Source organism: Aquabacter albus, assembly GCF_040049275.1.
Classification (GTDB): Bacteria; Pseudomonadota; Alphaproteobacteria; order Rhizobiales; family Xanthobacteraceae; genus Aquabacter.
This window is the reverse complement of record NZ_JBDZDT010000005.1, coordinates 333,289-389,502: the sequence shown is the minus strand read 5'-3', so window position 1 is coordinate 389,502 and position 56,214 is coordinate 333,289. Positions and strand designations below refer to the sequence as shown.

Here is a 56,214-nt window from a genome sequence, read left to right as displayed (position 1 = left end):
GACGCGCGTTTGGAAGAGCTTTTCGCGGCGTTCTTCGCGGGCCGGCGGTCGTTCGATCAGCTTGCTGTGGATCTGCGGGCCTATTCCCAGAATGGGGACCAGGGGCTGTCCGTTCTCTCCGCCGCTCTTCAGGAGCAGATCAATCTCGGCCGCATGCCCTACGATCTGGCCATGATCCTGTTCCAGGAGGTGGGGCGGCCGCCTGAGCCCGTGCCGGCTCCCAGCCTTCCGGAGGCGCCCCCTCTGCCAGCGACCAAAGCAAGTGATGAAGAGACATTGCGCGAGCGGGTGGACGCGGTGGTGCTCTCGGCGCTGATCGGCCAGTTCAAGGATCTGCGCAAAGGCGGGGAGGCGCGGGCCCGCCAGAACCAGCGCCAGCTCGACGATGCCCTGACCGCGTTCCGCTCGGCGCGCCTGCGCCAGGACGCCCGCAACAGCGCCGCCGGCAACGGCCGGCCGCTGGTGCTCGGCCGCGACGGGCGGGAGGAAAACCGGGTCGGCCAGATCCTGCGCGACCGCTTCATCCTGGACGCGGAACTGGGGCGCGGCGGCATGGGTGTGGTCTATCGCGCCGCCGACCGCCGGCGGGTGGAGGCGGCTGACAGCCGGCCCTACGTCGCCATCAAGCTGCTCAACGGCGATTTCGGCGCCCACCCGGATGCGTTGCGCGCCATGGAGGCGGAGGCGCGGCGCACGCAGGACCTGTCCCACCCCAACATCGTCGCCGTCCACGACTTCGACCGGGACGGCACCCATCCCTTCATCGTCATGGAACTTCTGGAGGGCCGTTCGCTGGATGCGTGCCTGCGGGAGGATTCTGCTTTCGCGGGCAGCGCCGCGGCCTGGCATGCGATCCGCGATATTTTCGCTGGCCTCAGCCACGCCCATGCCCAGGGCGTCACCCATGCGGACCTGAAGCTGGCCAACCTGTTCCTGAACTCGGAAGGGCGGCTGAAGATCCTCGATTTCGGCATTGCCAGCGCCGCCCGCAGCGGGGATTTCGACACGCTCGCGCTCGATGCGGTGACGCCGGCCTATGCCAGTCCCGAGCAACTGCGCGGCGCCCCGCGTGATCCCCGCGACGACGTCTACGCCTTCGGCTGCCTCATCCATCTGCTGCTGACGCGCAAGCATCCGTTCGACCGGATTCCGGCGACCGATGCCATGGAGCGCGGCATGGTCCCACCGCCCATCGATGGCCTCACAGATGCCATGCAGGCCGCGCTCGCCTCCGCGCTTGCCTTCGACCAGACGGTCCGGCCGGCCGATGCCGGCGCCTTCCTCGCGGCCTTCCAGGGGCGTTGATCCCGAAAACCCGGTTTCCCCTCTCCCGCTTGCGGGGGAGGGCGCCCCTCAGGCCTGCACCAGGTCCACCACCGGGCGCAGGGCCTGGGAATAGACGCTCTGCGGCGACAAAGCGGAAAGGATGCCGGAGCTGCCGAGACGCACGAGGTCCTCAGTGAGCGGGAGCACCGCCGCCACCGGCGTGCGGAACGCGGTCGAGACGCGGTCAGACAATTGCTTGGCGTCGAACGAAGGCAGCGCCTTGTTCACCACCAGCAGCAATTGCGGCACGTCGAGCCGCCGCGCCAGTTCCAGCGTCACCGCCGTGCCCTGATAATCCTGATGGTCCGGCCGCAGCACCAGAAGCAGCGTGTCGGAGATGGCGATGGAGAGCAGAGTCTCCTCGTTCACGCCAGGGTGGGTGTCGATCAAAAGGTAATCCAGCGCCAGCTTCTCGCTCAGGGTCTGGAAGCCGTCATTGAGGAGGTCCACCTCGAACCCCTCCTTCAGCACGCGCGCGATCTCGCCCGCCTGCATGCTGGAAGGGAGCAGGTTGATGCTCCCCTTGCCATTTCCCCCGTCTGGAAAGGCCTGGGCCGTCACGTCGATGGCGGCCTCGGTGATGCTGCAGCGGCCCCAGAGATAATCGTTGAGGGTGAAACGCGCGGCATCCGCATCGAGGCCGAACAGCACATGGATGCCCGGCGAGAGGATGTCGGTATCCACCACGCCCACCCGATGGCCCTGCTTCGCCAGCAGGTAGGCCACATTGGCGGTGATGGTCGATTTGCCGGTGCCGCCGCGATAGGAGTGAGTGGAGATGATGCGCGTCATTCCCGGCCCCCCGGCCCTGTGGGCTTGTGCTTCTCGCGCAGCGACCGAGCACGGCGCTGAATATCCTGGAAATAGTCGGATTCGGTGATGGCGCCCACCTCGCGCTTGAAGCGCTGGCGATCGATCTCGACGGTCAATTGCGCAACGGTGCTGGAGAGGTTCTCATTCTCGCGGGCGAGGCGGCCGTTCGCCTCTTCGAGCTGCGCCTGGACCCCCTTGAGTTCTTCGACGAGCTGCGTCAGGCGCATCTCGCGCGCCTCCACGCTCACCAGCATGAAGCCGAAGGATTCCGCGAGGTCCCGCACCATTTCCGGCGCGTCCTCGGCGCCGGTGAGGGCGAACAGTTCGTCGGATTGGTGATAGTTGCCGCGGGCGATCTGGCGGCACAGCTCATCGAGCTTCCGCAGCGCTGTCGATGTCGTTCCTGGGGTGTCGGGCATGCAGGGCTACCGGCGCGCAACGAGAAGCGCTGCGCCGGCACGCCAGCGCGAGCCGAGGTCGGGCAAGGTCCAGGGGGCGGCGAGGAAGCGCTGGGTGAAGTCCTCCACCCGGGCCGGCCGCTGCTCCGGGTCGAAGGAGAGCAGGGCCTGCAAAGCGCGCCAGCGATGGCTTGCGAGGCCTTCGGGCCGCAAAGGGGTGGTGCCGGCTTCGCGGGCGTCCAGGGCCGTGCGCCGCTGGAAAGGATGGGTGCCGGTGAGCACCAGATGCACCAGCAGGCCGAAGGCGAAGAGATCGCAAGCGGGGGTCGGTGCCGCGCCCTCCAGCCGCTCGGGCGAGGCGAAAGCGGGGGTGAGTGCGCCCACCTTGTCCAGGAGGCGGACGGTGGAATCCTCGTCGTCCACCCGGGCATCATGGGGGCGCTGCGAGAGGCCGAAATCCAGCACCTTCACCGTGCCGTCGAGGCAGATGAACACGTTGCCGGGCTTCAGGTCGCTATGGATCATGCCCTTGGCATGAGCAAAGCCCAGCGCCGCGCTCACGCCCTGCACGAAACCGCGCGCCTGCCGCCATTCCAGGCCGTTGCCGTTCTTCTCCCTGAGCACCGCGCCCAGGGTGCGGCCCTGAAGCAGCTCCATCACCAGGAAATGGGTATCTCCATCCTGGTCGCTGTCATAGACGCGCACGATGTTGGGATGCACCAGGTCCAGCGTGCGCTGCGCCTCGCGGTGGATCAGCTCCCGCGCCGGCGCGTCATAGGGCGGAGCGAGGGTGGCGATCTTGATGGCGACATGGGGCTGGGGCGCGCGGGCGCGCAGGCGCACATGGTCCACCGCATGATAGACCGTGCTCATGCCGCCGCGACCGATCATCTGGATCAGCTCGTAGCGGCCCTTCAGCCGCGTGCCGAGGTGGGGCGGCAGGACGGTCGGCCGCGTGGCCGCACCTTTCTTCACATGCCTCGGGTCAACCGCGCGCGACATGCATCTCCTCCTCGGGGCAGATGCGGACCACTACCGCCGTAGCATCATCACGCGTACCACATGCGACAGCCTCCGCCACCACTTGTTCCGCCGAAGCTGGAGACGTGGTTGCTATAAGCTCTCCAAGCCGGGTCTCCGTGACGGCGTTGAACACGCCGTCTGAGCACAGGAGCAAGGTGTCCCCCGGCAGCAGGTCGACGATGGCGCAGTCCACGTCCACCGTTTCCTCGGGGCCGATGGCGCGGGTGACCATGCTGCGCGCCGGGGTTCCCTGCGAAACGCGGGCGAAGATGGCGTGGTCCCGCGTCACCTGGTGCAGGGTGTTCTCGCGCGCGAGATAGGCACGTGAATCCCCGGCCCACAGGCACACCGCGCAACCTTCCCCGAGAACGGCGAGCACCACTGTCGCGCCCATGGGACGCGCGGTCTCCGTGCCGGCCTGAAACAGCGCGGCATTGGCGCGGAACAAGGCATCGCGCGCCTGCTCGACCCGGGCATCGAGCACGGCGCCGGGCTTGACGGTGCGGACCAGCAGCTCCACCACGGCCCGGCTGGCCACTGCGCCCTCGGCGAGGCCGCCAATGCCGTCTGAGAGAACGAAGAGGCCGGCGGATTCGAGAATGGCGTGAGCGTCTTCGTTCTGCGGGTGCAGGGGGCCGATATGGGTGGCCGCAGAGGCGGAGACCCGAAAGTCAGCATGGAAATCCGTCACGGTAGCCCTCGCTGGGAGGAGCCGGGCCCGGCCCATTTCCCGTCCATCATCCGCTCGAACACGTCCGCCCCCGGCAGTCCGCGCGCCATGAGCCAGACCGGCGGCAGATCGCCCCAGCCCTCGTGCCACCAGCAGGACAGGCCCACCGGCTGCGTCGCGTCCGCCCGCAGGGTCCAGGTAAGCAGGTCGCTGGCGGCGCTCGCCACCGAATTGTGCTTCCGCCCGGTGAGCACCCATACGCGGTCGGAGCGGTTCGCGCCTTCCTGGACCATGCGCATGACCGGCTCGGGCGCGGGTGGCGGAAGAAAGCGGTCGACAAAAGAACCGATGGTGTCGGTCGCGGCGTCCACGTCCAGGCTGCCCTCGATGACTTGGAGCGTCAGGGCTTCCAGCCGGCTGGTGAAGGGGCGGGTCTCCTCATTGAGATCCAGGAGGCCGAAGTCGCGCACGAAGGGCACCGCGACGGTGAACGGGAAGGCGCGGCCGAACCGGTCCACGGAGGAGGCCAGCACCCCGATCCAGCCCTCAGGTCCGACGATGCCGGGATCCAGCGCGAAGCGCCAGGGCGGGCTGGTGAGGTAGATCGCGTTCCACGCACCCATGGTGCGTTCCGCGCCCGCCATCATCATGCGCGACAGCCACGCATCCCACGGTGTCACGAAGGACATGGGAAGGTTGCGCCGCACGAAATCGTCCTTCGAGGGGATCTTGCCGTATAGCCCCCCGCGGGAGCCGGCGGGGGCTGTCATAGCTCGTCCGGGCACCTGAAGCTGCTGAGGGCGCCGAGCCCGAACGGGCTGTTGACGCTTGCGGCACGCAGCTCGTAGGTCATGCTCTGGCCGTCCGGCCCGTTCACGGTGAAGGTCTGCCGGTCGGTGCGCCCGCGGGGTGCGGAGGCGGTGACGAAGCGGAACAGCGCCCAGGGGCCGGACCGCTGGACCCGGGTCTCGGCGCCCTCCACCGGTGTGAGGGTCACCGACATCGTGCTCGCCTCGGCCTTCGTGGGCCATTCCATGTCGTAGGTCCGCGGCGCCTCGTGGCGATAGACGATGTCCGTGCCGTCGATGGAGAGGGTCGCGCGCAGCACGTTCGGCGTCAGGAAGGTGGGCCTGAGGCCGAACTTCACCAGGAGCGTCGGTCCTTTATTGGGGAAGAAGGCCTCGCGGATCTGCCGGGCGCGGCTGAACTGCGCCAGGGTCGCCTGGCTGACCGGCACAGGCCCGCCATCCTGGGCGATGGGCACGTAGGTGCCGCGCCGGTCGGTGACGAGGGTGCCCAGATACTGCTGGAAGAAGGTGTCCAGGGTGCCCCCGGGCCGGAAGAAATCGGTGAAGTCGCCGAGCGTGATCTCGTCCTTGGCATCCGCATAGACCGGATACTTCCGGGCGATCGCATTTTCGCAGACCGGCAGCACATCCTGCTTCCAGGCCTGGTTGATGTTCGCGTAGCCCATCCCCACGAGCGTTGCCCACGAGCTTTCCACGACGCTCCGCAGCACCGTGCGCACCGGCTCCGGACGCAGGGCGGAATCGATGCGCAGGGCGGTGAAGGCGTCACCCCCCTGACCCGCTTGACCACCCTGGTTCTTGCCCTGGGCCGAGATCACCTGGAACGCAGCGACGGGCGGCTGCGGCGCGTTCGCGACGCCGGACAGGACGCCGTACACGTTGCTGACGAGGTCGCGGATCTTCGCGGTGTCCGGCGGCTGGCCGGAGGCACCGGCGACGCCCAGCTGGATCAGGGGGATGAAGGGCTGTGTGATGGTCTTGCCCGGCCACGGCCCGTCCCCAAGCGCGGCGCTGGTGGCGGCGTCCCCGGCCGAGGCGATCGCTTTCTGGGCGAGTGCGGAGCCGGGCGCGGCGGGCTGGATGCCTGGCCCGGTCGGCATCGGCACGTTGCTCTGCTGGCCGGGCGCGGGCAGGTCCGTATTCTCGCGAACCGCCGTGATGAGGGCGTCCAGCGGGGATTGCGGGCCGGCGAGATTCTGGAGCACCCCTAGCGCCTGCGGCATCGTGTTGAAGCGCAAAGCGGTGACGCGGGACAGCGCGGTCTGCCAGGCGGCGATGTAGTCCCTCACATAGAGGTCGGCGATCTGCCGGGCGAGGGCCTGGGATTGCGGCTGGCTGCCCGTGCCCACGACCCAGTCGCCGCCGAGGGCTTCGGAGACCAGAACGGGAAGCTGGGGCAGGAAGAAATTGTAGAAGCCGGTGCGGGTAAACAGGCCCGGGATCGTAAGGGCGCCGCTCGCCTGCGCCTGCGCCCCGCCTGCAAGGCTTCGCATGCCCATGACCTGGGCAAGGTCGACATTCTGGAGCTGCTGGTTCTGGTACCCCTCGCGCAGCAGCCGGGCATAGACTTGGTCCACCTGCGGCACCCGGGAGAGGCGGTTGCGGGCCTCCGCGATCAACTGATCGTTGAGCGCGTAGCGGCGGGGCATCAGGCCGACCAGTCCTTCGAGATGGCCGTCAAGAGCCTTCTGCCGCACCGGGTCCAGCGGGTAGGTGAGGACGGCCTCGCTCTTCGCCATCTGTAGCATGGTGGCCCGATCGAAGCGGGCCGGATCCCCGAGCATCAGATAGCCGCGCAGCGCGACGCGCATATCTTCCAGCGACGCCGGGGTGTTGGTCTGGAGGTCCTGGGTGATGCGGGCTTCCAGCCGCGCCGCGAAGGCGGGCATGAGGCGGCTGATGAGGAGCTGGTCATAGGCGGTCTGCGCCGCCTTGCCGAGGCGGGGGGCCGCGGAAAGGCCGAGAAGCTCGCCGTTGATCCAGGAGCGGGATCCGCCGGCCACGTCTTCCAGCGTGCGCGCCGCGTCAAGGATGGGAAGGGCTTCCGAATAGGAGGGCTGCGGCCGCAGGCGCTTCAGCGCGCCGTCCAGCTCATCCAGCGCCACGCGGGTCTCGCCGATGCGGATCTCGGCGCGCGAGCTGGCGAAGATCCAGCCCGAGGCGAGGCCCAGCGTGCCCGCGGCCACCAGCACGAAGCAGGCGGCCCGCACGGCCGAGAGGCGCCGCTCGAGCTTGCGGTTCACCCCCACGAGGCCCTGCTCGTCGAAGATCACGTCGCTGAGCAGGCGCTTGATGAAGAAGGCCTTGCCGGCACCGGTCTGGCTGCGCCGCGCGCCGCCGGACAGGCCGAAATTGCGGCTCATGGCGCCCAGCAGCCGTTCCACCGGGGCACCCGCCTGGGTGCCAGAGGTGAAATAGAGGCCGCGCAGGATGGGGCGCATCTCGAAGCGGGTGGTCTTGAAGACCTCGGACGTGAAATGGCCAAGCGGCCCGCGCAGGCTCGCGAACTCCTTGGGGAAGGTGAACATGCGGCAGCGCCGGGCGAGCGCGCGCTCCTGATGCATCAGCCGCATCAGGCGGCCTTCGAGGCGTTCCACGAGGTCGAGGAAGTTGCGATCGAACTCCGCTTCCGCCTGGCCGGAGGGGGTCTCCAGCGGGAAGGTCATGCCCCAGACCTGGGAGCGGCCCATATCGTCCAGCTCGTCGAAATATTCGCCGAAGCCGCTGAGGAGGTCGCATTTCGTGATCAGCACATAAACCGGCACCGCCATGCCGAAAAAGCGCATCAGCTCCTGGAGGCGCTTCTTGATGTTCTCGGCATGAGTGCGGCGCTGCGCATCGCTGGTGGCGATGATGTCAGCGAGGCTGATGGCGATGATGATGCCGTTGATGGGGCGGCGCGGCCGGTGGGTGCGCAGAAGCTCCAGGAAGCCGCGCCAGGTGGCCTTGTCCACCTCGCTGTTCACGTCCTGGGTGGTGTAGCGCCCCGCAGTGTCGATCAGCACTGCCTCGTCGGTGAACCACCAGTCGCAGTAGCGGGTGCCGCCCACGCCGGCCACCGGATCGTCGCCCACGCGGTCGGCAAGCGGGAAGTTCAGGCCGGAATTCTTCAGGATGGTGGTCTTGCCGGCGCCTGGCGGCCCTAGGATCACGTACCAGGGCAACTGGATCATGTAGTTCCGGCCGGCCTCCTGGCCGATGGCGTTCTCCTTGAGCACCCGCATGGTGCTCTCGAAGCGCTCCCGGATGATCTCGATCTCGTCGGAGGACTGCTCGCTCGCCAGAAGCGCGAGGCCGTCGGAATCCAGCAGCGTCTTGATGGCGCGGGCATTGGCCCGGCGCGAAAGGTAAATGCGCAGAACGAGGGTCAGGATGGCGGCGAGGAACAGCCCCGCAATCACCGCGATCCGCGTGCTGACGCTGACCAAAGGCGCGAAGCCGGCAACCTCTATATAGGGGCCGATGAACCAGATCAGGATGGAAATACAGCACAACCCCACCAGCATCAGCAGGGTGCGGATGCGCAGGAAGTCAGCGACGAGGGCGGCGAGCATGAATGGCCCTCAGGATTGCGTGACGCCGAGGCGGTTGAGGCGTTCCTCCACCGGCGCGACGCCCTGTTCCAGGCGAAATGCGAACATGGTGTAGATGGAAAGCAGCAGCACACCGGCCACCGCGAACACCACCCAGAGCGGCAGCACGTTCGTAAGCTTGCGGCGGACCGAGACGCCTTCCCACCGCGGGGAGAGTTCGTCCGGCATCGCCTTCACGTGGGTACGCCAGAGCCGGCCGAGCTCGTCCCTGAGCTCCTCAAGCTGATACTGCCCGCCTTCCATGACCCGGTACTTGCCCTCGAAGCCGAAGGCGAGACAGAGGTCGATCACCTTCAGAAGGGCGAGATGCTGCGCGGGGTTGGCGCGCACGCGATCGAGGATGGCGAACACCTTCTCGCCGCCCCAGGTCTCGCCGTGGAACTGGTTGAGCAGGCTGTGGCCGGACCAGTTGCTGGCCGCGCCCCAGGTCGTGGTCATCACCGTCTCGTCGATCACCGAGCACAGCACGTAGCGGGCGGCGCTGACATCCACCACACGGGCGCCGAGCTTGATGGCGCGCTCATCGAACCTCTTGATCTGCGTCACCGTCTCGGCCCGGAGCGCGGTGACGTCCGCATGCTCCACCGCCTGGCGCAACTGCGCCACAAGGGCGAGGAGCGGGGTCGCCGCGGCGGCGATCACCTCCTCCGGACGGCCGGGATCGGGCGCGATCGCCAGATCGGGCAACGTGGTCGCCGACGGCTCCGCACCGGTTTCAGAGGAGGGCGCGGGCTGGAGCGGGGAGGGGCCGTCGATGCGGGGCTGGCGTGCCGCCGAACTATCCCTGTTGGCCGGCTGCCGGGGGACGGAGACTGGCCGGTGGCCGATCACCGTCGGCTCGTCATCCCCCATATTCGGTTCGTAGCTCACGACTGCCCCACCCGGATGGCCCAGAATTCCAGATGCAGGTCTGGGTATTCGCCGCTGACATGGAAGGCAAAGGCGGCGGAACGGGCCAGACTGCGCCAGAGATCATGGCTCTGATCCAGCTCGAAATAGACCGCGCCCTGGAGGTAGGGCAGTTCCCGCGGCGCCACCGGCAGGGAGCGCAGGGGGATGCCCGGCAGCTGCAGGTTCACGAGGTCGCGGATCTGCTCCACCGAGCCGATCTTCGTCGTAGCCGGGAACTGGGTGCGCAGGATCTCGTGGGGAATGCCTGCGCTCACCACCAGCACGAAGCGGCTGCCGGCGAACAGGGTGCGGTCGTTGATGGTGGCGGTGCGGATGCCGTAGCCGCGTTCCTGAAGCGGCAGGGATACCACATTGCGCTCGATGACGAGGTTGAGCGCCTGACGCAACATAGCGAGCACCGGCTCCAGGCTCGATTCCAGATCGTCATGGACATAAGGCGGCAGGGTCGCCGGCCGGCGGCGATGGTTGTCGAACGTGGCGAGGTCGCCGGCGAGGCGGACGAACTCCCGGAACAGCACTTCCGGATGCGTGCCCGGCAGGCGGGCGAGATGGTGCAGCAGTGCCTCCGAGGAATTCATCACCCGGAGCAGCAGGATGTCTATGAGGCCCGCGCTGTCCGCCGACATGCGGCTGGGGTCGGCCCGTTCCGCCAGCGCTTCGCCGCGGGCATGGACCAAGCCGTGCACCTCGCCAAGCACTTCGAGAAGGCGCTCGGACGCCTGAAAGTCGAGACAAGGCGGGATATAGGTGTCCGACAGCTCCACAGCACCGGAAGCCTTCACCTCCTCGATGCGTGCGAGGGGCAGCAGGACGAGCCCGTCGGTCGGCTCGCCTTCGAATACGAGGGTCGCATTGAGCTGGCCGAGGCGGACTTCCACCGGCTCGCGCTCCGGCGCGCTGGTGTCGCGCACCCCTTGCGGCATGGACCTGAAGCGGCGCTGGTTGGCGCCGGGCTCGGCGATCTCCGCCGAATCCCGCGCACGGGCGGGAACGGCAAGGAACACGCGGGCCTTCTGCAAGGTGGGCGGGGGGCGGCGTGGTGCCGGCGCCGGCATCTGGCCGGGAATCTCGATCACGCCGCCGTCCGGCATAATGGCATCGCAGCGGGCAAGCCCGATCTGGCCGAGCCTCAGCAACTGCTCGTCGAGTGAAAGCGCCCGCAAGCCCCAAGCATAGGGGCGCACCCCAGCCACGCGCGCTTCCACCAGATGCTCTATCCAGCGGTCATGCTGCTGGAAGTGCTGCGGCTTGACGAACATGCCTTCGGTCCAAAGGGGTTTGCTCGTCAATGACATGCGTTCATGTGCTCCGGTGCTTATTGACGGGCGGGACCGGGCGGCTCACAGGCCGAACCAGCCACCGCCCCGCGTTGCGTTGAGTGAGACGGTCACCGCGAGGCTCGTCACCGTGACCAGCAGGTAATTGGTCTTGCCGGGTGTCAGCTCGACAATGGACCTCCACTGGGCGGCGGAGATGTCGCGGAAGCCGGCAATGACCCCGAGATACTTCACGTCGCCGGTGATCTCGTGATCCACCTCCTTGGTCGTCCCCGGCAGGATCTCGATCTCCTGCTTGGACAGCATTTCCGGGCCGAGCCGCGCAATATCGTTGTCCAGCAGCTCGAAGAAGCTGGCGGCCATGAAATTTGTTTGCGCCTTCAAGTCGTACAGCTTGATGACGGTGGGCGATGGAACGCCGGACTGGTTGGGATTGATGTTCTCGTCCGCCCGGATGGTGAGCTTGGCCGGCGTCACCACCGGCGGCGGCGGCCCGGGCGACGCGCATGCGCCGGCGGACAGCACAAAGCCACCCGCAAAAAGTCCCTTTACGGCGCCGCGGCGCGTTAGAAGCGTCGCCATCAAACGTCCCCCCGACGTAGGTTCTGCGCATGCTGGGCGTAGGCGCGCGCAAATTCCTGACCTACCAGCTCAGGGCTAATTACATCGAGAGCATCAACAAGCCGTTCATGCATCACGAGATACCGGTCCCATAACTTCATTTTGTCGGCCTTGCGGGCGAACACCCCGCCGCTGGATCCCTCACCTTCCACTTCGAAGGCGATGGCTGCCGGGCTGATGCGCTGCATCAGGCGGGCAATGGTTGCCTGCATGGCCTCCATGGCAGCCATTTCATGAACGCGCATGTCTTCAAACACCGCGCGTGCCGCCGCGCTGGCGTCCATGCGCCCGAAACTGCCGCCGCCGACGGCGTGGGCAAGCGCCTCCTCCGCGGTTCGGGCGGTCTTGAACGGGTTGGCTTCCCCGACGAGCTGAGTCGCTTCCAGATGGAGCTCGCCTTTCAGGCTGCGCCGCGTCGCCTGGAGCGCGATCATTCCATCCACGAGCGAGCGGATCAGGCCGGCGGCGTCGCCCAGAAGCCGGGCGCGTTCCGCCGGTGCGATCTGGGCGCCGTCGACTCCGAACAGTTTCCAGAACTCCGCTTCCGGATTCTGGCTGGGCGGCGGTGCAGCCGGGGCGGGAATGACCGCGACCGGAGGCATGAGCTGCGAGGGCGGCAGAAAAGGCGCGCTCTCGGGAATCGCGGCCCGCACCGGCGGCGGGACTTGTGGCGCGAGGGCTTGCGGCGCGAAGGCTTGCGGCGGCAGCGCCTGTGGGGGCGGGGCTAGTGGGGGCGCGGGCTGTGGCGGCGCGGCCTCCGGTGCTGGGGCCTTCGCCTTGCCGCGCATGCGCAGCAGCGTCACCATCTGCTCCGGATCATCCAGGGCTGCTGCCGGCACGGCGGACTGCGCCGGCGTGGGCGGGATGGGGGCGGGCGTGGTCCCCTCTGCCAGCTTCGGAATGAGCAGGGACAATTCGTCAAGGAAGTTCGGCGGAATGGCCGAAGGCGCCGGCTCCGCCTCCATGCGCGGCGGGGGCGGCGGCGCGAAGTCCGCGCGAACCACCGGAGCGGGGGCAGGGGGAGGAGGGGGCGTCGTGAGCCCGAAATCGGCGGGGATCACGGGGATGGGCGTGCTGCTGGCCGCCGGCTGCCTTGGCGGCATTTCGGGAGGAGGAGGCGGCGGCACAGGACGCGAGGGCGGGGCAAGGGGGGCCGGATCGAAGGCCGGTATGCCACCCGAGGACGTGCGCGACGAGCCCTGGCGTCCCGAAAGGGACCGCAGGCCGGAATCGGTCGTCTCCCGATCCCGGTGTCCGATGCCGAGGTCGCCGAAGGGGTTGTTGGTTTCCTGCAGCATGTCCGCCCCGTCGAGCGCGGCCAGGGGGTCGAGGGTTCCCTGGAAGGCGCCGGGCGATGGGGCCGGCGGCGGGCTGCGAAGCACCGGCCGTGCCGTGAAGGCCGAAGGCGCCCCGAGCGGCGCCTGTGGCAACGGATTGACGATGGGCTGGGCCGGTGCGGCATCTTGAGCCGCCCGCACGATCTCCACCGTGATGATGTAGTTGCCGATATAAATCTGGTCGCCGCTCACCAGGACGGCCGTGTTGCCCCGGCCGATGGGTGCGTCGATGGAATTCACATAGACGCCGTTGGTCGACAGATCGACCACCAGGAATCCCTGGCCGTTGAAGCGGATCTCGGCGTGGCGGGCGGACAGGGTGTGGGTCGGATCTGGCAGGCGCCAGTCGCAGGTTCCCGACCGCCCGATGATTCCGCCCGACGGGCCGAATTCGTGGAAGCCACTAGGGCCAAGGCTCTGCCCCTGCTCGCTGGTGACAGTCAGCCTCGCATGCAACGCCACTTTCCCCGCCCCCTTCCGGCCGCTTTGGTCCGGACCGTCCCCGCCAGTGGATGTCCGCCGCAAGGCAGGTGCGCCATTCCGGAAAATGGGCGCGCCTCATCACCCCTCTGCGGCGGGGCTCCGGCTGTTACCTTCAATGCGAACAATGACAGATGGATAACGGCCCCGACCGACACATGAGGTCATCACGTCACATGGCCTCTGCAAAACGGTCGCCGGCGAAGTCGGCGTGGCCCGAGGCGTCGTCCGGCGGGGCGAGCCACATGTTCCAGCCGAGCCGGCCCTCGCCCATGACGAAGGCGAACGGGGCGCCTTTTTCCAGCTCCAGACGGATATCGAAGGCGAGCGGATCCCGCAGGGCCAGCTCCACCAGCCGGATCACGTCCGCGAACAGGGGCTGGTCGGGCAGCACGCGGGCGAAGGTCGCCCGGTCGAGCGGGCCGATCACCACCCGGAACTTGCCCACATGATCCTGCACGTCCGATCCGACGATGAAATCCAAGCCGAGCTGAGGCGGCGCGTCTCCGAGGTTCGAACGGCTGTGCGCCGGGATGGTGACGGTGCGCTCGACAAACTCATCGATGCGCACCGGCAGGTTGGTGCAGTGGCCGATGATGGTGGCGATGATGGAGGCGGAGAGGCTGTAGCAGCTCAGAAGCCCCACATAGGGCATGAGCGCGACGCGCTGGCCTTCCGCCGCCGCCGGGAGCAGGCCCATAAGCGAGGCGACCGCCAGGGAGATGGGATCGCCCGCGCCGCCATCATAACGAAGATAGTGCCTCTGGTGCTTCTGGATCCGGACCAGCAGCGAGACGAGCCGGTGGTTGAACAGATCGAAGAAGGTGCCGAGTACCCCACCATCGCCGGCATCATCGATCACCTCTTCCGTGAAGAAGGGCGGAAGCGGGGAGGACGGACCCTGGAGGCCGAGGAAATTGACGATCACATCCAGGCGCTGATCGTCTTCGTTCCAGACGAAGCGATCCACTTCGCGCGCCGGGTATCCGAGGCTGGGATTGGCGCGGAACCGAACCCGCTCGCGGCTCGGGTCCTGGGTGCCGCCAAAGGGCGGCATATCCGGAAACAACTGCTCCAGCCGCTGGATGATCGCGAAGAAAGCCCCGTTCTCCAATCCCTTCGCAGGACCCGCATTCTCGCGGACATACGGAAACGACGCCCGCGACGATTGCGCGGGCGGCTGTGGCTGCGAGGGATCAGGCAAGGCCTGCTCCGTCACAGGAGCTGGTTGATGCCGCGCCTCGGTTCCCATTCGTATTTCACGTTGTTTTCGCTGCCATGGATGGCGAACTGGTGCATGCTGTTCACGGTGGCGAACGCGCTCAGCATCTTGTCGAGCACGCTCCCGAAAAGGAACATCTCGGGATCGCCGCCGAGCTTGCTCTCCTGGCACACCAGGGTGAAATGCCGGATGCGCACCGGCATGCCGCGCAGCACGATGTCTCCGACCGTGTTGTCGAACCGCTCCAGCCCCGAAAGCAGGAGATCGAGCCGCCGGCGCATCTGATCGTCCTGCACGGCCCGGAAATCGAAGGTCGACAGGAGCTGGCGCAGCGCGACCACGTCGGCGATGGAACTGAAGCTGCAGGCAAGCGCCGCCACGAGCCGCCACAAGAGGCCATCCTGAAGCGGCGGCGGCACCTCCGAGGTGACGCGCGCCACATTCTCGAACAGAACCCCGTTGGGCGTGTTGTTGCCGAGCTGGTTGATCGCCCCCACTGCGAGGCGGTCCGCAATCCGCCCGTTGGAACAGGTCAGGCCGATGGAGATGGTCTCCGCCTGCGGCACCGTGCGGGAATCCAGCCCGTCCACGAAGGACACGTAATGGTCGATGCGGCGGCCGGCGACAGAAGGCCTGGCGCGCATGCGATAATAGGAGGCCGCCGCGCGCTCGCCGGGCAGATCGTGCCGGAAGGATTCGAACGGCGCATAGGTGATGCGCTCGGAGGAGCCCTGGATATAGCCCGTCACGCTCTCCACCGTGTAGAGCGAGAACCCGTCATTCTGGATGGGCGTGACGCGATATTCCGTCTTGCCGCCGTCCACGCGCAGAGGGCGCGCATCGGCGGCGAAGAGGTTGACGGCGGGCGTGCAGTTGAGCCGGATCGCGTTGGGGGGCACCCGGACCTGCTGGGGGAAGGGCCGCTCGAACTGGAACACCAGCTTGAGGCTGCGAACCGTCGCCTCGGCCACGGGAGCAAGGCCCGTGAGGTCCACATAAAGGAACTTCTCCGGCACCAGCAGATATTCCTGGAGCAGGCGGAAACCCTCGACCGCATTCTGCGGCTGCGCCAGCACCGCTTCCTCGCGGGCAAAGCCGGCGGGCTTGATCGCGGAGGCCGGCAGGGTCAGCAGCGTCCGGTCACCGCTGCGCACCTGGATGCGCCTGAGGTGCTTCAGCATCCAGAGATAGAGGCTGCGCGCCTGGGCCGGATCGCCCTGGCCGGCGAAATGGAAGCGCAGAGGATAGGTGGCCAGCGTCGCGAAGGAGGTCTGGGGGAGGCAATCGAGATCGAGGGCGACCTCGGCGGAGGTGGTGGTGTTCTCCAGCGCGATGTTCCGCACCTCGAACGGAAGGACGGCAAGTTCGAAGGAGGTGGTGAAGGGGCAGCTGGTGCCGTCGACGGGAAGGGAGCGCACCTGCGTCCCCCGCGGCACATTGAGCGCACTGCCGTCGCCCCCCGGCGCCTGGCGGAAGCAGAGGGTGGTGGTCGGCGGGATCGGCTGGAGATAGGCCGGCCAGATGAGCCGGAGAAGATCGTGGACCAGCTCGGGCAGGTCGTCGTCGAGCCGCTGGCGCAGGGTCGCGGTGAGGAAGGCGAAGCCTTCCAGCAGCCGTTCCACGTCGGGGTCGGCGGCCTTGCGGGAGAGGAAGCCGGCGAGCTTCGGGTTCTCGCGGGCGAAAATGTCACCGAGGTCGCGGAGATAAGCCAGTTCGTCCTGGTAATAGCGGTTGAGTGCCATGGGCTTAGTCGCTCACGTTCACGTAGCCGTTATTGTTGAGGACCGTGTCGAACGACAGGCGCTGCGTTCCGTGATCCAGCATCAAGGTCGCATGGATGCGGAAGGCGAGGCGCAACGGATTGCTGCGGTCCGGCACGTGGCTGACGGTGACCTGGGTGAGGCGGGGCTCGAACATCTCGATCTGCGTGCGCACCGACGAGGCGATGATGCCAAGTGCATCGGGAAATTTTCCGGCAAGGTCGTTGAAGTCCGGCATGCCGAAGTCCGGGCGGGACTGGCAGCAGTTCGCGCGCGAATTGAGCACGTTGCGAAGATTCTTCAGGATGCTGGTCATCAGCTCATTCATTTCCGACGTGCCGCTGGAAGGCGCGTCGGACGAAGCGATGGGCGGCGTATCATCGGCTTCGATGAGACGTTCCATGAGTGTGCGATGGGTCATGGCGGTGCCGTCCCCGGGAAACCGGAAAAGGCGGGCCGAAGCCCGCCTTCCAGAAAGTCACTCTTAAAGGATCAAGACTTGTCGAGCTTGCCCTTGAGGGTGAGGGTGAAGTCAGCGCCCATATATTTGAAGTGGGGCTGAACCGCCATCGAAACGCGATACCAGCCGGGCTCGCCCTCGACGTCTTCCACGTTGATCTGCGCCGCGCGCAGAGGCCGGCGGGAGCGCACGTCGGCGGAGGGGTTCTCCTGGTCCGCCACGTACTGCCGGATCCACTTGTTGAGCTCGGTCTCGAGCTCCACGCGGGTCTTCCAGCTGCCGATGTTCTCGCGCTGGAGCACTTTGATGTAGTGCGCCAGGCGGTTGATGATGAACATGTAAGGCAGCTGCGTGCCGAGCTTGTAGTTGAGCTCGGCCGCCTTGCCTTCCTCGCTGTTGCCGAAGAATTTCGGCTTCTGCACCGAGTTGGCGGAGAAGAAGGACGCGTTGTCCGTGCCCTTGCGCATGGTCAGGGCGATGAAGCCCTGCTCGGCCAGCTCGTATTCGCGCCGGTCGGAGATGAGGGTTTCCGTGGGGATCTTGCTCTGCAGCTGACCCATGGATTCGTACGTGTGCAGGGGCAGGTTTTCCACCGCGCCACCCGACTGGGGACCGATGATGTTCGGGCACCAGCGGAAATTGGCGAAGCTCTCGGTGAGGCGGGTGGCGAAGGCGAACGCTGCATTGCCCCACAGATAGTTCTGGGTGCTGCCGGCGGACGCTTCCGAATAGTTGAACGACTTCACCGGGTTGCTGTCCTGGCCATAGGGCAGGCGCAGGAGGAAGCGGGGAGCGGTGAGGCCCACATAGCGGGCGTCTTCGCTCTGCCGGAAGCTGTTCCACTTGGCGTATTTCGGGCCTTCGAAGATGGACTGAAGGTCCTTGAGGTTCGGCATTTCCTCAAAAGAATCGACGCCGAACATTTCGGTCGAGGCAGCGCCGATGACCGGAGCGTGCGACATGGCGCCGACGCTGGCCATGTAGTTCAGCAGCTTCATGTCCTGGGCGCCCGGGCCGTAATCATAATTGGTGATCACTGCGCCGAGGGGCTGGCCGCCGAACTGGCCATATTCCGCCGTGTAGACATGCTTGTAGAGACCGGAACGGACGATTTCCGGCGCGTCATCGAAGTCGGCCAGCAGGTCGTCCTTCGCAACCGAAAGCATTTCCACCTTGATGTTCTGGCGGAAATCCGTGCGGTCGACCAGGAACTTCAATCCACGCCAGGAGGATTCCATCTGCTGGAACGCCTCGGTGTGGAAGATGGCATCGAGCTGGGAGGACAGCTTCTGGTCGATGGTGGCGATCATCTGGTCGACGATCGCGCTGTTGACCTTCTCGTCGCCGCGGGTGGGCTTCAGCAATTCCGAAACGAAGGCTGCGACGCCGCGGCGGGCGACGTCATAGCCTTCATCGGTTGGGCGCAGCTTGGTCTCCAGCAGGATCTGATCCAGCATGGAGGATTCCGCGAGGGTCGCCGACCCGGCCGAGGCTTCGGCTGCGGTTTCAGGTGTGCTCATTGATCGTATCTCCGAACGTCTCGACCGCGGGGTTCGCCCGATCGATCAGCCCTTGTTTTCGGTGGTGTCGGTGACTTCGGACAGGAAGCGCTGACGCGCGGCATCGTCCTCGATCACGCTCTGGATCATCTTGCGGAAGGCGGGGATGTTGCCGAGGGGGCCCTTCAGAGCCACCAGCGCCTCGCGCAGTTCCAGGAGCTTCTGCAGCTCGGGGACCTGCTTGACCACCGCCTCGGGCTCGAAATCCTTCAGCCGGTCGAACTTCAGGCTCACGGACATCTTCTCGTCCTGGCCCTCGTCGCTCAGCTTGTTGTCGACCGAGAGGTCCATGTTGAGTTTCTGGCCCTTCAGGACCTCGTCAAAATTGTCCTTGTTGATGTTGACGAGGTCACGCTCCTCAACGGGGCGTTCATCGGGCTTCTGCGTGAAGTCGCCGACCACGAGGAGCTTGAGGGGAAGCTCCACTTCCTCCTTCGCATTGCCCGTGGCGGGGCGGTAACGGATGTTGACGCGTTCCTTCGGTGCTACGGAATCAGCCATGTCCTTCTCCCCCTTGAATGCCGTCAGGCATGAATCAGCCGGACGGCGGTGCGAAGATCGAGCCGGGTGAGGCGCTGCTGCGTCGCTGCCATGGCAGTGCGCAACGTCGTATCTCCCAGCAGTTTTTCAGCCGCCGGATGGCGGTAGGCCCGCAGCGCCAGCCCGGCAGTGCGCACGGCGAGCGCCGGCTCCCAGGTATCGAGCGCGCGGCGTTCCACTTCCGCTTCCAGATGCTGAAGCAACGGCAGCGCCACCGAGGGAAGGTCGAGATCGAGGCAGATCTGAACTTGAAGCACCTGCAGGTCGAACAGGGCCCGCTCGCCCTGCGCGGCGCTCCGCGCCGCCGCGAGCTTATCGAGCGCCTCCGCCTTCTTTCCCGCGCCGATCAGGTCCCGAACCTCCGCGGCGAGATCGCCGAGGCCGTCCGCCACGGCGCTCGTCTGCGCATTGCCGGGCTGGCTCGTGTGCTGTTCAAGCCAGACGCGCGTGGCCGGATCGGCAAAGGGTGTTCCGTCGGCAAACGTCAGCTCCACAATCGTGGGCAGCCGTTGCACGAAAGCCCCGGTCATCTCGATCACCGCTTCCATCGCCAGGACGTAGCGCGAGCCAAGCGCAAGCAGGGATTCGGCGACGATGCGATGCGCATCCAGCCAGAAGGGGGCGGAACTCACCGCGCCTTCGAGGTCGCGCACCAGGGCTTCGTGCTCGCCGAGGCGGCGCATGGTCTCGATGCCCTGGAGCTGATTGCCCTGCGGGGGGAACAGCTGGGTGGCTTTGTCCTTGGCTTCCGGAAGGGCGTTGATTTCAAGCCAGGTGGCCGCGCGCGTCAGGCGGTAGCTGCGCGGGTCCGCAAGATTGGCATCGCGCAGCCGCTGCGCATGCTGGCGCATGCTCAATGAGAGCGCGCCGATGGCGCGGTCAAGTTCGGGACCGCTGATGCCTTCCGCAATCTGCGGCGGCGGCGCTGTCGGGGCGCTGGCGGCAGAGGAGGGGGGAGCTGAAGGCGCAGCAGGTGCGGGCTCGGGCCTGCTCTCTGCCGGGCTCGCGGCAGCGGCGGCTGCCTTTGCGGCTTCCTCGGCCTCGGCCTTCTCGGCACGGGCCAGGATGTCCTTGCCTTCCTGCGCCTTCACCCGCACCGCGCGGACCAGATCGCCAAAGGCGATGCGTTCCTTGGTGAGCTTCTCCGGGAGCAGGAGGTTCAGTTCTTCGAGAAGCGCCGATGCGTGGCTGAGAGCGGGAACGTCATCGTTCTCCACCGGCATCTCTGCGATGATCGGCGTGAGCCGCACCACCAGCCATTCGAGCGCGCCCACGCGAGCCCGCTCGCGCTTTGGCAGGAAATCATCCCACCACTGCTTCACCATTGCGGAGATGCAGTCCACCCCCACTGCAAGGCCGCGCCATCCTTCGGTCCGGCAGAGGGCATAGGTGGTCCAGCAGGCCACAAGCAGATCGCGCCCCTGGCTGGACAAAATCTCCAGGCCGGTCTGGCCGACCCGATCCCAGCGAACGGCCGCGGGGCCCTCGGTGTCGATACGGCGGACCTCGGTTTCCAACTCTTCAAAGGTGGGCGTGCTGCGGACATCCGCGCCCACGGGATCGGGGGACAGAGGCGCAACGAGCGCGGCACTTCGCGCATCCTCGAAAACCGGGATGGTATTTTCGCTCATGTCCCCTCAAACCCGCCCGGCGCACCCCGTCGGGCAGGACGGAGCGTTCCCTGGTTTTCCCCGCCTTTTTTGACGGTGTCATGAAACCTGAGTTGCTTTCTTGCGACGGCGCCCCTGAAACGACCGAAAAATATCAATTAAATGGTCCGAACGTGGGCTGCGCCGCGGCGTGGCTTTGTACGCTCGGAGCAGGTGCGGCGTGGCGCTATGATTGATCGCCGGTGCCGGAAATTCCTGTGCGTGACCTCGACAAGCGCGCGGTTATCGGCTGTGCATGAAGTCCGCAGGCGGCTTGCCACGCCAAGGCGATCTGTCGCACAGCAGTGGGCGACACAAAGATCGGACCGGAGCCCCGGGTATGGAGGGTGGCGTGGGACGTAGGCATCCGGAGCACCAGTATCTCGATCTGCTCAACGAGATTCTGGAACACGGCGACGAGCGGGTTGACCGGACCGGCGTCGGCACGCGTTCGATTTTTGGCGCGCTTATTCGCTTCGATCTCTCCGATGGTACGGTCCCGATCCTCACGACCAAGCGCGTTTACTGGAAGACTGCCGTTAAGGAGATGCTGTGGTTCCTGACCGGGAACACCAATATCCGATCGCTCCTGCAGGAGAACGTGCGCATCTGGACGGATTGGCCTCTCGCGCATTTCCGCCGTGAAACGGGAGAGCAGATCTCACAGGACGACTTCGAGGCCCGCATTCTCCAGGACGAGGGCTTTGCGGCTCGATGGGGTGAGCTTGGGCCCGTATACGGGAGACAATGGCGCCGGTGGCTCGGAGCCGATGGGAGGGAGTACGACCAGATCGCCGGGCTGGTGTCGATGCTCCGGACAAATCCGGCAAGCCGTCGAATGCTGTTCCATGGCTGGAACGTGGCGGAACTGGGCGACATGGCTCTTCCGCCTTGTCACATGGTCTATCAATATCACGTCACTTCGGATGGCAGGCTTAATGGCCTGTTGTTCCAAAGATCCGCGGACATGCTATTAGGGGCGCCGTTCAATTATGCGGGCGCGGCGGCGCTACAGCTTATGCTGGCACAGCAGGCAGGCCTGCGTCCCGGCGAATTTGTATGGGTCGGGGGTGACGTTCATCTCTACCTGAATCACTTCGAGCAGGCGCGTATACAGGCTTCGCGCGACCCGCGTCCGTTCCCGACGATGAGGCTGATCCGGCATCCGGAAAGTATCGACGGCTATCGTATCGATGATTTTGAGGTGCAGGACTATTCCCCGCACCCGCCCATACAGGCAGATGTCGCCGTTTAGGGGCGCCATGGGGCCTCACCACGGGAGAGCGCCTTCGAGGTTCCTCCCGTTAGGGAACCGTTACTGAGGACATCGACGGGGCCGGAGGCCCGCCAAGGGGCGGGCCTCCGGGTCATCACATCGTGCGATTGCGCGCATCCTGGATGCGCTCACGCGGCGGCACGGGTACGCTCTCATCGAAAGCGGTCCAGCCTTCGCCTTCATACTCACCGCGCCGGCCGGCAAGATCGACGGACTTATGCTGTTCCAGGATGGCCTGGAGGCGAGCCGCGTCAGCATCATCGACGCGCGCTGTCACGAGCGTGCCGCCGCGGCGGACGCCTTCGGCATAAACATTCGCATCGTCTTCAGGGACACCCGCCTCCGTCAGCGCACCGACGATGCCGCCCGCGGCTCCGCCCGCCACGGCGCCCGCAACGGCCCCGGCCGCGGTGGCCACAAGCCAGCCGGCAGCGACCACAGGCCCGACGCCGGGAATGGCCATGATGCCAAGGCCCGTGAGAAGGCCGCCGGCGCCTCCGAGCGCGGCGCCGATGCCCGCGCCGATGCCCGCATCGGCGGCGACATCCTTCTTGTCCACGTGCTCGTCGCGATGAAAGTCATCGGCATTGTTGGCCACCATACTGATCTCGGAGTTCGGCACCCGCGCCGCCTCCAGCGCGCGAACGGCGGCCGTGGCGTCTTCATAACGGTCGAATAGAGCTGATACTGTTGTGGTCATGGTGTCCTCCTCGAAGGATGGGGTCACTTGCTGACGACGTTGCCTTGGAAATCGAGCATGACGTTCGTCGGCGCCCCGCTCTTGGTGGCCGTGCCCTGCCAGACGCCGTTGGCATCCTTCTTGAGGCCCGACACGGAGCTGAAGCCCGCTTTTTCGATGCGCTCCTTGGCCTGAGCCTCGGTGAAACTGTTGGCCCCCTGGACCGGAGCTGCGGGATTGGTTTCCTTCGGCGCTATGGCGGGCGTCGTCCCTGTCTGGGCGAATGCGCCCGTGCCTGTTGCGACAAGAAGGAGAGCGGGGAGCGTGAGATATTTCATTGGATGCTTCCTTGTTCCGGGAGAGTGAGGTTGGCCGTCGCGCGGGCAGGGCATCGTTGCCCCGGCTCGTGGCCTTCCGCTTGCGATTGAGTGTCTAGGAGGCCTTCGCCTTGCCGGTCTGGGCGTTGCTGTTCACACTCGCCTCAGCGATCCGGGTCAGCAGGGCGTCCGCCTTCTTCTCTTCCTGGAGGGTCAGGTCGAGCAGCTTCGCCGCATCCGTCAAACCGAGCTGCATCGCCCAGGTCTTGAGCATGCCGTAGCGCGCGATCTCATAATGCTCGATGGCTTGCGCACACCCGATCAGGACCGCATCTCCGGCCGGCGTATCGCCGAAATCCTCGAGGTCCTCTTCCATCTCTGCGGTGATGCCCTGCATAGCCTCGCAGGTCTTCGCGCGGGCCGGCTTGCCGAACAGTTCGAACACTTGCGCAAGGCGCTCGACCTGCGCGGCGCTCTCTTCACCATGGGTCTCGAAGGCTGCTTTCAGCTCCGGCGACTTGGCCGCCTTCGCGGATTTCTTGCATGCCTTCACCGACTGCTTTTCGGCGTAGTACACATCCTTCAACGTCTCATGGAAGGCGTCGGACAAATTCTTTTCGGCAGTGGCCATCGCCGGTCTCCATTATTCTGGTTCTTCTCGTTCATCACGACGATCAACGCGATGTTGAGACAACCGAATTTTCTGGAATCTGGTTCCGGGTAAAAAGTATTTAATTATAATTATTTACGCTTAAGCTTGTTCTATATTTATCTCTAAGCTGAGCAGTCATTCAAAGTGGAAAAGGCCTTCTCGATGCCCCTTGCAAAAGGCATTCTCCAACCCATTTACCATCCATGTGGATGGCATATGGATGGTATGCGGAGTGAAGCCGATGGTGCAGGTCAAGCCGTCACCCAGCCGTGCAAAGGCGGTCGAAAGTGAGAAGATCACCATCAATCTGGGTCATGTGGACCTGGGGCAGATCGACCTTCTGGTGGACGAACGCTTTTATTCCAACCGGACGGACTTCATCCGAACAGCCATCCGCAACCAGATCGAACGCCACAACGATGTGGTAAGGAGAGCGGTGGAAGTCCGCCATCTCGAGCTCGGGCTGCGCCACTACGCCCGGGACGATCTCGAAGCGGCAAAAGCAGCGGGGCAGCAACTGCACATCCAGGTGCTCGGCCTCGCCGTGATCGACCCCGACGTGCCGCCGGATCTCGCCCGGGACACCATCGCATCCATTCGCGTCCTCGGCGCCCTCCAGGCCAGCTCGGCCGTGAAGGCCGCACTGGCTGGGCGCATCCTTTGACTCTCCCCGACGCCCTTCCTCGCGTCCAGATCGGACTCAGTTCATGAAGCCCTTGCCCACCATCGACATGTTCGAAGTCACCCGCCTCACACGCGAGGGGCGGCTTCATGAAGCCATGGCCATGCTGCGTGGGGAGGCGCAGCCCTCTGCCTCTTCAGGGGCGGAAACTGTGAAGACCACGCCCGAAGATACATACCAGGCCATCGATCTCATGCCGCCGGGCATGAGCGAGGCGTCATGGACACTCGCGCAACCCGCAGCTTCGCCTCCTCGATCGGTCGGGACAGGGGACGTCAGTCTTCCGGAGGGCGTGCGGAAATTGATGGGCCGGTTTTCGCACCCCGATTTCGTCTCTTCGGATCATGGCGGGACGGGGATCGCGGTCCCGGGCGGGGCGAGGTTCGAGGATCGAACCTTCGCCAACGCTGCAGGAAGCCGCGCGTACAAGCTGTACGTTCCGGGCATCTTCCGCGGCGAGGCCTTGCCGCTGATCGTGATGCTGCATGGATGCACCCAGTCGCCCGACGACTTTGCGGCCGGCACGCGCATGAACGAGGTGGCCGAGGAGCTGGGCTTCTTCGTTGCCTATCCGGGTCAGTCCAAATCCGCGAATGCCTCGAAGTGCTGGAACTGGTTCAATGGCGGTGATCAGAAGCGGGGGCAGGGAGAGCCCTCGCTGATCGCCGGCATCACCCATGAAATCATGCGTGATTTTCCCGTACCGGAAGGGCAGGTCTACGTGGCTGGGCTTTCGGCGGGCGGAGCTGCCGCGGCCGTCATGGGGGAGACCTACCCGGACCTTTTCGCTGCAGTCGGCGTGCATTCCGGGCTGGCCTGCGGCGTGGCCAGCGACATGGCCTCGGCATTCGGGGCAATGCGCGATGGTGGCTCCAGGGCGGGATCATCGCGCCGTGGCGCGGGCACTATCCTGCCGACCATCGTCTTTCACGGAGACCGGGATGCGACGGTGAATCCCTTAAATGCCGATCAGGTCATCGCCCAGGCGAAGGCGGATGCGACGCTCCGCAGCACGATCAGCCACGGCACGACGCCGGGTGGGATGCGCTTTACGAAAACGGTCGCCATGGATGAGGCGGGCCACCCGGTGCTGGAGCAGTGGACCCTTCATGGTGCGGGCCATGCTTGGTCGGGCGGAAGCTCTGCGGGCTCCTACACCGATCCGAATGGGCCCGACGCCAGCCACGAGATGGCAAGGTTCTTCCTGCAGAACGCGCGAAGGACGTGAGAGGACGGCTCCCACGCATGGTCCTAAGACAGGATGTCAGGAGAGGACGTCAGTCCGTGTGGACCTTCCACTCACCCGCCGGTTTAATTTGGATCTCTGTTCTTTTGGGTCTTGGGCTTTGGAGGGAAGAGGAAACCAGGCGTCTTCGGCCTTTCCCGCGGCGCGCACCAATTCCATGGTCTTCGTGAAGTGGTCTTTCAGCAGCCGTGCCGCCTCATCGGCGTCGCCGGAGAAGGCCGCATTGGCGATCAGTTCGTGCTCGTGATAGGGGTCGCGCGTGAACAGTCCTGCAGGCCGCGCCAAGCGGCGATAACGCTCGCTCTGTTCATGAAGCGCATCACGAAAACGAAGCAGCCAGACCATATCGCACGCCTGGGTCAAGCTGCGGTGGAACCTGTCGTGCAGGGCATTCCACCCTTCATTGTGCTGCGTCGGGTCCGTGGGGCTCATATACGGGGCGTTGCTGAGATCTTCCCAGGCTTTGCGGACATCGGCGATCCAGGCCTTGCCACCCAGCTCCATGGATTTGCGCATGGCGAGGCTTTCGATCTCGATGCGGGTCCGCGTCAGATCCTCAAGGTCGAATTCGGAGATCGGGCTGACGCGAAATCCGCGCTGATCCTCCGCCACCACGAGGCCATCCGCCACAAGTCTCGAAAGCGCCTCGCGAACCGCGGCAAGGCTGACGTCAAAGGCCTGCGCCAGGGCGACGACCGGCAATTTCTCGTCCGGCTTGAGGGTGCAGTTGAGAATGTCCGCCCTCAGCCGGTCGAAGATCGCAGACGTCAGCGAGCGCGGCCGCCGTCCTTCGAAGGGATCGTGCGCCACGTAGGAAGGCGAGTCGGTGGGAGCATTGGACGTCATGCCGGACCCTACCGTGTGCTTGAGTTGTCAGTCATGAATAGTGCAGCCGCTGTCCGGTCACATCGTCGAAGAGATGTACAAGTTCGGTGGTAGGTTGCACGTAAATGGTCTGGCCCGGCTTGGGAAGGACCCGCTCGCGAAACACGCAGGTCATTTCTTCACCGGCGGATCGCACGATGATCAGGGTCTCTGATCCCGTGGGCTCGACGACTGCCACTTCCATAGGCAGTCCGCCCTCGCGGACGTGGAAATGCTCGGGACGAACGCCATAGACAGCAGAGCGCCCGATCTCCTGATCCGGGACACCGTTGAGGGGGAGCACCATGCCGCCGGCGGTGACAAAGCCGTTCTTTTCAATCCGGCCCTTCACGAAGTTCATGGCCGGCGAGCCGATGAAGCCCGCCACGAACTGGTTGGCAGGCTCGTCATAAAGCTCCAGGGGCGCGCCGATCTGCTCCACCACGCCGTCATGCATCACGACGATCTTGTCGGCCATGGTCATGGCCTCGATCTGGTCGTGGGTGACGTAGACGGTGGTGGTCTTCAGGCGCTGGTGCAGCTCCTTGATCTCGGTGCGCATCTGCACGCGCAGCTTGGCGTCGAGGTTGGAGAGCGGCTCGTCGAACAGGAACACCTGCGGATCGCGCACGATGGCGCGGCCCATGGCGACGCGCTGGCGCTGGCCGCCGGAAAGCTGGCGCGGATAGCGCTCCAGCAGATGGGAGAGGCCGAGAATCTCCGCCGCCCGCTGCACCCGGCCGTCGATCTCGCTTTTCTGCGTACCGCGCAGCTTCAGGGAGAAGCCCATGTTCGCGCCCACCGTCATGTGCGGGTAGAGGGCATAGTTCTGGAACACCATGGCGATGTCCCGCTCCTTGGGCGGGACATCGTTGATCACGCGGTTGCCGATCATCATCCGGCCGCCGCTGATATTCTCCAGCCCGGCGATCATGCGCAGCAAAGTGGACTTGCCGCAGCCCGAGGGGCCCACGAGGACCACGAACTCGCCGTCCTCAATGTCGACCGAAACCCCATGGAGCACGGCCGTGGCGCCATAGGACTTCTTCACCTGATCAATGAGCACGGATGCCATGGAGCGACCTATCGATTAGGGGTTTGAATGCTTGTGAGGCGTCCCGGGCTCACAGCCCCGCCTCGTCGAAGAAAGTGAGCATCATCTCGCTCACGCGCGCCGGGTCTTCGAGGTGCGGGAAATGCCCGAGCCCCGGCAGCGGCACCATCCGGACGAGGGATGCGTTGACGAGGCGCTCCTTGGTGGCTTCCACCATTTCCCGGGATGCCAGCCAGTCTTCCGACCCGTGGGCCAGGAGCACAGGCACGGTCACCTTCTCCATGAGGCTCCGGATATCGCACCGCCCATAGGCGCGCAGGTCGCCCTGCTGGGCCACAGGAATGATGGACAGGACACCCCACTCGGAGAATGCCCGTCCTTCCGGCGTGGACTTGGAGCCCACCAGGCTCATGGAGAAATCCATGTTCGCGTGCATCAGGCTCACCTGAGGGTGGGTCATCAGGTCCAGGGCCGTGTCCGTGAAGGTCGGCGTGAAATCGCACCCTTGGAGCGACACGACCCCACGCACCTCGCCGAACGTGGCCCCCATGAGCAGGGACAGGTTCCCACCCAGCGAGCAGCCCGTGACGATGAAACTGTCGCCAATGACGCTGGCCGCGAAATCCCGCAGCCACTGCGCGATGTCGTGGGCATCCTGAAGGCATTCGTTGCCCGCCAGCGGCCAGCTTTTGCCGTGGCCGGGAAGGTCCGGGACGACCACGCGATAGCGGCTCGCCAGGAGCTCCATGACGCCTTGCCACTGGCGCCCCTCACGGCCGGCGGTGTGGATGGCGAGGATGGCGGGGCCATCGCCGCAAGTTTCAAAATAGGTCCGGCGGCCTCGGATGTTCACATAGCGCCCTAAGATCTCAGGCATGGGTCATGCTCCCCGAGAGACTCGCGGACACCCTCCAGAGCTGCCAGAGCGCGGGGGTCGTCCACATGGCGGCGAGCGCATCGCCCTCGACCTTCAGCCGGCCGTGGAAAACATTGATCGCTCTGGCATAAGGCACGGCCCCGGTGATCACCTTCTGCCACTCGGCCTTGGGCCCGCTGATGGAGAAACGCGCACCCGTCAGATCCCTGGTCTCAAGGCGCCTCAGGGTGCCGCGGTGGAATTCGAGCATGTGCTGCACGTCATCGATCTTCACGGCGAAGGTGCAGGCGCGCGCATGGGCGCATTTGCGGCGCAGGTCCGGATCACCGTTCGCGGCCTCAACGAGTTCATCCCAGAACGTGCCATCCGAGATATCCATGCTGCGTCCTTGATTTCGAAATCAGTTGGAATGGCGGAGCCCGATCGCGAAGCTGGCCTCACGCATCGCGCCCGTATTTTCCGATGATGTCGCGGGAGAAGGTGAGGCCCAGCCCGGGCCGGTCGGGGAGGTGGAACATCCCGCGTTCGATCTTCTGCTCTTCATTGAAGAGCTTCTCCCACCATCCGGGCAGATACTCGCAGAAGGTGGCGTTCGGCATCGCCGCGACGAGATGCGCAGAGATCTCGGTGAAGGTGTGGGACGACACCGGAATGTGCCGGCCGGCCGCGAGAGCTCCGATCTGCATGAACTCGGTCGGGCCGCCGCATCGCATGAGGTTCGGCATGAGCACGTCGCACGCCCCGGCGTCGAGAAGCTCCAGGTGCCCCCATCGGGTGAACACCGACTCCCCGGCTGCAACCGGCATATCCAGCGCATCGGCCACCCGCGCGGTGCCCGGCACGTCGTACACCGAGACCGGCTCCTCGAACCAGCACACGCCCAGGTCCTGGAAGCGGCGGCCGGCGCTGATCGCGTCGACGACGCTCCAGGCCTGGTTGGCATCGATCATGATGCCGAAATCATCGCCCACGGCGGCGCGCAACTGCTCCACTCGCTTGACGTCGCTCTGCCAGTCGGGGCGGCCGACCTTGATCTTGCAGCGCCGGAATCCTGCCGCGCGGTGCCGCAGGACTTCCTCGATCACGGCCTCGATGGGATCGGCGAGAAAGCCGCCCGTCGGATAGAGCTCGATCTCGGACCGCACTGCGCCCAGAAGGCGGTAGAGCGGCATGTTCTGCTCGCGGGCGAAGAGGTCCCACAGCGCGGTGTCGACCACGCTCAACGCCATGGCGGACGGTCCCGTCTGGCCGATGAAGTTGAGCTGCCGCCACATGGCGCCCCAATGGCCGCGCACATCCTCGACCTTCTTGCCGATCAGGGACTGTGCGAGATCCTCCACGAGAAGCCGGATGGCCGCCGCTTGCCGGAAGGCGAAATTGAATGCGTAGCCGATGCCGACGAGCCCATCGGCGTGGATTTCGATCAGCACGTTCTCAAGGTCGCGATAGACGTGATTGCCCGTCTGCAAAGGGCGCTCAAAGGGGATGGAGACGTGGTGGGTGTGAACCTGATCGATCGTGGCCATCTTGGGGTCCTACCTGCTTGAGCTTCGTCTGCGTCAGATGCAGCCACACCTGCGGAGCAGGGCGTCGGCGTTTGTGTGCAGCACCCGCTCCAGGGCTTCGGGCGTGAACGGCAAGGATGAAACGCGCTCGATCGCGGTGCGGACCGGCACGATGGGGAAGCAGCTGGCGAACAGGATGCGGTCGGGGATGATCGTGTTCGCGGCCTCCGCAAACAGCGCCGAGCCCGGCAGGTGCGAGTAGAGCGACGTGTCGATGAAGACGTTCTCGTGTCGGAACGCGATGGCGATGGTTTCCGCCACCCACGGCCAGCCCGAATGGTCGATCACGATGGTCAGCTCGGGGAAGTCGCACGCGACATCGTCGATGCAGCGAACATCGCCATGGGCGAGGCGCGGGCCCGGGAAGGGCAGGGGGCCGCAGGTGATCACCACCGGAACATTCAATTCCGCGCATTTGGTGTAGACGGGATAGAGCCTGCGATCATTGGGCTGGACCGGCCCGCCATAGGGGTCGATGGAAATGCCCTTCAGGCCCAGGTCCTTGATGGCATGCTCGACGGCGCGGACCGAGCGCATCCCCTGGAGCGGATTGATGCCGGCAAAGCCGACCACCTTGTCGGGAAAGCGCCGCGCGACCTGCGCCACATACTCGTTCGTCACGTCGTGCCCGGTCGTTCCCTCGGACTGGCGGCCGGTGAACACCACGCGCTCGACATTGTCCTTCTCGAAATTCTCCACCCACTGCTCCAGCGTCACCGGCTGGGGCTGGGGCGAGCCGAGCTTTCGTATGACGTCCTGCGCCACCGGCGAGCCAAGCGCGACCAGGTATTCCTTGGTATTCGGCCGCGAGCGGAAATCGATCACACGCATCTCAGGTCCTCTTTGCCGCGCATCACCGGTCCCCCCGCGAGCGTGGTCGCGGATCCGGTTCGTCGGTGCCGAAACATCGGGATAGAGCTCCGGCGCCGCCCATTATTTTGAGGGGGCGGCGCCGGATCATTGGAGCGGAGACGCCAGGGGGCGCCGCTTCACTTCAGGGTCGGCAAAGCGGCGCTCACCGCCTTTTCAGGCGCCACCTTGCGGACGATGATCTGCTCCAGCGTCTTCGCGAGCGTGTGGCGCTGGAGGACGGGTCCCAGTTGGAGCAGGGGCACGCCGGACTCGCTGAGCGGGAACTGGCCGATTTCGATCGCCTGCTTGAGCACGGCGAGCGACCTCTCTCCCGCCGGCGTCTTGAACAAAGGCTGATCCAGGAACGCCGGGCTCTCGGAGACGCTCTTCAGCGGGGGCCAGTAGTGGACCGGCACCGTCTTCATCATCCTGACCTTGCGATCGCCGGTCTCGAGATACGCGATGAAGTCGTCGGCCTGCTTCTGGTTCTTCGCACCCTTGGAGAAGGCCCAGCTCTTCACGTACAGCAAGGCGGACGGGTGAGCGCCCGGCCCATTGCCGGCGGGATGGAGCATGGGCACCGCGACGTCCAGCAGCTTGGGATTGAACTGCTCGAGATAGCTGAGCAGGCGGAACGGATAGTCCGTGTGCCCGACCGCGCCGGTCGCGAACGAATTCATCATCTCATTGTTGGAGTAGTTGTTGATGCCGGGAGGGGCGAACGCCGCCTGCTTTGCAAGGAAGGCGAAGGTGTCCACCGCGTTGGGCTTGTTCAGCGTCACGGCGCCGTCCTTGTCGAAGACGGTGGCGCCGTTCGACCACATCCAGTTCTGGACGATGTCATTTGTCAGCCAGGTGTCCCCCACCGACATGGCCGTTCCGTAGAGCTTGCCGCCGGGCCCTTCGGTCTTGCTCAGGACCTCCAGGTTGCGGAGATATTCGTCCCACGTCTTGGCTTCCGTCAGGCCGTTCTTTTCATAGAGGTCCTTGCGGTACCAAAGGACGTTCACGCCGATGCTGAAGGGCACGGCCCAGACCTTGCCATCGAGGGTGATGGCGTTCAGGACCCGCTCGAAATAATCCCCGCGGCCCACGCGGTCGATGATGGAATCCACGGGCCGCACGATCCCCTTCCGCGCCAGTTCGAAGATCTCGTACTGGTTCTGGACATTGAACACTTCCGGCGGATCGCCGGCGGCGACGGCCGCCATGAGCTTCTGCGTCAGATCCTGGAAGCCGACATACTGGACCTCGATCTTGACGTTGGCATTTGCCTTCTCGTAGTCGGCGACGATCGACTCGAGCACCTGCTTGGTGTTCGGGTTGGTCTCCGTGGTCATGATCCTGACCGTTGCGGTCTGCGCCCATGCAGACGGCGCCATGGAGAGGGCCGACAGCGATATGGCGGCTGCGCTCAGGATTTTTGATAGCGGTTTCATTCTTCTTTCCTCCCTCTGCTTTTGACGTATCAACCCTTCACCGCGCCGGCGGCGAGACCTTGGATGAGCCACTTCTGGACGAAGGCGAACCCGAGCAGGACCGGCAGCGTGATGAGGACGCCGCCCGCCATCAGAAGCCCCCACTCGACGCTCGTTGCCTCGATGAAGCCCGCCACCCCCACCGGCAGCGTCTTCTTGGACTCGTCGACGATGAGCACCAGGGCGAACAGGTAGTCGTTCCAGGAGATGATGAAGGCGAAGACGCCCATCGCGACGAGGCCCGGCAGCGCCACCGGGAGCACCACCAGCCAGAGCGTGCGCAATCGGCCCGCGCCATCGATCATGGCGGCTTCGTCGAGATCCAGGGGAATGGCCTCGAAGAAGATGATCGCGAGCCACATCACCAGCGGAAGCGTGAACGCGATGTGGGCGAGCGACAGTCCGATGAGGCTGTTGATGAGCCCGATGTTCTTCAGCATGACGAACAAGGGGATCGACAGCAGGATCGGCGGGAACATGTAGGTGAAGAGCACGCTGCTCGCGATCAGCCGGCGGCCGACAAATCTGAACCGCGTGATCCCGTAGGCGGCGAGGATCGCCACGACCATGCAGCCGCCCGTGGCGAGCGTCGAGACGATCAGGCTGTTGAGGAAATACTGCGGGAACATGGTTTCGCGCAGCAGCCGCCCATAGTTCGCCAGGGTGAAGTGCTCGCTCGGCAGCAGAGAGAGGGTGCGGCTGAAGAGGTCGGAGAACGGCTTCACCGACGAGATCACCATCCAGTAGAGCGGAAATCCGACGACGCAGACGGTGAGGACGATGACGGCCCAGAGAAGGATGCGTGAGACGGAGTTCACCGGCCTGTCTCCTGCTGAAGTTTGCGCAGATACCAGAAGCCGAAGATCGCCAGCAGCATGAAGATGCATGCGGACGTCGTCGCTCCCGCGCCGAGCTGGTATTCCTGGAATGCCTGGACATAGGCGAGGATGGGCAGCGTCTCGGTCGTGCCCACCGGGCCGCCCTGTGTCAGCAGCCAGATGGTGTCGAACTTGTTGAACATCCACAGGCCGCGGATGAAGACGACGAGCAGGATGGTCGAGCGCAGTTCCGGCAGCGTGACGTACCAGAAGCGCTGGAGCGGCCCCGCGCCGTCCACGCGCGCGGCTTCATAGAGTTCCGAGGGAATGACCTGGAGGCGTGCCAGCACCTGGATGGTGATGAAGGGGAAGAACATCCAGACATTGATGGCGATCACGCTTGGCATGGCGAAGTCGGGCGAGCCGAGCCAGGCAATGCCCTCGCTGATGACACCCAGGTCGATGAGCGCGAGGTTGGCGACGCCGTAGAGGTCGTTGAGTATCCATTTGAACACGAGGACCGCCACGATCGTCGGCGCGACGAACGGGAACAGGATGAGGCCGCGCACCAGCGCCCGTCCTCGGAACGCGTTGTTCAGAAGCAGCGCGGTCGCGATCCCGGCCAGGAGCTGGAGCACCACCGTGAAGACGCTGAACACCAGGCCATTGACGAGGCCATCCCAGAACTCCGCCGTCGAGAACAGTGCCCGATAATTCTCCAGTCCGACGAACTCGGGCGCGGCGCTGAACACCTCGACATTGTTGAGGCTCAGCCAGAGGGACGAGGCCAGCGGATAAGCTGCGAATACGATGAGCAGCAGCACCGCGGGCGCGACGAAGAGATACCCTTTGTAGTTTTCGTCGCGAAAGAGGCGCCTGGGCCTGTGATGACCACCGCTTTGAAGCGTCAGTTTCTGCCCAAGAGATGAGGTCGAAGACTTCATGGCGTCTCGAATATCCATGGCTAGTGAATTGCTAAAGGCGGCGCAGGTCCCCTACCATTCCTCAAATCCGATGATCTTTGCCGGATTGCGATGGAACATCGTGCGGATTTCTTCCGGCGTAATGCCGACCTTGAGAAGGATTGCGATGTAGGATCTCATTCCCTCGACAGGCACCGGCGAATAAAGCTGCCCGAGATCTGAGCTCATGAAGCAGTGTTCGATGCCGATATCCTTCATGGCCGCGGCGACATCGCGCGGGTTCTTGGTGGGCTCGCCGTGCACGAAATGCATGAAAGGCATCATCAGCCCGAAATCGAATTCGATCTGGCATCCGAGCTCGGCGAATGTCTTCAGGTCGCTCATCTTCAAGCCGGTCATCGCCCATTGCGAATGACTGACGATGATCCGCTTCAGGCCCTGATCCTTCGCCTCGCGGACGACATGATGGCTTTCTTCCGCGGAGAGGTGGCAGGTCGCCAGGCAGGCATCGAATTCTTTGACGAGGCTTATGACCTCCCGGACCTCCGGAATAAGCTTGCCATCCTTCACGACGGTGATCGCTTCCTCTTCGGAGAGCGGTAAGTTCACGCCAGCGTAAAAGCGCTTCCGATACTCGTAATGATTGCGACTGTCCCCGGTGGGAAAGTGGATCACCTTCGCCCCATCGCCGTGGGTCAGCGCGACCCAGACGGCCCGCGGATTTACGCCGCCGCTGGCGAGATTCATGACGTGCGCGCCGAAGATCGGGATGCCCGCTCCCAGGCGGCTGGCCACATAGGCCGTGCCGGTGGTGGAGGTGCCGATGTCCTTGATGACCAGCGCCCTCATGCCGGCGGCGTGGGCATCCTGGGCCAGGGCGATGACATCCTGGGAATGGCTGAGGGGGAACACGTGGGGGTTCGTGTGGATATGCACATCGATCCCGCCAACCATCAGATCACTCACGCCTCCGGCATCAAGGCCGCGGCTCATCTGCTCCCGTGAGGGGAAGCGGAGGGGGATGCTCATGCTCTGCGTGTTCATCTTGGCGTTCCCTCGCCCTTCCTGATGCTTAGGTTGGCATCATTAAATCGTCAATCGAAAATCGATACTTTTGTCGTTCTGTCATTATTGCCCCAGTCCAATTAGCTCTCACCCCTCATCTTGTCCAACAAAATAATTGACCACTCTAAGTTTGGCGCCTAACAAGACCGAAATGGCCTTCAAATGTCCAACAATGAGGTTGCGGTGATGATTCAGGCTTGGCGCTGGTTTGGTCCGAGCGACCCCGTCACGCTTCGGCATATTCGCCAGGCGGGGGCCAAAGGCGTCGTGACGGCGCTGCATCACAAATACGGCGGGGAGCCCTGGACGCTGGACGACGTGCGCGCACACAAGGCGCTGATCGAGCAGGAAGGTCTCGAGTGGTCGGTCTGCGAAAGCATTCCCGTGATGACGGACGTCAAGGTCGGCGGCCCGGGCGCAAAGCAGGCGATCGAGAACTGGAAGACCAGCCTGCGAAGCCTCGCCGGCGCGGGCATCCCGGTCGTCTGCTTCAACTTCATGCCCGTGGTGGATTGGACCCGGACGGACCTCGAATATGAAATGCCGAGCACCGGGCTTGCCCTGCGCTTCGACATGATCGACTTCGTCGCCTATGACGTATGCGTGCTGCGGGGCGAGACGGCCGCCGGCTCCTATGACCCGAAGATCGTCGAAAAGGCGCGCCAGCGTCACGCCGGCTGGACGGCCGAAGACATCCGCGTTGTCGAAGACAACATCATCTGCGGGCTGCCGGGCGGGGAAGGGCGGTATGACCGCCAGAGCATCCTGCGCGAACTCGAACTCTACCGAGGCGTGACGCCGGAGAAGCTGCGGGCGAACCTTGTCGCCTTTCTGCGGGAAGTGGTCCCGGTGGCGGAGGAGGTCGGCGTCAAGCTCGTCATCCATCCGGACGATCCGCCATTCTCCCTGTTCGGCCTTCCGCGCGTTGTCTCCACCGCCGAGGACATTCGCCATCTCTTGGGTGCAGTGGACAGTCCGGCCAATGGCATCGTGATCTGCACCGGCTCATACGGCGCGCGCGCGGACAACGACCTCGTGGCGATGGTTCGCGAATTCGGGCCACGCATCAATTTCGTCCATCTCCGCAATGTGCGTCGCGAGGACGACGGCTCCTTCCATGAATCCGACCACCTCGATGGCAGCGTCGACATGGTCGCCGTCATCCAGGCTCTGATGGACGAGGAGGCGAAGCGCAAGGCGGCCGGGCGGCAGGACTGGCAGATCCCCATGCGCCCGGATCACGGCCACGTCCTGGTGGACGATATCGGGAAGAAGGTGAACCCCGGCTACAGCTGCATCGGCCGGCTGAAGGGCCTCGCCGAGCTGCGCGGCGTCATGGTGGCGCTGGCCCACAAGGATACGGCGCGCGCCTCCGTCTGACGCAAAGCAAGAATGCCGGTTTTGCAGCCTCGCGGCGTGTCCGCGCGGCTGTCCCGGCCGATATGAGGAAGCGAAGATGACGTCACGGATCGATCTGTCCGGCTACCGGGTCCTGTTCCTCGGTTCGAGCTCCGGTATCGGAGCTGCCGGCGCGCAGGTGCTTGCCGCCTGCGGCGCCCATGTCTGCCTCCATTACAATTCAAACCGGCAAGGGGCGGAGGCGCTTGCCGCCGAAATCGCCGGTGCCGGGGGCGCGGTGGAGATTCAGGGCGGGGATCTGCTCGTGCCCGGTGCCATTCCCGACATCGTCGCGGGGGCGACCGAGAAGCTGGGTGGGCTCGATGTGCTCGTCAATAATGCGGGCTCCCTCGTGGGGCGGACGCCGCTGGAAAACTTCGACGACACCATCTGGGACAAGGTGATGACGCTCAACACGCGGGCCGTCGCGGAGGCGGCGCGTGCGGCTCACCCTGCGCTGCGCAGCAGCGAGCGGGCTGCCATCATCAATCTCGGATCCATTGCGGGTCGCAACGGCGGCGCGCCGGGCTCTGGCCTCTATGCCGCCGCCAAGGCCGCCGTTCACAGCCTCACGCGGTCGCTGGCGAAGGAATTCGCGAAGGACGGCATCCGCGTGAACGCCGTGGCCCCGGGCTTCATCACGACGCCCTTCCACGCCACCACGCCGGCCGACATGCAGGAGGCGGTGCGCAAGACCATTCCGCTCGGCCGTCTCGGCACCGCCGAGGATTGCGCCTGGATCTTCGCCTTTCTCTCATCGAAGGAAATGTCGGGCTACATTACCGGCCAGATCATCGACGTGAACGGCGGGCAGTTCATGCCGTAGCCGGGCGGCGGCCCTGGCGCGGAGCGGTCATGCTCCGCGCCGATCGTCCTCCGGCTCCGCGCCGCCTTTGGCAATGAACTTCAGGCCCGACTTCAGATGGAAGCCGACCCAATAGGTATAGGCCGCCCGATCCCTCTGCCTGATCGCCTCGATGATGGACCTGTGCTCGGCGGCGATATCCCGCCGCTGCGTGCGCTCGCGCTTGCCGCTTTCCATGAGCCGCTGAATGACCGGGCGCATGATCTGGTAGACGTCTTCGGTGGTCTTATTGTTGGACAAGCGCACGATGTGGCTGTGAAAGGCGAAGTCGAACTCGGCCGCTTCGGAGATGGAGGAAGCCTCCTCCATCTTCCATGTGAGGGCCTCGAGCGCGTCGAGGTCCTCCGGCGTCGCATTCTCGAATACGCGCGCCTGGATGCCTTCCTCCACAAGCCGGCGGAAGTCCTGGATGTCGGTGAAGATGTCCGCCGACAAACGAAAGCCGAAGGAAAACAGCCGCATGGCGGCGGCATGCCGGTTGTCGATGAGGACGGCGCCACTCTTCTGGCGCGCTTCGACAATGCCGTAGGCACGCAGCGTGCGCATAGCCTCGCGCACCGTGTTGCGGCTGGTTCCAAAGAGCCTCGCGAGTTCGATCTCGCCGGGCAGCGCATCGCCGACCTTCAGGGCCCGTTCGTCGATGAGCCGCTGAATGGAATCGATGATCTGATCGACCGCAGAGCCGGGAATCTTCTCGGCCTCGACCAGGCTTGCTGCGTCGCTGATGTTGTCCTCGGTCACCGGTTTTGCGCGCTCCATTTGCCCTATTTGTCCAACATTTTTATTGACAGGGCTCCGAATTCACCTAATTCCGTATATAAGATCTCGGGTAATGTCCAACAAGAGTTGTGCTGGGTAGCCTTGCATCCAGCGGCACCTGCCGAACGCCCGGATGGCATCCGTTGGCGCCGTTCGTCAGAGGGGAGGCAATCTTGAAAGCCGTTTTATCTCTTCCGTCCGAGGGGACATTTGTCGGTCGCGTCTGGCTTCCTGAAGCCGGAGGGCCGGGAATCGTCCTCGTCGAGAACGGGACGATCTACGACATCACCTGTCCCGCGGCGCCCACCATGGCCGACCTTCTCGAAATGGACGATTGCGTGGGGTTTGTCCGCGCCGCCGAAAAACGGAAGCTCGGATCGGTCGACGCGGTCGCAGCGGACACCATCGCCGGGAACCATGGCGCGCTGCATTTTCTGGCGCCCTGCGATCTCCAGGCCGTCAAGGCGAGCGGCGTGACCTTTGCGCAGTCCATTCTGGAACGGGTGATCGAAGAGAAGGCGGCCGGGGATCCCGCTCTGGCGGTCGCGTTCCGTGCGCGCATCGAGGCAAGCATCGGCGGCGGCCTGCGGGACCTCGTCCCCGGTTCGCCGGAGGCCATGGCCCTGAAGCAGACCCTGATCGAGGAGGGGCTCTGGTCCCAATATCTCGAAGTGGGAATCGGGCCGGATGCGGAGGTTTTCACCAAGAGCCAGCCCATGTCCTGTGTCGGCTGGGGGGCGGCTGTGGGCATTCATCCCGCGTCCCATTGGAACAATCCGGAGCCCGAGCTTGTGCTCTTCGTCAACAGCCGCGGCGACATCAAGGGCGCGAGCCTTGGAAACGATGTCAATCTCCGCGACATCGAGGGCCGCTCTGCGCTCCTGCTCGGCAAGGCGAAGGACAACAACGCATCCTGCGCGGTGGGGCCGCTCGTCCGCTTGCTGGATGAGAGCTACGGGTTGGATGATATCCGCAGGTCCGAGGTGGAGCTGAGGGTGGAGGGCAGCGATGGATTTGTCCTCGAAGGCCAAAGCTCCATGTCGGAGATCAGCCGCGATCCCACCGACCTCGTATCGCAGGCGATAAACCGCAATCACCAATATCCCGACGGGTTCATCCTGTTCCTCGGCACGCTCTTCACTCCGGTGCAGGACAGGGGCGAAGCCGGGCAGGGCTTTACGCACCACCGTGGGGATGTGGTCGCGATCTCAAATCATCATCTGGGTCGGCTGGTGAACATTGTTCTTCCTTCCGACGAATGCCCGAAATGGAGCTTTGGCGTTCGTGCATTGATGAAGAATCTGTCGGGCCGGAAGCTTTTATAGAAAAAGTAATGCGGAATATTTCGATAAATACTTCCGCATGATCTCAGTAACGTCGCGAATATCCATCCTGCCCCGCGAGCGAAAGGTTTAGAAAATGAGCTTTAAGGAAGTGCGCCCCGAAGGCGTTTTCAAATCGCCGACCGCCCCATTCTCGCTCGCGACCCGTTCGGACGGCGGCGTCATGCTGCACATCTCGGGACAGGTGCCGCAGGACGCCACGGGCGCGAATGTCGCTCTTGGCGATGTCAGGGGCCAGGCGGAGCAGGTCATCCAGAACATCAAGAGGATCGTGGAGGCCGAAGGGGGCAAACTCTCCAACGTCTGCCGCATGACGATCTATCTGACCGCGCGGGAGTACCTGCCCATTGTCATGGAAGTTCGTCGGAAATACTTCACAGACCCCTTTCCCGCCGCCACGGCCGTGGTCGTCTCCGGGCTTGCCAACGTGGACTGGCTGGTTGAAATCGAGGCGACGGCGGTGATCGGTTAGCCTTCTCGCCAACACGAGTGCCGGGATCAGGTCTTCGCCTCCTTCCCGGAGCATTCCCGGAACGGCGAGACCGGCGGCGTCGGTCTTAGCCTTGCCATCGACTGGACCATCGCGCAGCACCATGGCGACGATGTCACGTCGATCAGTATGGAGCGGGCCTTCGCGACCTTGAGCCTGCCCCCGGCGGACGGGGAGGCATCCTCCAGGTGCGCAGGCGGTTGCATGTGCCGGCATCACTCACGCTGGTGGCCGTGACGTTTTCGGCAGGTCCGGAACACGCGCCGTAGGCCGCAACAGGCCATCAAGCCGGCTATCGGCGGCGAATTTCGTCGCGATTTATGTCAGGGACCTTCCCTAACGACACTTTGCGACAAATCCGCGTGTTGGCGGCACGCTTCTGCGACAAGCCGTTCATAGGCTTCTCCTCCTCCGCCGTACCCCACCCGCCGATCACGAAAGACGCCGGCACCTTCAGAAGCGCGTCGTCCGCGTCCGGCACAGCCCGGGCCTTGCGGCGTCCATCCGGTGCTCCGTTCTGTCGGTGTGGGACTTCAGGGCGGCATTGTGGAAGCGAGGCTTCTGGATGACGCAAGAAAGTCGCTCTGAACCCCAGGCATCGCTGAGCGTCTTCGACGCGGTGACGATCATGGTGGGGCTCGTCATCGGCATCGGCATTTTCCGGACACCGTCCCTCGTCGCTGCCAATGTGGAGAGCGAGCTTGCCTTTGTCGGCGTGTGGGTGCTGGGCGGTCTCGTCACGCTCATCGGCGCGCTCTGCTATGCCGAATTGTCCGCCGCCCATCCCCATGCCGGCGGCGAATACCACTTCCTGTCGCGCGCTTATGGAAAGCCTGTCGCCGTGCTGTTCGGCTGGGCGCGCGGCTCGGTGATCCAGACGGGCGCCATTGCCGGCGTCGCCTTCGTGCTCGGGGATTATGCGGCGCAAATCGTGCCGCTCGGTCCCTATGGCCCGGCCCTCTACGCCGCGCTGTCCATCATCATCTTCAGCGGCATCAACATCGCCGGCACCCTGCAGGGCAAGACGCTCCAGATCGTCATGACCTTCATCGAAGTGGGCGCGGTGGTGGCCATTATCGTCTTCGGCCTCTTCGGCTCGTCCGAACAGCCCGCCGCTCCCTCCACGCCGCCGGAGACGGCGGCACTCGGCATGGCGATGATCTTCGTCCTGCTCACCTATGGCGGCTGGAACGAGGCGGCCTACCTGACAGGCGAATTGAAGGACGCCAGGCGCAATGTCGCCAGGGTGCTGGTGCTGGGCACCGCGATCCTGGTGACGCTTTACGTCCTTGCCAATGTGGCGCTGCTCTCGATCCTCGGGCTTGAGGGCCTGCGCAATTCGGACGCCATCGCGGCGGACATGATGAGGCAGGTGGCCGGACCGTCCGGCGCCTTCATCGTCAGCCTCGCCATCGTGGTTGCGGCGATCTCCACCCTGAACGCGACCATCTTCACCGGCGCGCGGGTCTATTACGCCATGGCCCGCGACCTCACCCTGTTCCCGCGGGTCGGCGAGTGGAACGCGCGCGGCAAGACGCCGGCCAACGGCCTCGTCATGCAGGCGGCCGTGGCGCTGGCGCTGGTCGCCATCGGCGCCGTCACGCGCGACGGCTTCAAGGCCATGGTGGACTATACCGCGCCGGTCTTCTGGGGCTTCCTGCTGCTCGCCGGCCTCTCGCTCTTCGTGCTGCGCTGGCGCGAGCCCGGCCGGGTGCGGCCCTATTCGGTGCCGCTCTATCCGCTGACGCCGATCCTCTTCTGCCTGACCTGCGCCTACATGCTGCACGCGAGCATCGCCTATACCGGCGTCGCCGCGTTGGTCGGCCTCGCCGTGCTCGCCGCGGGCGCGCCCCTTCTCCTCTTCCGCCGCCGCGACGAGGAGGCCGGCAGCCGCATCGCAGCCGCCACGTCAGCCGCCGAGTGATTCACCCCCGCAACCAGGAGACCTGCCATGACGACATTTCATAAGCTCGCCGCCTGTGCCCTGTCGGCCCTCATCCTCGGCGGCGCCCCCGCGCAGACGGCGCTCGCCGCCGACGTCAAGGCCCAGGCGAGCAAGCCTTACACCCCCTATTCCGGGCAGGCGGGCAAGGATGTGGTCTGGGTGCCGACCCAACAGGCCCTGGTGGACCGCATGCTGGACATGGCGGGGGTCACTGCCGACGACCACGTCATCGACCTCGGCTCCGGCGACGGCCGCACGGTGATCACCGCCGCCAAGCGCGGCGCCCGCGCCCATGGCATCGAGTATAATCCCGACATGGTCACCCTCTCCAGGCAGAACGCCGAGGCCGAGGGCGTGAAGGACAAGGCCACCTTCGAGCGGGCGGACATCTTCCAGTCCGACTTCTCCAAGGCGTCCGTCGTCACCTTGTTCCTCCTGACGGACCTCAACATCAAGCTCCGCCCGACCCTGCTGAAGATGAAGCCGGGAACCCGCGTCGTCTCCAACACCTTCGACATGGGCGACTGGCAGCCGGACGAGCGCATCCAGTCCGGGGCTGACTGCACCAGCTTCTGTCGGGCCTATAAATGGGTCGTCCCGGCCCAGGTGGGCGGCGATTGGCGTCTCGGCGAGGGCTCGCTGAAGCTGACGCAGACCTACCAGGTGCTGACAGGCACCCTGACGCGCGATGGAAAGTCCATGCCTATCAGCGATGCCAAGATGGACGGCACCAAGATCACCTTCACCGCGGACGGGCAGCGCTATGCGGGCGAAGTGGACGGGGCCCGGATGACGGGCTCCCTCGAAGGCGGCCAGAACTGGAGCGCGACGCGCGCCGCGAGCTGACCCGTCCCCGCACGGTCCGGCATCGCAGCGGTGCCCGACCGTGCGCCTCGGGGCGAGGCGGATCGATAGGTGCATGTCGCAGCGCAATGTCCGCACACCCACGTCTCAGCTATGATGGCGCGCGCTCAACAATCTTGAGGAGACGTGCGTGCGCGATCTGGCTCTTGGCTTCGCGTTCCTTTTTGCCGCTGGTGCCGCTCAGGCGGCATCCTGTGACTATCAGCTGAATGCCGCCGCCGGCGGCCAGAAGATGCAAATCCACGAATGCTGGGATCTGTCGAAATGGCCGGCCGACAAGGCGCAGTCTTTCTGCAAGTCCCTGTCGTCCCCGCAAGAGGGCGCGCAGGCCCGCATGCTGGCATCCTGCCCGGCGAAGCGTTCCGCCCAATGCGCGAGCGCCAAGCTCTCGGCGCCGTCCGCGGATTCCATCCCGCCGGAATATTTCGCCGACATGCCCAAGGAGGTCGCAGATCAGATCCGGGCCAGCATGAAGGAGGCAGGCGCCGCGTTCGCCGCCTATGACGGCCTGGAGACAACCGTGAATTATTATCCGAGCCCGGCCGGTGGGCCGAGCCTCGACGACCAGCGCCAGGATTGCGAGGTTGGAAAGAAAGGCCGTTTCTTGCCCGGGGGCAGCTAGGGGCTTTTGGGATCTATGTAATCCCGTTTAGGTTTGCGGGGTGATTGGATCTCGAAAACCTGGTCCGTCCGAACATCGGGCAAGCAAGAGGCGTTGGTCGCTGAGACATGCGGCCAACGCCTCTTGCGCACTGTAGGTCTCTCCACATCCCCTGTTACAGCCGCATCGCACGCTATGGCGGTGATGCGGGCCGAAGCTTGACGGGGATGGATTTGTAGCTCGGAACACCGCAGGCGTGGTCATAGTCGGAAGAACTGACCAGGACGTTGGCTTCGGGATAATAGGCGGCGGTGGATCCCCGGGCGATCGGGTACGACACCGCGGTCACCCCGGCCAAGACGCGATTGCCCTGAGCCACGATGTCGATCCTGTCTCCGTGCGCGAGCCCCGCATCCGCAAGATCCTCGGGATTGACGAAGACCACGTCCCTGCGGCCGGTTATGCCGCGGTAGCGATCGTTGAGGCTGTAGATCGTCGTGTTGTACTGGTCGTGGCTGCGCAAGGTCGTGCAGACCAGCGTTCCCTCGTCGAGACCGTCGTCTTCGTCGGTGCCGGGAGAGACGAAGAAATGGGCCTTGCCGTCCGGCGTGTCCCATTTGCGATCGGACGCGTCCACCCGCAGCCGGAAGCCGCCGGGCTTGCGGATGCGTTCGTTGAAGTCGAAGAAGTCCGGGAACACCTCCTCGATCTTTTCACGGATCTTGTCGTAGTCCGCCGCCATGCCTTCCCAGTCGATGCGGCTGTCCGGGAGGGTGGCGCGCGCCATCCGGGCGAGGATCGCCACCTCGGAGAGCAGGTTCTCCGAAGCCGGCTGCAGGCGCCCGCGGGAGGCGTGCACCATGGACATGGAATCCTCCACCGTCACCGCCTGCGGAACATCCCCGCGCAGGTCGCGCTCCGTGCGGCCGAGGCACGGCAGAATGTAGGTGTGCTTGGCGCACAGCAGCGCCGAACGGTTCAGCTTGGTCAGAATCTGGACGTTGAGGTCGAGGCTCCGGAAGGCCTTGAAGCAGACCTCCGGATCGGGCATCGCCACCGCGAAGTTCCCGCCGAGGCCGATGAAGGCGCGGGACGAGCCGTCCGCCATCGCCGCCAGGGCCTTGACGGCATTGTGGCCGTGCTCGCGCGGGGCGGTGATGCCGAAGGCCGTGTCGAGGCGCGCGAGGAAGGCTTCCGTGGGAATTTCCGTAATGCCCACCGTCCTGTCGCCCTGCACGTTGCTGTGGCCGCGCAGCGGACAGATGCCGGCGCCGGGCTTGCCGATATTGCCGCGCAGCAGCAGCAGGTTGGCGATCTGGCGGACATTCTCCGTGCCGTGGCGATGCTGGGTGATGCCCATGCCGTAGCAGGCGATGACCCGCTCGGCGGACCAATAGGTCTTAGCCATGCTCTCGATGGCGGTGCGCGCGAGGCCTGACTGGCGCTCGACCGCCTCCCACGATGTTGCCTCAAGGTCGGCCACCAGCTCGGCAAAGCCCACCGTGTGCTCGGCGATGAAGGCACGGTCGAGAAGCCCCGCGCCGCCGTTCCCGCGGTCGGCCTCGTCGGCGGCGAGGAGGGCCTTCATCATGCCCTTCAGCACGGCGACGTCGCCGCCGACCTTCACCTGATGATAGGCGGAGGCGAGCGGCGTCGAGGACAGGGTCAGCATCTCTTGCGGGCTCTGCGGCGGGGCAAAGCGCTCAAGGCCGCGTTCCTTGAGCGGGTTGAGCACCACGATGGGCGCGCCGCGCAGGGAGACTTCGCGCAGCGTGGTCAGCATGCGCGGATGGTTGGTGCCGGGATTGTGCCCGATGCAGAAGACCGCGTCGGCCAGGTCGAAATCGTCCAGCGTCACCGTGCCCTTGCCGACGCCGATGGATTGCGGAAGGCCGACGCTGGTCGGCTCGTGGCACATGTTCGAGCAATCGGGAAAGTTGTTGGTGCCGAGCGTGCGGGCGAACAGCTGATAGATGAAGGCGGCTTCGTTGGATGCGCGGCCCGAGGTGTAGAACTCGGCCTGGTCGGGGTGGTCGAGCGCCTGCAGGCGGGAGGCGATGCCGGCGAAGGCCTCCTCCCAGCTGACGGGCGTAAGACAGTCCGTCACCGCGTCATAGCGCAGGGGCTGCGTGAGGCGGCCGGCATCTTCGAGGGCGTGATCGGACCATGTCCAAAGCTCGGAGACGGTGTGCTGCGCGAAGAAGTCCGGGGTGGTGCGCTTCCACGTCGCCTCCCACGTGACCGCCTTGGCCCCGTTCTCGCAGAATTCGAACGACGAGGTGTGCTTCGGGTCGGGCCACGCGCAGCCGGGGCAATCGAAGCCGTCCGGCTGGTTCATCTGCAGGAGAGCGCGCGTGTCGGTGCTCGCGCCCATCTCCGCGCGGACGGCCCTGGCGACGGCGGCCAGCGCGCCCCAGCCACCGGCCGGACCTGAATAGGGTTCAACTCCTTCGACGGGGCGTGTGCTCATGGTGGACCTCCATTGGCGGCGTTTGGGACAGGCGCGAGACGCATGATTACTTGCGCAAGGAGACAATCAGGTTGGCGCTGACCTCTCGAATGTGCAAGGCAAGCGCGGCCGAATGCCACCCGGAGGAATGTCTGATCAGGGTAGCCATGGCGCCCGCGGTGGCCGGGGTCGTCGGTGGCGGTTTGAGGCTCACGTCATTGTGCAGGCCGCTGCCACGACGCGGCCGCGACCATGGCGATAGAAGGGGAAAGAGCCAGCGAGCACATCCCCATGCCCCTGTTCCACGAAAAGTCCGGCAAGTTCTCTCCTGAGAAGACCGTCTCGCTTATCGGCGTGATCGTGCCTGCGCTCTGGCTTGCCGGCCGGGCCATCGCGGGGGATCTCGGCGCGCGGCCGGTGACGGAGGCGATCCACTTCACCGGCCTCTGGGCCGTGCGCTTCCTGCTCATGAGCCTTGCAGTGACACCGTTCCGGCGGATCTTCCATTGGCCGAAGCTGGTTCTGGCCCGGCGCACGCTCGGGCTCGCAGTGCTCGGCTATGCCACGCTCCATCTCGGCCTTTACGTGATGGACCAGGGCTGGAACGTGGGCGCGGCGGTGATGGAGATCGTGCTGCGCTTCTATCTCACCATCGGCGCCGTGGGCGTGGCGCTCCTGCTGGCGCTTGGCGGCACGTCGTTCGACAAGGTGATCCGCCGCATGGGCGCGAAGCGCTGGAATGCGCTCCATGCCAGCGTTTACGGCATCGCCATCCTCGCCATCGCCCATTTCATGATCCAGTCCAAGCTGGACGTGACGGAGGCGGTGCTCATGGGCGGGCTGCTGATCTTCCTGTTCGCCTATCGCATCACGCACCATCTCACCAACAACGTGACCATCCCCCTGCTGGCCTTGCTGTCGCTGGTCTCGGCGGCGCTGACGGCGGCGGGGGAAGTGGGCTGGTATGCCGCCGCCACCGGCATCGATCCCTGGCTGGTGCTTCAGGCCAATGTCCAGCCGGCGTTCGGCATCAGCCCGGCCTTGTGGGTGCTGATGGCGGGATTCGCCCTGACCGCCGCCGCCTTCCTGCGGGCGAAGCTGGCGCCGCCGAAGAAGCAGGCGCCACTGAAAAAAGCGACGCCGCGCACATCGGCGGTGTGAAGCGTTCCGAAGCACTGGGATCGGCGCTATCGTCCGCCACGGGTGACCGGGGAGGGGGCGATGAACCAGATCATCAAGAACGTGCTGTGGTGGGTTTGCCTGTGCTTTGCACCTTTGGTGCTGGCGGGCATGGAGCTGTTCCACCCTGAAGGCTTCAGCAACGATCCGGGCATGTATGCCTACCTGTGCACGGCCCAGCCCTTCAGCCCCCGCCATATGGCGCTGGCCTATTTCGGCCCGGAATGGTGGTTCACGCTGCACATGATCCAGCTTCCCATGCTGGGGCTGGTTACCGTGGGGCTCTGGCTCGCCATGGACGGCATCGAGACCGGCGCTGCGGTGCTGTTCGCCTGGCTTTCACGGGCTGCGACCTTCGCCTTTCTCCTCGGCTATACGGCGCTTGATTCCATCGGCGGCGTCGGGCTCGGCCGCACCATCCTCAACATGCAGGCGCTGGAGGCGGCGGGGAAGCTGAATGCCCAACAGATGGAGGGCGCGGCCCTGCTGCTGAACACCAACTGGGTCGATCCCTGGATCGGCGGCATGGGCTCGTTCATCAGTCTCATCGGCTCCTGGGCCGTCTTCCTCAGCGCCCTGTTCGCGGCGGCGGCGCTGTTCCTGGCCAAGAAAGCCCCGTGGCCGGCGCTGCTTCTGCTCATCGGCTTTGGCTGGGAGATCCAGGTGAGCCATGCAAGCCCGCACGGCCCCATCGGCTTCGCGCTGCTTGCCGCCGCCGCGCTGTGGATCCGCCTCGCCGGCGCCTCCCGCGCACCTTCGGCGTCGGTGCAAACCGTGCCGGCGGCGGGCTGATCAGGGCAACTGGGCGAGGAGGGCGGGCAGGGCGTCCTCCGGTGCATGCCGCTGCCAGTCGGCCATCTGGTGGCGGAACCAGGTCTGCTGGCGCTTGGCGTAGCGGCGGGTGTCGGCCTGCCCTTCGGCGGCGGCCTCCGCCAAGCTGATTTCGCCTGCAAGATGGCGCGTCAGGGCCGGCGCGCCGTGCGCCTTCAGGATGGGGCGGGCCGTCGGCAGGTGCCGGTCCGCGAGCTGGCGCACTTCTTCCAGCGCGCCGTGCGCGAGCATGGCGTCGAACCGCCCGTCGATGCGCGCGCGCAACGCCTCGCGGTCCACCTCGAGCACGATGCGCAGGCTGCGGTCGGGGGAAACCAAGGGTGTGCCGTCCGTGCCCTGCCATTCGGCCAAAGGCCGGCCTGTCGCCTCCACCACCTCCAGCGCGCGCAGGATGCGCTGGCGGTCATTGGGGCGCAGGCGGAAGGCGGTGAGGGGGTCCTGGGTCGCGAGCCGGGAATGGAGCACGCCACTACTCTCGCCCTCTGCCTCCGCACGGATACGCACGCGCACCTCTTCCGGGATGGGGGGCACTGGCGCGAGGCCGACGGTGAGCGCACGGAAATAAAGCCCGGTGCCGCCCACGACGATGGGCAAGCGCCCCGCCGCGCGCACGGCGGCGAGCGCGGAGGCCGCATCCTCCATCCAGCGGCCAACGGAATAATCCGTGTCGCCGTCTACGTGGCCGTAGAGAAGGTGGCGGGCGCGGGCCTCGTCCTCCGGGCTCGGGCGGGCGGTGAGGATGCGCAGGTCGCGATAGACCTGCATGGAATCCGCATTCACCACCACGCCGCCCGTGGCTTCCGCCAGGGCGACGGCGAGGGCGGACTTGCCGCTCGCCGTCGGACCTGCGATGAGCACCGCATCCGGCATTGCAGCGCACACATCACCTGCGTGCATCAGGCCGTCCTCATTCGGATGTTCTCCATGGTCTATGTGGCGACCCTTATCTCAAATCCCGCCCATGCGCTGCTGACGCGCGACCTGGTGGCCGCGGCGCGCGCCGTTCTCCCGGAGGCGGGGGAGGGCAATGTGCTCCATGCCGAGGTGGCCGTGGACATCCCCTTCGACCCGCCCTTGGGTGCCGAGCCGCGCGAACTCACCGCCGCCGTGCGCGCAGCGCTCCATGGCGCGCCGGTGGATGTGGTGGTGCAGCTGGCCGCCGACCGGCGCAAGCGCCTGTTCCTGGCGGACATGGATTCCACCATGATCGGCGAGGAATGCATCGACGAGCTGGCCGACCTCGTGGGCATCAAGGAGCATGTGGCCGCCATCACCGAGCGGGCCATGCGCGGCGAGATCGACTTCGAGCCGGCCTTGCGGGAGCGCGTGGCGCTGCTGAAGGGCCTTTCCGCCGGCGTGGTGGACGAATTGCTGCGCGAGCGCATCCACCTGACCCCCGGTGGGCCGGAGCTGGTGGCGACCATGAAGGCGCATGGCGCTTATACGATGCTGGTTTCCGGTGGCTTCACCTTGTTCACCGGCCCGGTCGCGGCGCGCATCGGCTTCGACGAGAACCGCGCCAATGTGCTGGTGGTGGAGGATGGCCGCTTTGCCGGCCGCGTGGAGGAGCCCATCCTCGGGCGTGACGCCAAGACGGCGGCGCTGGTCGAATATCGCGACCGCCTGCGCCTCTCGCCCTCCGAGACCCTGGCGGTGGGGGACGGAGCGAACGATCTCGGCATGCTGTCGGAGGCCGGGCTCGGCGTCGCCTATCACGCCAAGCCCAAGGTGGCCGAGGCGGCCCATGTGCGGATCGACCACGGGGACCTGACCGCGCTCATCTACATGCAGGGCTATACGCACGAAGAGATCGTGCGGCCGTGAGATCCCGTCATGGCCGAGCACTTCGTTTCCAAAGGAATTAGCGTCGTGCCCCCTCTCCCCGCGGGGGAGAGGGTTGGGGTGAGGGGGAACCACCCTCTCCAATCTTAATAAGCCGGAGCCCCTCACCCGTCGCCTGCGGCCTCGACCTCTCCCGCTCGGGGAGAGGTGAAAATCCGGCTCTTTCGGGACTGAGAGGCCTGTCGCATCAGCGCCGCTGGTCGGCGCGGCCGGACGCGATCCGGCCATTTGGCTGAAGGGGCTTGGAGCCCCCTCAGTTCAGCGGGATGGCCACGTAGCGGTTCTGGCCGTCGGCGTCGGAGACCAGCAGGAGCGCCTGGCTCCGCCCGTCCTTCTTCAGCGCCTCGATGCGCTTCTGCACATCGGACGGGCTGGAGACGGGCTCCTGGCCCACTTCCACAACCACCTGGCCCGCCTTCAGGCCCTTGTCGGCGGCGGCGGAGTTGCGCTCGACGTTGAGGATCACAACGCCGGTCACGCCGTCCTTGATCTTGAAGCGCTTGCGCAGATCATCGGTCAGGCCGGAGAACTCGACGCCCAGCAGGCGCTGCGCGGCCGCCTTGGGGGCGGGGGAGGGGGTGTCCGCGGCAGCGGCCTGCTTCTCGTCCTCGGGCATACGGGCGATGGTGATCTTCAGGGTCTCTTCCTTCCCCTTGCGGATGACCACCACCTCCACTTCCTTGCCCACGGGCGTGTCGGCGACGACGCGCGGCAGGTCGCGCATCTCCTTCACGTCCTTGCCGTCGAACTTGACCACCACGTCGCCGGCCTTGATCTCCGCCTTCGCCGCAGGCCCGCCGTCGCTGACACCGCCCACCAGAGCGCCCCGCGCCTTGCCGAGGCCGAGGCTCTCGGCGATCTCGTCGGTGACCGTCTGGATGCGCACGCCGATCCAGCCGCGCCGCACTTCCTTGAATTCCTGAAGCTGGGCGAGAATGGGCTTTGCGGTGTCGGAGGGCACGGCGAAGCCGATGCCGATGGAGCCGCCCGAGGGCGAGATGATCGCGGTGTTGATACCGATCACCTCACCGTCCATGTTGAACAGCGGGCCGCCGGAATTGCCGCGATTGATGGCGGCGTCCGTCTGGATGAAATTGTCATAGGGGCCGGAATTGATGTTCCGGTTCCGGGCGGAGACCACGCCCACGGTGAGCGTGCCGCCGAGGCCGAAGGGGTTGCCGATCGCCATCACCCAGTCGCCCACCCGCAGCTTGCTGGAATCGCCGAACTTCACGGCGGTGAGCGGCTTCTCAGGCTTCACCCGCAGCAAAGCGAGGTCGGTCTTGGTGTCACGGCCGACCAGCTCGGCCTTCAGCTTCGAGCCGTCGTTGAAATTGGCGTAGATCTCGTCCGCGTCGGCGATCACGTGATTGTTTGTCACGATCAGGCCGGTGGGGTCGATCACGAAGCCGGAGCCGAGCGAGGAGACGCGGCGCGAGCGCTGGCTGTTGCCATTGTCCCCGTCGCCGTCCGGCTGCTGCTGCCGGCGCTTGAAGAAATCGTCGAAGAAGTCCTCGAAGGGCGAGCCCGGCGGAAGCTGCGGCGTGGGCACGCTGCGCGAGGCGGCGACATTCTGCGAGGTGGAGATGTTCACCACCGCGTCCATCACCACCGCGGCGGTGTCGGCCACCGTGTCGGGACCCTTGGTGGCGGCCGCGAAGGCCGGGCCGAACCCGGTGGCGGCGGAAAGGGCCAAGGCGAGCGCGAGGGCCGGGGCGGACAAAAAGCGGCTTCCAGCAGACATGACCTCTCCTCGCGAGGCGGGGCGCAAGACGGCACCCCTGACGTTGGTGGACCTGAAACCCTATGCGTCGCCCGCCATTGAGGCGGAAAAGGGACGCCACCTCAAGTCTGCCCCATCATCCCCGCACGAGCCAAACCACAATCACGCCAACGGCGCCCACCAGCAGCCCGGAGATGCGCAGAGGCGTCTCCGGGGCCTTCAGCACGGCCTTTATGGCGTTCCGCCAGATGCCGGGAAAGGCGGCGAGCACCAGCCCTTCAAGCACGAGGACGAGTCCGATCGCCGCCAGGAGATCCCGCATGGCGACCGGCCGGCCTCAGCGCGCCGGCGCTGGTGGGGGAACGGTGGGCGTCTGCCCGCCGGGCGCCGTCGCACCGCCCATCGGGTCCGCGAAGTAGCGGAAGAACGATGTGGAATCGGGGCTGATGACGAGACGGGTGTCGTTCGACTTCAGGCTCGCCTCGAACGCCTGCATGGAGCGGTAGAAGGCGAAGAAGTCGGGGTCGCGCCCGTAGGCTTCGGCGAAGATCTTGTTGCGCTCCGCATCGCCTTCGCCGCGCATCTGCTCGCCCTTCGAGTTGGCTTCCGCCACCACGATGGCCGCCTCGCGGTCGGCGCGGGCACGGGTGCGCTGCGCCGCCTCGCCGCCCTGGGCGCGGATTTCGGCCGCTTCCCGCTGGCGCTCGGTCTGCATGCGCTGGAACACCGCCTGGCTGTTGGCTTCCGGCAGATCGGCGCGGCGGATGCGAACGTCCACCACGGTGATGCCGAAATTTGACGCCTCGCGGTTCACCTGCTCGTTGATGCGGGCCATCAGCGCCTCGCGCTCGTCGCGCACCACGCGGATGAAGGTGCTCTCACCCAGGACCCGGCGCAGGGCCGAGTTGAGGATGGTGGCGAGGCGCGAATTGGCCGCCTCGATCGTCCCGACCGACTGGTAGAATTTCAGCGCGTTGGTGATGCGGTAGCGCGCGAACGCGTCCACCACCAGCCGCTTCTGGTCGGAGGCGATGACCTCCTGCTGGGGGTTTTCTAGGTCCAGGATGCGGTTGTCGATATAGACCACGCTGTCGATGAACGGGATCTTCCAGTGCAGTCCGGGCGTGGTGATGGGCGGCAGCGGGCTGCCGAGCCGCAGCACCAGCGCCTGCTGGGTCTGGCTGACGGTGAAGGCCGCGGAATAGAGCCCGACCAGCACCACGGCGATGACGACGGCGATGAGGCCGCCGAGGAAAGAGTTTCTCATCGAGCGGCTCCCTGGCTGGGCGTGCCCTGAACGGGGGCCGGAGTGGTCGTGGGACGGCGACCGATTTCGCCGAGCGGCAGGAAGGGCACAACACCTCCGCCTGCGCTTGCGCGGGCGGCGCCCTGGTCCAGAAGGATCTTGTCCATGGGCCCGAGCACGCGCTCCATGGTCTCGAAGTACATGCGCTGGCGCGTGATGTCCTTCGCGTTCACATATTGCTCAAAGACCTTCACGAAGCGGTCGGCCTGGCCGCGCGCTTCCACCACGGTGCGTTCGCGATAGGCCTGGGCGGCGTTGTCGATGCGCGACGCCTCGCCGCGCGCCTCGGGCAGAACCCGGTTGGCATAGGTCTGGGCTTCGTTCTGGGCGCGCTCCGCGTCGGCACGGGCGGCCTGGACGTCGCGGAAGGCATCGATGACCTGCGAGGGCGGGTCCACCTTCTGCATCTGCAACTGAGTGATGCGGACGCCGGCGCCGTAGCTGTCCAGGGTGCGCTGCATGAGATCCTGCACGCCGGTCTCGACGGTTTGCCGGGCGCCGGTGAGGATCGGCTGGATGTTGGTGCGGCCGATCACCTCGCGCATGGAGCTCTCGGCGACCGCCTTGATGGTGCCTTCCGGGTTCTGGACGTTGAACAGGAAGTGCTCGGCGTTGTTGATCACCCAGAACACCGCGAAGTCCACGTCGACGATGTTCTCGTCGCCGGTAAGCATCAGGCTCTCTTCCGGCACGTCGCGCAGCACCGTGTTGCCGCGCCGGGGGTCTTCGGTGACCCGCATGCCGATATCGATGCGGTTCACGCGCGTGACCTTGGGGGTCAGCACCGTCTCGATGGGGTAGGGGAGGTGATAGTTGAGGCCGGGCTGGGTGAGCTGCACGAAGCGCCCGAAGCGTAGCACGACGCCCTGCTCGTCTGGCTCGACCCGGTAGAAGCCGGAGAGCAGCCAGCCGGCCACCAGCAGCGCCACCAGCAGGATGACGCCCTTGAGGCCCATGGAGCCGGGGAGCATGTTCCGCAGCCGGTCCTGGCTGCGGCGGATCAAATCTTCAATATCGGGTGGTGTCGGTCCGGAGGATGAGGGCCCCGTTCCCCATGGGCCGCGAGGCCCACTTCCCCATGGGCCCCCACTCTGATTCTTCCACGACATCCGCCGTCTCCCGTTGGAGCGCCGCGACAGCAGCGGTCCACGTCGTCTCGTTCTCCGCCACCACCGCCATCGCTGTGTCAACCGTCTCAGGGACGGCGCACGCGCTACGGAGGCAGCGGGTTATAGAAAGGCACGCGTCACGTTTCAATGTGGCGCGTGCCTCACTCAATGACATCAGATAGGTGAGCTGCAAGGCTTACGCAACGGGAGCTCCGGCTCCGGTGCGCTCGCTGGGCCCGTGTCCCCTGCCTGAAGAGGCATAACCACGATAATAATCGAGGACGAACAGCCGGATGGCGGAGGAGAGGTTTCCCTGGGTCCGGGACGAGTCGATCGTCGCCACGAGGTCGGACAGGGTCAGGCGGCGACCAGCAGCGATTTCCTTCAGCGCGTCCCAGAACGCATCCTCAAGGCTCACGCTGGTCTTGTGACCGGCGATCACGATGGACCTCTTCACCACGGGGCTTTTCATGTTTGTTCCCTCTTCGTGAGCGTGTGCCCGTCAAGCCTCCGGTCCTGAAGCTGCCGTTCGGCGGCTTCAGCCTCTCGCTCCTTTTTGGAGCGGCCGAACTTGGCGCGGTTCTGCGCCGCCTCGGCCTCGGCCTTGCTCCGTGCGACGGATTTCCGCGCACGGCGAAGATTGACGATGTCGCCCACCTCAAACCTCGATAGGCGGCGTGGCTTCCCCCGAAAAACCAGCCGTGTTTCTCCCGCGCCCAGAAGCCCCAGTGGGGCCCGCTCTCCGAACAAGGCGCCGGACTGATGCAGTAAGCCTGCGATCCAGGGCGAAGCTATGGCAAATAAGCGTCCGGCGAGCCATCTCTGGCTACCTCCGCATAACTATTTTACCTTCACCCAGGGGAGGAATAGGGTTCCGCTTCCCTCTGGCTGCATGTCGATTTAGAAGCCCAGACGCTCACGGGAAAACGCGGAGAGGCGAGCCAGATGACTGCGACACGCACGGAAACGGATACGTTCGGCCCCATCGAGGTCCCCGCGGACCGCTACTGGGGGGCGCAGGCGCAGCGATCCTTCGGCAATTTCAAGATCGGCTGGGAGCGCCAGCCGGCGCCCGTGATCCGCGCCCTCGGCATCATCAAGCGCGCGGCGGCCGAGACCAATATGGGCCTCGGCAAGCTCGACCCGAAGATCACCGCCGCCATCGTCGAGGCCGCCGGCGAGGTGATGGACGGCAAGCTGGACGATCATTTCCCGCTGGTGGTCTGGCAGACCGGCTCGGGCACCCAGTCCAACATGAACGCGAACGAGGTGATCTCGAACCGCGCCATCGAGATCCTCGGCGGGGAGATGGGCTCCAAGAAGCCGGTCCATCCCAACGACCACGTCAATATGAGCCAGTCGTCCAACGACACCTACCCGACGGCGATGCATGTCGCCTGCGCGGAGGAGATCGTCCACCGGCTGCTGCCGGCGCTGCGCACCCTTCACGCCGCGCTCAATGACAAGGCCGAGCAGTGGAAGGACATCATCAAGATCGGCCGCACCCACACCCAGGATGCGACGCCGCTTACCCTCGGCCAGGAATTCTCCGGCTACACCGCCCAGGTGGAGCACGGCATCCAGCGAATCGAGATGACCCTTCCCGGCCTGATGCAGCTCGCCCAGGGCGGCACGGCGGTGGGCACCGGCCTCAACGCCCCTATCGGCTTCGCCGAGAAGGTGGCGGAGCATATCGCCGCCATCACCAAGCTGCCCTTCACCTCGGCGCCGAACAAGTTCGAGGCGCTGGCCGCCCATGACGCCATGGTGTTCTCGCACGGCGCCATCAACACGGTGGCGGCCTCGCTGTTCAAGATCGCCAACGACATCCGCTTCCTCGGCTCGGGCCCACGCTCCGGCCTCGGCGAGTTGGCGCTGCCGGAGAACGAGCCCGGCTCGTCCATCATGCCGGGCAAGGTGAACCCCACCCAGTGCGAAGCCCTGACCCAGGTCTGCGTGCAGATCTTCGGCAACAATGCCGCGCTCACTTTCGCCGGCAGCCAGGGCCATTTCGAGCTGAACGTCTACAATCCCGTCATGGCCTACAACTTCCTCCAGTCGGTGCGGCTGATGGCGGATGCGGCCAACAGCTTCACCGAGCATTGTGTGCTGGGCATCGAGCCGCGCGAGGACAACATCAAGGCGGCGCTGGAGCGTTCCTTGATGCTGGTGACGGCGCTGGCCCCCAAGATCGGCTATGACGCCGCCGCCAAGATCGCCAAGACCGCCCACCACAACGGCACCACGCTCCGCGAGGAGGCCGTGGGCGGCGGCTATGTGACGAACGAGGAGTTCGACGCCGTCGTGCGCCCGGAGAAGATGATCTCGCCGGGCTGAGGCAGCTTAACGGGGCAGCGCCCGGCGCTGCCCCTTCGATTTGCGAGAGGCGGGCATGAGCAAGCGCGAAGTCGAGATCGCCGATCTGCACCCCACCCAGCTCACGCTGGGCCTGGTGGAGGTGGCGAAGCGTGCCAAGCGAATGTCCGCTCTCGGGAAGCGCGAGCTGGACGCGCTTGTGGAAGACAAGCCCGTGCCTTGCGTCATCGGCCCCAAGGGCCGGCTCTACATGATCGACCACCACCATCTGTGCCGCGCGCTCCTACTGTGCGGCCGCAACACGGTGTTCCAGGACGTTTCCGCGACCAAGGACTGGTCGCACATGGAGCTCCACGAATTCTGGCCGGCCATGGACAAGGCCGGCATGTGCTGGCCC

General features: G+C 65.5%; 55 protein-coding genes (1 of these 55 only partly in view). 17 read left to right on the top strand and 38 right to left on the bottom strand.

The features are described from left to right. Positions 1-9 precede the first annotated feature (9 nt). On the top strand, positions 10-1,305 hold the full coding sequence (locus ABLE91_RS14645) for a serine/threonine-protein kinase (protein WP_348931729.1): 1,296 nt from the start codon (positions 10-12) through the stop codon (positions 1,303-1,305). A 48-nt stretch (positions 1,306-1,353) separates the two neighbouring features. Here ABLE91_RS14645 and ABLE91_RS14640 read toward each other — a convergent pair whose 3' ends face one another. The 16 genes from ABLE91_RS14640 to tssA all read right to left on the bottom strand — a co-directional run bounded on the left by ABLE91_RS14640 (position 1,354) and on the right by tssA (position 20,431). Further along, a complete protein-coding gene (locus tag ABLE91_RS14640) occupies positions 1,354-2,118 on the bottom strand; it encodes a MinD/ParA family ATP-binding protein (protein WP_348931727.1) in 765 nt (254 codons plus the stop codon). Next, positions 2,115-2,558, bottom strand: a complete 444-nt coding sequence (locus ABLE91_RS14635; RefSeq protein ID WP_348931725.1) for a hypothetical protein — start codon at positions 2,556-2,558, stop codon at positions 2,115-2,117. The genes ABLE91_RS14640 and ABLE91_RS14635 overlap by 4 nt, the downstream gene beginning before the upstream one ends. Positions 2,559-2,564: 6 nt before the next feature. Next, entirely contained in the window at positions 2,565-3,539 is a 975-nt protein-coding gene (locus ABLE91_RS14630; RefSeq protein WP_348931723.1) for a serine/threonine-protein kinase, read from the bottom strand. Then, entirely contained in the window at positions 3,523-4,251 is a 729-nt protein-coding gene (locus ABLE91_RS14625; protein ID WP_348931720.1) for a PP2C family protein-serine/threonine phosphatase, read from the bottom strand. The genes ABLE91_RS14630 and ABLE91_RS14625 overlap by 17 nt, the downstream gene beginning before the upstream one ends. Continuing rightward, positions 4,248-5,000 carry a type VI secretion system-associated protein TagF gene (tagF, locus tag ABLE91_RS14620; RefSeq protein ID WP_348931719.1) on the bottom strand — a complete coding sequence of 251 codons (753 nt, stop codon included), beginning with the start codon at positions 4,998-5,000 and terminating at the stop codon, positions 4,248-4,250. The genes ABLE91_RS14625 and tagF overlap by 4 nt, the downstream gene beginning before the upstream one ends. Continuing rightward, entirely contained in the window at positions 4,997-8,593 is a 3,597-nt protein-coding gene (tssM, locus tag ABLE91_RS14615; RefSeq protein WP_348931717.1) for a type VI secretion system membrane subunit TssM, read from the bottom strand. Before tssM ends, tagF begins: the two co-directional genes overlap by 4 nt. Before the next feature lie 9 nt (positions 8,594-8,602). Next, positions 8,603-9,502, bottom strand: coding sequence for a type IVB secretion system protein IcmH/DotU (gene icmH / locus ABLE91_RS14610; protein ID WP_348931715.1), 900 nt, complete (start codon positions 9,500-9,502; stop codon positions 8,603-8,605). After that, positions 9,499-10,839, bottom strand: coding sequence for a type VI secretion system baseplate subunit TssK (tssK, locus tag ABLE91_RS14605; RefSeq protein WP_348931712.1), 1,341 nt, complete (start codon positions 10,837-10,839; stop codon positions 9,499-9,501). The genes icmH and tssK overlap by 4 nt, the downstream gene beginning before the upstream one ends. 45 nt (positions 10,840-10,884) lie before the next feature. Next, positions 10,885-11,403, bottom strand: a complete 519-nt coding sequence (gene tssJ / locus ABLE91_RS14600; RefSeq protein ID WP_348931711.1) for a type VI secretion system lipoprotein TssJ — start codon at positions 11,401-11,403, stop codon at positions 10,885-10,887. Then, positions 11,403-13,241, bottom strand: a complete 1,839-nt coding sequence (gene tagH / locus ABLE91_RS14595) for a type VI secretion system-associated FHA domain protein TagH (protein WP_348931710.1) — start codon at positions 13,239-13,241, stop codon at positions 11,403-11,405. Before tagH ends, tssJ begins: the two co-directional genes overlap by 1 nt. 190 nt (positions 13,242-13,431) lie before the next feature. Beyond that, entirely contained in the window at positions 13,432-14,373 is a 942-nt protein-coding gene (gene tssG, locus ABLE91_RS14590; RefSeq protein ID WP_348931709.1) for a type VI secretion system baseplate subunit TssG, read from the bottom strand. 101 nt (positions 14,374-14,474) lie between these two features. Next, positions 14,475-16,223, bottom strand: a complete 1,749-nt coding sequence (gene tssF, locus ABLE91_RS14585; RefSeq protein ID WP_348931708.1) for a type VI secretion system baseplate subunit TssF — start codon at positions 16,221-16,223, stop codon at positions 14,475-14,477. Between the two features lie 4 nt (positions 16,224-16,227). Further along, positions 16,228-16,662, bottom strand: coding sequence for a type VI secretion system baseplate subunit TssE (gene tssE / locus ABLE91_RS14580; RefSeq protein WP_348931706.1), 435 nt, complete (start codon positions 16,660-16,662; stop codon positions 16,228-16,230). A 71-nt stretch (positions 16,663-16,733) separates the two neighbouring features. Next, positions 16,734-18,221 (bottom strand): type VI secretion system contractile sheath large subunit, encoded by a 1,488-nt coding sequence (tssC, locus tag ABLE91_RS14575; RefSeq protein WP_348931704.1) that lies wholly within the window; start codon positions 18,219-18,221, stop codon positions 16,734-16,736. Between the two features lie 45 nt (positions 18,222-18,266). Next, positions 18,267-18,761, bottom strand: a complete 495-nt coding sequence (tssB, locus tag ABLE91_RS14570; RefSeq protein ID WP_348931702.1) for a type VI secretion system contractile sheath small subunit — start codon at positions 18,759-18,761, stop codon at positions 18,267-18,269. Between the two features lie 23 nt (positions 18,762-18,784). Further along, positions 18,785-20,431 (bottom strand): type VI secretion system protein TssA, encoded by a 1,647-nt coding sequence (gene tssA / locus ABLE91_RS14565; RefSeq protein ID WP_348931701.1) that lies wholly within the window; start codon positions 20,429-20,431, stop codon positions 18,785-18,787. A gap of 370 nt (positions 20,432-20,801) precedes the next feature. Between tssA and ABLE91_RS14560 the strand changes: the two genes are divergently transcribed. Continuing rightward, positions 20,802-21,704, top strand: coding sequence for a thymidylate synthase (locus ABLE91_RS14560; protein ID WP_348931698.1), 903 nt, complete (start codon positions 20,802-20,804; stop codon positions 21,702-21,704). A 115-nt stretch (positions 21,705-21,819) separates the two neighbouring features. Here the strand turns inward: ABLE91_RS14560 and ABLE91_RS14555 are convergent, their stop codons facing one another. The 3 genes from ABLE91_RS14555 to ABLE91_RS14545 all read right to left on the bottom strand — a co-directional run bounded on the left by ABLE91_RS14555 (position 21,820) and on the right by ABLE91_RS14545 (position 23,352). Beyond that, positions 21,820-22,425, bottom strand: a complete 606-nt coding sequence (locus ABLE91_RS14555) for a hypothetical protein (RefSeq protein ID WP_348931695.1) — start codon at positions 22,423-22,425, stop codon at positions 21,820-21,822. Positions 22,426-22,448: 23 nt separating this feature from the next. After that, a complete protein-coding gene (locus tag ABLE91_RS14550) occupies positions 22,449-22,742 on the bottom strand; it encodes a PepSY domain-containing protein (protein WP_348931693.1) in 294 nt (97 codons plus the stop codon). Positions 22,743-22,836: 94 nt separating this feature from the next. Then, positions 22,837-23,352 (bottom strand): YciE/YciF ferroxidase family protein, encoded by a 516-nt coding sequence (locus tag ABLE91_RS14545; protein WP_348931691.1) that lies wholly within the window; start codon positions 23,350-23,352, stop codon positions 22,837-22,839. Positions 23,353-23,614: 262 nt separating this feature from the next. On the opposite strand from ABLE91_RS14545, the gene ABLE91_RS14540 reads away from it, so the two are divergent. Then, positions 23,615-24,037: a ribbon-helix-helix domain-containing protein gene (locus ABLE91_RS14540; protein WP_348931688.1), complete on the top strand. Its 423-nt coding sequence runs from the start codon at positions 23,615-23,617 to the stop codon at positions 24,035-24,037. A gap of 43 nt (positions 24,038-24,080) precedes the next feature. Then, positions 24,081-25,283, top strand: a complete 1,203-nt coding sequence (locus ABLE91_RS14535; RefSeq protein WP_348931686.1) for an extracellular catalytic domain type 1 short-chain-length polyhydroxyalkanoate depolymerase — start codon at positions 24,081-24,083, stop codon at positions 25,281-25,283. A gap of 36 nt (positions 25,284-25,319) precedes the next feature. Here ABLE91_RS14535 and ABLE91_RS14530 read toward each other — a convergent pair whose 3' ends face one another. The 7 genes from ABLE91_RS14530 to ABLE91_RS14500 all read right to left on the bottom strand — a co-directional run bounded on the left by ABLE91_RS14530 (position 25,320) and on the right by ABLE91_RS14500 (position 31,853). Then, positions 25,320-26,147 carry a GntR family transcriptional regulator gene (locus ABLE91_RS14530; RefSeq protein WP_348931685.1) on the bottom strand — a complete coding sequence of 276 codons (828 nt, stop codon included), beginning with the start codon at positions 26,145-26,147 and terminating at the stop codon, positions 25,320-25,322. A gap of 31 nt (positions 26,148-26,178) precedes the next feature. After that, a complete protein-coding gene (locus ABLE91_RS14525) occupies positions 26,179-27,240 on the bottom strand; it encodes an ABC transporter ATP-binding protein (RefSeq protein ID WP_348931684.1) in 1,062 nt (353 codons plus the stop codon). 49 nt (positions 27,241-27,289) lie between these two features. Continuing rightward, positions 27,290-28,096, bottom strand: a complete 807-nt coding sequence (locus ABLE91_RS14520; RefSeq protein ID WP_348931682.1) for an alpha/beta fold hydrolase — start codon at positions 28,094-28,096, stop codon at positions 27,290-27,292. Further along, positions 28,089-28,475 (bottom strand): SCP2 sterol-binding domain-containing protein, encoded by a 387-nt coding sequence (locus ABLE91_RS14515; RefSeq protein ID WP_348931680.1) that lies wholly within the window; start codon positions 28,473-28,475, stop codon positions 28,089-28,091. Before ABLE91_RS14515 ends, ABLE91_RS14520 begins: the two co-directional genes overlap by 8 nt. A 58-nt stretch (positions 28,476-28,533) precedes the next feature. Then, the gene (locus ABLE91_RS14510; protein ID WP_348931679.1) at positions 28,534-29,622 is read right to left on the bottom strand and encodes a mandelate racemase/muconate lactonizing enzyme family protein; all 1,089 of its coding nucleotides are present in this window, start codon (positions 29,620-29,622) and stop codon (positions 28,534-28,536) included. Between the two features lie 33 nt (positions 29,623-29,655). Beyond that, complete coding sequence (locus tag ABLE91_RS14505; protein WP_348931676.1) at positions 29,656-30,492, bottom strand: amidohydrolase family protein; 837 nt, start codon at positions 30,490-30,492, stop codon at positions 29,656-29,658. Between the two features lie 158 nt (positions 30,493-30,650). Further along, entirely contained in the window at positions 30,651-31,853 is a 1,203-nt protein-coding gene (locus ABLE91_RS14500) for an ABC transporter substrate-binding protein (protein ID WP_348931675.1), read from the bottom strand. On the opposite strand from ABLE91_RS14500, the gene ABLE91_RS14495 reads away from it, so the two are divergent. Further along, on the top strand, positions 31,852-31,977 hold the full coding sequence (locus ABLE91_RS14495) for a hypothetical protein (RefSeq protein WP_348931674.1): 126 nt from the start codon (positions 31,852-31,854) through the stop codon (positions 31,975-31,977). The two genes, ABLE91_RS14500 and ABLE91_RS14495, sit on opposite strands and share 2 nt — an antisense overlap. 4 nt (positions 31,978-31,981) lie before the next feature. On the opposite strand, the gene ABLE91_RS14490 is transcribed toward ABLE91_RS14495, so the two are convergent. From ABLE91_RS14490 to ABLE91_RS14480, 3 genes are read right to left on the bottom strand one after another with little or no spacing between them, the layout of a single operon-like run. After that, on the bottom strand, positions 31,982-32,809 hold the full coding sequence (locus ABLE91_RS14490; protein ID WP_348931672.1) for a carbohydrate ABC transporter permease: 828 nt from the start codon (positions 32,807-32,809) through the stop codon (positions 31,982-31,984). Beyond that, positions 32,806-33,753, bottom strand: coding sequence for a carbohydrate ABC transporter permease (locus tag ABLE91_RS14485; protein WP_348931669.1), 948 nt, complete (start codon positions 33,751-33,753; stop codon positions 32,806-32,808). Before ABLE91_RS14485 ends, ABLE91_RS14490 begins: the two co-directional genes overlap by 4 nt. A gap of 51 nt (positions 33,754-33,804) precedes the next feature. Further along, the gene (locus ABLE91_RS14480) at positions 33,805-34,776 is read right to left on the bottom strand and encodes a DUF6282 family protein (RefSeq protein WP_348931667.1); all 972 of its coding nucleotides are present in this window, start codon (positions 34,774-34,776) and stop codon (positions 33,805-33,807) included. A 207-nt stretch (positions 34,777-34,983) separates the two neighbouring features. On the opposite strand from ABLE91_RS14480, the gene uxuA reads away from it, so the two are divergent. Then, entirely contained in the window at positions 34,984-36,177 is a 1,194-nt protein-coding gene (gene uxuA / locus ABLE91_RS14475) for a mannonate dehydratase (RefSeq protein WP_348932067.1), read from the top strand. A 76-nt stretch (positions 36,178-36,253) separates the two neighbouring features. After that, on the top strand, positions 36,254-37,021 hold the full coding sequence (locus ABLE91_RS14470; RefSeq protein WP_348931665.1) for an SDR family NAD(P)-dependent oxidoreductase: 768 nt from the start codon (positions 36,254-36,256) through the stop codon (positions 37,019-37,021). Positions 37,022-37,048: 27 nt separating this feature from the next. Here ABLE91_RS14470 and ABLE91_RS14465 read toward each other — a convergent pair whose 3' ends face one another. After that, entirely contained in the window at positions 37,049-37,819 is a 771-nt protein-coding gene (locus ABLE91_RS14465) for a FadR/GntR family transcriptional regulator (RefSeq protein ID WP_348931664.1), read from the bottom strand. A 143-nt stretch (positions 37,820-37,962) separates the two neighbouring features. Here ABLE91_RS14465 and ABLE91_RS14460 point away from each other — a divergent pair, with 143 nt between their 5' ends. The 5 genes from ABLE91_RS14460 to ABLE91_RS14440 all read left to right on the top strand — a co-directional run bounded on the left by ABLE91_RS14460 (position 37,963) and on the right by ABLE91_RS14440 (position 43,083). Next, complete coding sequence (locus ABLE91_RS14460; protein ID WP_348931661.1) at positions 37,963-39,144, top strand: fumarylacetoacetate hydrolase family protein; 1,182 nt, start codon at positions 37,963-37,965, stop codon at positions 39,142-39,144. Positions 39,145-39,238: 94 nt separating this feature from the next. Beyond that, positions 39,239-39,634, top strand: a complete 396-nt coding sequence (locus ABLE91_RS14455) for a RidA family protein (protein ID WP_348931659.1) — start codon at positions 39,239-39,241, stop codon at positions 39,632-39,634. Between the two features lie 583 nt (positions 39,635-40,217). After that, positions 40,218-41,576, top strand: a complete 1,359-nt coding sequence (locus tag ABLE91_RS14450; protein ID WP_348931656.1) for an APC family permease — start codon at positions 40,218-40,220, stop codon at positions 41,574-41,576. A 27-nt stretch (positions 41,577-41,603) separates the two neighbouring features. Continuing rightward, a complete protein-coding gene (locus ABLE91_RS14445) occupies positions 41,604-42,443 on the top strand; it encodes a class I SAM-dependent methyltransferase (RefSeq protein ID WP_348931654.1) in 840 nt (279 codons plus the stop codon). 148 nt (positions 42,444-42,591) lie between these two features. Beyond that, the gene (locus ABLE91_RS14440) at positions 42,592-43,083 is read left to right on the top strand and encodes a hypothetical protein (RefSeq protein WP_348931653.1); all 492 of its coding nucleotides are present in this window, start codon (positions 42,592-42,594) and stop codon (positions 43,081-43,083) included. Positions 43,084-43,255: 172 nt separating this feature from the next. Here the strand turns inward: ABLE91_RS14440 and ABLE91_RS14435 are convergent, their stop codons facing one another. Continuing rightward, on the bottom strand, positions 43,256-45,532 hold the full coding sequence (locus tag ABLE91_RS14435; protein ID WP_348931650.1) for an FdhF/YdeP family oxidoreductase: 2,277 nt from the start codon (positions 45,530-45,532) through the stop codon (positions 43,256-43,258). 270 nt (positions 45,533-45,802) lie between these two features. Here ABLE91_RS14435 and ABLE91_RS14430 point away from each other — a divergent pair, with 270 nt between their 5' ends. Continuing rightward, a complete protein-coding gene (locus ABLE91_RS14430) occupies positions 45,803-46,672 on the top strand; it encodes a protein-methionine-sulfoxide reductase heme-binding subunit MsrQ (RefSeq protein ID WP_348931648.1) in 870 nt (289 codons plus the stop codon). 60 nt (positions 46,673-46,732) lie between these two features. Further along, positions 46,733-47,482 carry a hypothetical protein gene (locus ABLE91_RS14425; RefSeq protein WP_348931646.1) on the top strand — a complete coding sequence of 250 codons (750 nt, stop codon included), beginning with the start codon at positions 46,733-46,735 and terminating at the stop codon, positions 47,480-47,482. On the opposite strand, the gene miaA is transcribed toward ABLE91_RS14425, so the two are convergent. Next, the gene (gene miaA / locus ABLE91_RS14420; protein WP_348931645.1) at positions 47,483-48,418 is read right to left on the bottom strand and encodes a tRNA (adenosine(37)-N6)-dimethylallyltransferase MiaA; all 936 of its coding nucleotides are present in this window, start codon (positions 48,416-48,418) and stop codon (positions 47,483-47,485) included. Between the two features lie 27 nt (positions 48,419-48,445). Between miaA and serB the strand changes: the two genes are divergently transcribed. Then, positions 48,446-49,345: a phosphoserine phosphatase SerB gene (serB, locus tag ABLE91_RS14415; RefSeq protein WP_348932065.1), complete on the top strand. Its 900-nt coding sequence runs from the start codon at positions 48,446-48,448 to the stop codon at positions 49,343-49,345. A 271-nt stretch (positions 49,346-49,616) separates the two neighbouring features. On the opposite strand, the gene ABLE91_RS14410 is transcribed toward serB, so the two are convergent. The 6 genes from ABLE91_RS14410 to ABLE91_RS14385 all read right to left on the bottom strand — a co-directional run bounded on the left by ABLE91_RS14410 (position 49,617) and on the right by ABLE91_RS14385 (position 54,158). Further along, complete coding sequence (locus ABLE91_RS14410; protein ID WP_348931642.1) at positions 49,617-51,107, bottom strand: DegQ family serine endoprotease; 1,491 nt, start codon at positions 51,105-51,107, stop codon at positions 49,617-49,619. 115 nt (positions 51,108-51,222) lie between these two features. Then, a complete protein-coding gene (locus tag ABLE91_RS14405; RefSeq protein ID WP_348931640.1) occupies positions 51,223-51,408 on the bottom strand; it encodes a DUF2065 domain-containing protein in 186 nt (61 codons plus the stop codon). A 15-nt stretch (positions 51,409-51,423) separates the two neighbouring features. After that, positions 51,424-52,353, bottom strand: coding sequence for a protease modulator HflC (gene hflC, locus ABLE91_RS14400; protein ID WP_348931639.1), 930 nt, complete (start codon positions 52,351-52,353; stop codon positions 51,424-51,426). Continuing rightward, positions 52,350-53,501: an FtsH protease activity modulator HflK gene (gene hflK, locus ABLE91_RS14395; protein WP_348931638.1), complete on the bottom strand. Its 1,152-nt coding sequence runs from the start codon at positions 53,499-53,501 to the stop codon at positions 52,350-52,352. The genes hflC and hflK overlap by 4 nt, the downstream gene beginning before the upstream one ends. Positions 53,502-53,697: 196 nt before the next feature. Beyond that, a complete protein-coding gene (locus tag ABLE91_RS14390) occupies positions 53,698-53,973 on the bottom strand; it encodes a ribbon-helix-helix domain-containing protein (RefSeq protein WP_348931636.1) in 276 nt (91 codons plus the stop codon). Continuing rightward, positions 53,970-54,158 (bottom strand): DUF4169 family protein, encoded by a 189-nt coding sequence (locus ABLE91_RS14385; protein ID WP_348931635.1) that lies wholly within the window; start codon positions 54,156-54,158, stop codon positions 53,970-53,972. Before ABLE91_RS14385 ends, ABLE91_RS14390 begins: the two co-directional genes overlap by 4 nt. 288 nt (positions 54,159-54,446) lie before the next feature. Between ABLE91_RS14385 and fumC the strand changes: the two genes are divergently transcribed. Together fumC and ABLE91_RS14375 are read left to right on the top strand one after the other, a co-directional pair. Further along, positions 54,447-55,838 carry a class II fumarate hydratase gene (fumC, locus tag ABLE91_RS14380; protein ID WP_348931633.1) on the top strand — a complete coding sequence of 464 codons (1,392 nt, stop codon included), beginning with the start codon at positions 54,447-54,449 and terminating at the stop codon, positions 55,836-55,838. Positions 55,839-55,893: 55 nt separating this feature from the next. Then, positions 55,894-56,214: the 5' portion of a ParB-like protein gene (locus ABLE91_RS14375; RefSeq protein WP_348931631.1), read on the top strand. The gene runs 285 nt beyond the window's last position; only the first 321 of its 606 coding nucleotides appear in the window; its start codon is at positions 55,894-55,896; its stop codon lies beyond the right edge, outside the window.

Coding starts and splice junctions, on each gene's coding strand:
- miaA (WP_348931645.1), bottom strand. CDS start 48,418: ATGCACGCAGGTGATGTGTGCGCTGCAATGCCGGATGCGGTGCTCATC.
- serB (WP_348932065.1), top strand. CDS start 48,446: ATGGTCTATGTGGCGACCCTTATCTCAAATCCCGCCCATGCGCTGCTG.
- tssK (WP_348931712.1), bottom strand. CDS start 10,839: ATGTCATTGACGAGCAAACCCCTTTGGACCGAAGGCATGTTCGTCAAG.
- ABLE91_RS14500 (WP_348931675.1), bottom strand. CDS start 31,853: ATGACCACGGAGACCAACCCGAACACCAAGCAGGTGCTCGAGTCGATC.
- tagF (WP_348931719.1), bottom strand. CDS start 5,000: ATGACAGCCCCCGCCGGCTCCCGCGGGGGGCTATACGGCAAGATCCCC.
- ABLE91_RS14545 (WP_348931691.1), bottom strand. CDS start 23,352: ATGGCCACTGCCGAAAAGAATTTGTCCGACGCCTTCCATGAGACGTTG.
- ABLE91_RS14510 (WP_348931679.1), bottom strand. CDS start 29,622: ATGGCCACGATCGATCAGGTTCACACCCACCACGTCTCCATCCCCTTT.
- ABLE91_RS14455 (WP_348931659.1), top strand. CDS start 39,239: ATGAGCTTTAAGGAAGTGCGCCCCGAAGGCGTTTTCAAATCGCCGACC.
- ABLE91_RS14465 (WP_348931664.1), bottom strand. CDS start 37,819: ATGGAGCGCGCAAAACCGGTGACCGAGGACAACATCAGCGACGCAGCA.
- tssM (WP_348931717.1), bottom strand. CDS start 8,593: ATGCTCGCCGCCCTCGTCGCTGACTTCCTGCGCATCCGCACCCTGCTG.
- ABLE91_RS14520 (WP_348931682.1), bottom strand. CDS start 28,096: ATGCCTGAGATCTTAGGGCGCTATGTGAACATCCGAGGCCGCCGGACC.
- ABLE91_RS14390 (WP_348931636.1), bottom strand. CDS start 53,973: ATGAAAAGCCCCGTGGTGAAGAGGTCCATCGTGATCGCCGGTCACAAG.
- ABLE91_RS14495 (WP_348931674.1), top strand. CDS start 31,852: ATGATCCTGACCGTTGCGGTCTGCGCCCATGCAGACGGCGCCATGGAG.
- ABLE91_RS14515 (WP_348931680.1), bottom strand. CDS start 28,475: ATGGATATCTCGGATGGCACGTTCTGGGATGAACTCGTTGAGGCCGCG.
- ABLE91_RS14485 (WP_348931669.1), bottom strand. CDS start 33,753: ATGAAGTCTTCGACCTCATCTCTTGGGCAGAAACTGACGCTTCAAAGC.
- ABLE91_RS14535 (WP_348931686.1), top strand. CDS start 24,081: ATGAAGCCCTTGCCCACCATCGACATGTTCGAAGTCACCCGCCTCACA.
- uxuA (WP_348932067.1), top strand. CDS start 34,984: ATGATTCAGGCTTGGCGCTGGTTTGGTCCGAGCGACCCCGTCACGCTT.
- ABLE91_RS14410 (WP_348931642.1), bottom strand. CDS start 51,107: ATGTCTGCTGGAAGCCGCTTTTTGTCCGCCCCGGCCCTCGCGCTCGCC.
- tssA (WP_348931701.1), bottom strand. CDS start 20,431: ATGAGCGAAAATACCATCCCGGTTTTCGAGGATGCGCGAAGTGCCGCG.
- hflC (WP_348931639.1), bottom strand. CDS start 52,353: ATGAGAAACTCTTTCCTCGGCGGCCTCATCGCCGTCGTCATCGCCGTG.
- ABLE91_RS14445 (WP_348931654.1), top strand. CDS start 41,604: ATGACGACATTTCATAAGCTCGCCGCCTGTGCCCTGTCGGCCCTCATC.
- ABLE91_RS14555 (WP_348931695.1), bottom strand. CDS start 22,425: ATGACCACAACAGTATCAGCTCTATTCGACCGTTATGAAGACGCCACG.
- ABLE91_RS14435 (WP_348931650.1), bottom strand. CDS start 45,532: ATGAGCACACGCCCCGTCGAAGGAGTTGAACCCTATTCAGGTCCGGCC.
- ABLE91_RS14540 (WP_348931688.1), top strand. CDS start 23,615: ATGGTGCAGGTCAAGCCGTCACCCAGCCGTGCAAAGGCGGTCGAAAGT.
- ABLE91_RS14630 (WP_348931723.1), bottom strand. CDS start 3,539: ATGTCGCGCGCGGTTGACCCGAGGCATGTGAAGAAAGGTGCGGCCACG.
- fumC (WP_348931633.1), top strand. CDS start 54,447: ATGACTGCGACACGCACGGAAACGGATACGTTCGGCCCCATCGAGGTC.
- ABLE91_RS14635 (WP_348931725.1), bottom strand. CDS start 2,558: ATGCCCGACACCCCAGGAACGACATCGACAGCGCTGCGGAAGCTCGAT.
- ABLE91_RS14480 (WP_348931667.1), bottom strand. CDS start 34,776: ATGAACACGCAGAGCATGAGCATCCCCCTCCGCTTCCCCTCACGGGAG.
- ABLE91_RS14530 (WP_348931685.1), bottom strand. CDS start 26,147: ATGACGTCCAATGCTCCCACCGACTCGCCTTCCTACGTGGCGCACGAT.
- tssJ (WP_348931711.1), bottom strand. CDS start 11,403: ATGGCGACGCTTCTAACGCGCCGCGGCGCCGTAAAGGGACTTTTTGCG.
- ABLE91_RS14640 (WP_348931727.1), bottom strand. CDS start 2,118: ATGACGCGCATCATCTCCACTCACTCCTATCGCGGCGGCACCGGCAAA.
- hflK (WP_348931638.1), bottom strand. CDS start 53,501: ATGTCGTGGAAGAATCAGAGTGGGGGCCCATGGGGAAGTGGGCCTCGC.
- tssE (WP_348931706.1), bottom strand. CDS start 16,662: ATGACCCATCGCACACTCATGGAACGTCTCATCGAAGCCGATGATACG.
- ABLE91_RS14405 (WP_348931640.1), bottom strand. CDS start 51,408: ATGCGGGATCTCCTGGCGGCGATCGGACTCGTCCTCGTGCTTGAAGGG.
- ABLE91_RS14525 (WP_348931684.1), bottom strand. CDS start 27,240: ATGGCATCCGTGCTCATTGATCAGGTGAAGAAGTCCTATGGCGCCACG.
- ABLE91_RS14430 (WP_348931648.1), top strand. CDS start 45,803: ATGCCCCTGTTCCACGAAAAGTCCGGCAAGTTCTCTCCTGAGAAGACC.
- tssF (WP_348931708.1), bottom strand. CDS start 16,223: ATGGCACTCAACCGCTATTACCAGGACGAACTGGCTTATCTCCGCGAC.
- ABLE91_RS14550 (WP_348931693.1), bottom strand. CDS start 22,742: ATGAAATATCTCACGCTCCCCGCTCTCCTTCTTGTCGCAACAGGCACG.
- ABLE91_RS14450 (WP_348931656.1), top strand. CDS start 40,218: ATGACGCAAGAAAGTCGCTCTGAACCCCAGGCATCGCTGAGCGTCTTC.
- ABLE91_RS14425 (WP_348931646.1), top strand. CDS start 46,733: ATGAACCAGATCATCAAGAACGTGCTGTGGTGGGTTTGCCTGTGCTTT.
- tssC (WP_348931704.1), bottom strand. CDS start 18,221: ATGAGCACACCTGAAACCGCAGCCGAAGCCTCGGCCGGGTCGGCGACC.
- tssB (WP_348931702.1), bottom strand. CDS start 18,761: ATGGCTGATTCCGTAGCACCGAAGGAACGCGTCAACATCCGTTACCGC.
- ABLE91_RS14505 (WP_348931676.1), bottom strand. CDS start 30,492: ATGCGTGTGATCGATTTCCGCTCGCGGCCGAATACCAAGGAATACCTG.
- ABLE91_RS14470 (WP_348931665.1), top strand. CDS start 36,254: ATGACGTCACGGATCGATCTGTCCGGCTACCGGGTCCTGTTCCTCGGT.